44 protein-coding genes (2 of these 44 only partly in view) are annotated in these 57,671 nt (G+C 72.6%); 16 read left to right on the forward strand and 28 right to left on the reverse strand.

Annotated features, from left to right (window positions below; genetic code table 11):
* Nucleotides 1–150 carry the start of a Cys-tRNA(Pro) deacylase gene (gene ybaK, locus VR894_RS03445; RefSeq protein WP_324649910.1) on the reverse strand. 342 nt of this gene lie to the left of the window's left edge, so the window shows 150 of its 492 coding nt (coding positions 1–150); the start codon lies at nucleotides 148–150; its stop codon lies off the left edge, out of view.
* Nucleotides 147–2,879: a DEAD/DEAH box helicase gene (locus VR894_RS03450; RefSeq protein ID WP_416380794.1), complete on the reverse strand. Its 2,733-nt coding sequence runs from the start codon at nucleotides 2,877–2,879 to the stop codon at nucleotides 147–149. Before VR894_RS03450 ends, ybaK begins: the two co-directional genes overlap by 4 nt.
* Before the next feature lie 115 nt (nucleotides 2,880–2,994).
* On the opposite strand from VR894_RS03450, the gene VR894_RS03455 reads away from it, so the two are divergent.
* Entirely contained in the window at nucleotides 2,995–4,479 is a 1,485-nt protein-coding gene (locus VR894_RS03455; protein ID WP_324649911.1) for an alanine/glycine:cation symporter family protein, read from the forward strand.
* Between the two features lie 27 nt (nucleotides 4,480–4,506).
* Here the strand turns inward: VR894_RS03455 and VR894_RS03460 are convergent, their stop codons facing one another.
* Complete coding sequence (locus tag VR894_RS03460) at nucleotides 4,507–5,088, reverse strand: TetR/AcrR family transcriptional regulator (protein ID WP_324649912.1); 582 nt, start codon at nucleotides 5,086–5,088, stop codon at nucleotides 4,507–4,509.
* A 107-nt stretch (nucleotides 5,089–5,195) separates the two neighbouring features.
* Here VR894_RS03460 and VR894_RS03465 point away from each other — a divergent pair, with 107 nt between their 5' ends.
* The 3 genes from VR894_RS03465 to mgtE all read left to right on the forward strand — a co-directional run bounded on the left by VR894_RS03465 (nucleotide 5,196) and on the right by mgtE (nucleotide 9,888).
* Nucleotides 5,196–6,326 (forward strand): MFS transporter, encoded by a 1,131-nt coding sequence (locus VR894_RS03465; protein ID WP_324649913.1) that lies wholly within the window; start codon nucleotides 5,196–5,198, stop codon nucleotides 6,324–6,326.
* Nucleotides 6,327–6,393: 67 nt separating this feature from the next.
* Entirely contained in the window at nucleotides 6,394–8,238 is a 1,845-nt protein-coding gene (locus VR894_RS03470) for a S8 family serine peptidase (RefSeq protein ID WP_324649914.1), read from the forward strand.
* Nucleotides 8,239–8,523: 285 nt separating this feature from the next.
* Nucleotides 8,524–9,888 (forward strand): magnesium transporter, encoded by a 1,365-nt coding sequence (gene mgtE / locus VR894_RS03475; protein WP_324649915.1) that lies wholly within the window; start codon nucleotides 8,524–8,526, stop codon nucleotides 9,886–9,888.
* 126 nt (nucleotides 9,889–10,014) lie between these two features.
* Here the strand turns inward: mgtE and VR894_RS03480 are convergent, their stop codons facing one another.
* Both VR894_RS03480 and VR894_RS03485 read right to left on the reverse strand, forming a co-directional pair.
* A complete protein-coding gene (locus VR894_RS03480; RefSeq protein WP_324649916.1) occupies nucleotides 10,015–11,541 on the reverse strand; it encodes an ATP-dependent DNA ligase in 1,527 nt (508 codons plus the stop codon).
* Between the two features lie 317 nt (nucleotides 11,542–11,858).
* The gene (locus VR894_RS03485) at nucleotides 11,859–13,517 is read right to left on the reverse strand and encodes a bifunctional 3'-5' exonuclease/DNA polymerase (protein ID WP_324649917.1); all 1,659 of its coding nucleotides are present in this window, start codon (nucleotides 13,515–13,517) and stop codon (nucleotides 11,859–11,861) included.
* Nucleotides 13,518–13,773: 256 nt separating this feature from the next.
* Here VR894_RS03485 and VR894_RS03490 point away from each other — a divergent pair, with 256 nt between their 5' ends.
* Both VR894_RS03490 and VR894_RS03495 read left to right on the forward strand, forming a co-directional pair.
* The gene (locus VR894_RS03490; protein ID WP_324649918.1) at nucleotides 13,774–13,899 is read left to right on the forward strand and encodes a hypothetical protein; all 126 of its coding nucleotides are present in this window, start codon (nucleotides 13,774–13,776) and stop codon (nucleotides 13,897–13,899) included.
* A 97-nt stretch (nucleotides 13,900–13,996) separates the two neighbouring features.
* Nucleotides 13,997–14,824, forward strand: a complete 828-nt coding sequence (locus VR894_RS03495) for a PhzF family phenazine biosynthesis protein (RefSeq protein ID WP_324649919.1) — start codon at nucleotides 13,997–13,999, stop codon at nucleotides 14,822–14,824.
* Between the two features lie 161 nt (nucleotides 14,825–14,985).
* Here VR894_RS03495 and VR894_RS03500 read toward each other — a convergent pair whose 3' ends face one another.
* Nucleotides 14,986–15,912 (reverse strand): alpha/beta hydrolase family protein, encoded by a 927-nt coding sequence (locus VR894_RS03500; protein WP_324649920.1) that lies wholly within the window; start codon nucleotides 15,910–15,912, stop codon nucleotides 14,986–14,988.
* 151 nt (nucleotides 15,913–16,063) lie between these two features.
* Between VR894_RS03500 and VR894_RS03505 the strand changes: the two genes are divergently transcribed.
* The 3 genes from VR894_RS03505 (at nucleotide 16,064) to VR894_RS03515 (ending at nucleotide 19,861) form a co-directional block, all read left to right on the forward strand.
* Nucleotides 16,064–16,675, forward strand: coding sequence for a helix-turn-helix domain-containing protein (locus tag VR894_RS03505; RefSeq protein WP_324649921.1), 612 nt, complete (start codon nucleotides 16,064–16,066; stop codon nucleotides 16,673–16,675).
* A gap of 38 nt (nucleotides 16,676–16,713) precedes the next feature.
* Nucleotides 16,714–19,278 (forward strand): MMPL family transporter, encoded by a 2,565-nt coding sequence (locus VR894_RS03510; RefSeq protein ID WP_324649922.1) that lies wholly within the window; start codon nucleotides 16,714–16,716, stop codon nucleotides 19,276–19,278.
* 181 nt (nucleotides 19,279–19,459) lie between these two features.
* Nucleotides 19,460–19,861, forward strand: coding sequence for a VOC family protein (locus VR894_RS03515; RefSeq protein WP_324649923.1), 402 nt, complete (start codon nucleotides 19,460–19,462; stop codon nucleotides 19,859–19,861).
* A 22-nt stretch (nucleotides 19,862–19,883) separates the two neighbouring features.
* Here the strand turns inward: VR894_RS03515 and VR894_RS03520 are convergent, their stop codons facing one another.
* The 9 genes from VR894_RS03520 to VR894_RS03560 form a co-directional block, all read right to left on the reverse strand.
* The gene (locus VR894_RS03520; RefSeq protein ID WP_324649924.1) at nucleotides 19,884–22,112 is read right to left on the reverse strand and encodes an FAD/NAD(P)-binding protein; all 2,229 of its coding nucleotides are present in this window, start codon (nucleotides 22,110–22,112) and stop codon (nucleotides 19,884–19,886) included.
* Nucleotides 22,109–22,945, reverse strand: a complete 837-nt coding sequence (locus VR894_RS03525) for an ABC transporter ATP-binding protein (protein WP_324649925.1) — start codon at nucleotides 22,943–22,945, stop codon at nucleotides 22,109–22,111. Before VR894_RS03525 ends, VR894_RS03520 begins: the two co-directional genes overlap by 4 nt.
* Nucleotides 22,942–24,129 carry an iron ABC transporter permease gene (locus tag VR894_RS03530; RefSeq protein ID WP_324649926.1) on the reverse strand — a complete coding sequence of 396 codons (1,188 nt, stop codon included), beginning with the start codon at nucleotides 24,127–24,129 and terminating at the stop codon, nucleotides 22,942–22,944. Before VR894_RS03530 ends, VR894_RS03525 begins: the two co-directional genes overlap by 4 nt.
* On the reverse strand, nucleotides 24,126–25,229 hold the full coding sequence (locus VR894_RS03535; protein ID WP_324649927.1) for an ABC transporter substrate-binding protein: 1,104 nt from the start codon (nucleotides 25,227–25,229) through the stop codon (nucleotides 24,126–24,128). The genes VR894_RS03530 and VR894_RS03535 overlap by 4 nt, the downstream gene beginning before the upstream one ends.
* Complete coding sequence (locus VR894_RS03540) at nucleotides 25,226–26,608, reverse strand: peroxidase-related enzyme (RefSeq protein WP_324649928.1); 1,383 nt, start codon at nucleotides 26,606–26,608, stop codon at nucleotides 25,226–25,228. The genes VR894_RS03535 and VR894_RS03540 overlap by 4 nt, the downstream gene beginning before the upstream one ends.
* Nucleotides 26,609–27,379: 771 nt before the next feature.
* Nucleotides 27,380–28,894 (reverse strand): glycerol kinase GlpK, encoded by a 1,515-nt coding sequence (gene glpK, locus VR894_RS03545; protein WP_324649929.1) that lies wholly within the window; start codon nucleotides 28,892–28,894, stop codon nucleotides 27,380–27,382.
* Between the two features lie 50 nt (nucleotides 28,895–28,944).
* The gene (locus VR894_RS03550; RefSeq protein WP_416380805.1) at nucleotides 28,945–29,661 is read right to left on the reverse strand and encodes an MIP/aquaporin family protein; all 717 of its coding nucleotides are present in this window, start codon (nucleotides 29,659–29,661) and stop codon (nucleotides 28,945–28,947) included.
* A 104-nt stretch (nucleotides 29,662–29,765) separates the two neighbouring features.
* Nucleotides 29,766–31,502 (reverse strand): glycerol-3-phosphate dehydrogenase/oxidase, encoded by a 1,737-nt coding sequence (locus VR894_RS03555; RefSeq protein WP_324649931.1) that lies wholly within the window; start codon nucleotides 31,500–31,502, stop codon nucleotides 29,766–29,768.
* A gap of 120 nt (nucleotides 31,503–31,622) precedes the next feature.
* Nucleotides 31,623–32,720, reverse strand: a complete 1,098-nt coding sequence (locus tag VR894_RS03560; protein ID WP_324649932.1) for a DUF418 domain-containing protein — start codon at nucleotides 32,718–32,720, stop codon at nucleotides 31,623–31,625.
* A 166-nt stretch (nucleotides 32,721–32,886) separates the two neighbouring features.
* On the opposite strand from VR894_RS03560, the gene VR894_RS03565 reads away from it, so the two are divergent.
* Together VR894_RS03565 and VR894_RS03570 are read left to right on the forward strand one after the other, a co-directional pair.
* Nucleotides 32,887–33,657, forward strand: coding sequence for a fumarylacetoacetate hydrolase family protein (locus VR894_RS03565; RefSeq protein ID WP_324649933.1), 771 nt, complete (start codon nucleotides 32,887–32,889; stop codon nucleotides 33,655–33,657).
* A gap of 123 nt (nucleotides 33,658–33,780) precedes the next feature.
* Entirely contained in the window at nucleotides 33,781–34,203 is a 423-nt protein-coding gene (locus VR894_RS03570; protein ID WP_324649934.1) for an HIT family protein, read from the forward strand.
* Between the two features lie 139 nt (nucleotides 34,204–34,342).
* Here the strand turns inward: VR894_RS03570 and VR894_RS03575 are convergent, their stop codons facing one another.
* Together VR894_RS03575 and VR894_RS03580 are read right to left on the reverse strand one after the other, a co-directional pair.
* Nucleotides 34,343–35,929: a ribonuclease J gene (locus VR894_RS03575; protein ID WP_416380806.1), complete on the reverse strand. Its 1,587-nt coding sequence runs from the start codon at nucleotides 35,927–35,929 to the stop codon at nucleotides 34,343–34,345.
* 210 nt (nucleotides 35,930–36,139) lie between these two features.
* Nucleotides 36,140–37,639, reverse strand: a complete 1,500-nt coding sequence (locus VR894_RS03580; protein ID WP_416380807.1) for a SulP family inorganic anion transporter — start codon at nucleotides 37,637–37,639, stop codon at nucleotides 36,140–36,142.
* Between the two features lie 328 nt (nucleotides 37,640–37,967).
* On the opposite strand from VR894_RS03580, the gene VR894_RS03585 reads away from it, so the two are divergent.
* Nucleotides 37,968–38,363 carry a MerR family transcriptional regulator gene (locus tag VR894_RS03585; RefSeq protein WP_324649936.1) on the forward strand — a complete coding sequence of 132 codons (396 nt, stop codon included), beginning with the start codon at nucleotides 37,968–37,970 and terminating at the stop codon, nucleotides 38,361–38,363.
* 55 nt (nucleotides 38,364–38,418) lie between these two features.
* Here the strand turns inward: VR894_RS03585 and VR894_RS03590 are convergent, their stop codons facing one another.
* The 8 genes from VR894_RS03590 to VR894_RS03625 all read right to left on the reverse strand — a co-directional run bounded on the left by VR894_RS03590 (nucleotide 38,419) and on the right by VR894_RS03625 (nucleotide 45,975).
* Complete coding sequence (locus tag VR894_RS03590; protein WP_324649937.1) at nucleotides 38,419–39,078, reverse strand: ThuA domain-containing protein; 660 nt, start codon at nucleotides 39,076–39,078, stop codon at nucleotides 38,419–38,421.
* Nucleotides 39,078–39,659, reverse strand: coding sequence for a DUF1349 domain-containing protein (locus VR894_RS03595; protein ID WP_324649938.1), 582 nt, complete (start codon nucleotides 39,657–39,659; stop codon nucleotides 39,078–39,080). Before VR894_RS03595 ends, VR894_RS03590 begins: the two co-directional genes overlap by 1 nt.
* Nucleotides 39,660–39,736: 77 nt before the next feature.
* Nucleotides 39,737–40,204 carry a GNAT family N-acetyltransferase gene (locus VR894_RS03600; RefSeq protein WP_324649939.1) on the reverse strand — a complete coding sequence of 156 codons (468 nt, stop codon included), beginning with the start codon at nucleotides 40,202–40,204 and terminating at the stop codon, nucleotides 39,737–39,739.
* Between the two features lie 106 nt (nucleotides 40,205–40,310).
* Nucleotides 40,311–41,366: a hemolysin family protein gene (locus VR894_RS03605; protein WP_324649940.1), complete on the reverse strand. Its 1,056-nt coding sequence runs from the start codon at nucleotides 41,364–41,366 to the stop codon at nucleotides 40,311–40,313.
* Nucleotides 41,363–42,742, reverse strand: a complete 1,380-nt coding sequence (locus tag VR894_RS03610; protein WP_324649941.1) for a hemolysin family protein — start codon at nucleotides 42,740–42,742, stop codon at nucleotides 41,363–41,365. Before VR894_RS03610 ends, VR894_RS03605 begins: the two co-directional genes overlap by 4 nt.
* A 188-nt stretch (nucleotides 42,743–42,930) precedes the next feature.
* Nucleotides 42,931–43,776, reverse strand: coding sequence for an ABC transporter permease (locus VR894_RS03615; RefSeq protein ID WP_324649942.1), 846 nt, complete (start codon nucleotides 43,774–43,776; stop codon nucleotides 42,931–42,933).
* A complete protein-coding gene (locus VR894_RS03620) occupies nucleotides 43,763–44,830 on the reverse strand; it encodes an ABC transporter ATP-binding protein (protein ID WP_324649943.1) in 1,068 nt (355 codons plus the stop codon). Before VR894_RS03620 ends, VR894_RS03615 begins: the two co-directional genes overlap by 14 nt.
* Nucleotides 44,827–45,975, reverse strand: a complete 1,149-nt coding sequence (locus VR894_RS03625) for a DUF2092 domain-containing protein (protein ID WP_324649944.1) — start codon at nucleotides 45,973–45,975, stop codon at nucleotides 44,827–44,829. The genes VR894_RS03620 and VR894_RS03625 overlap by 4 nt, the downstream gene beginning before the upstream one ends.
* A gap of 123 nt (nucleotides 45,976–46,098) precedes the next feature.
* Here VR894_RS03625 and VR894_RS03630 point away from each other — a divergent pair, with 123 nt between their 5' ends.
* The 4 genes from VR894_RS03630 (at nucleotide 46,099) to VR894_RS03645 (ending at nucleotide 50,054) form a co-directional block, all read left to right on the forward strand.
* The gene (locus VR894_RS03630; RefSeq protein ID WP_324649945.1) at nucleotides 46,099–46,776 is read left to right on the forward strand and encodes a hypothetical protein; all 678 of its coding nucleotides are present in this window, start codon (nucleotides 46,099–46,101) and stop codon (nucleotides 46,774–46,776) included.
* Between the two features lie 234 nt (nucleotides 46,777–47,010).
* Entirely contained in the window at nucleotides 47,011–48,504 is a 1,494-nt protein-coding gene (locus VR894_RS03635; RefSeq protein WP_324649946.1) for an alpha-N-arabinofuranosidase, read from the forward strand.
* Between the two features lie 44 nt (nucleotides 48,505–48,548).
* Entirely contained in the window at nucleotides 48,549–49,553 is a 1,005-nt protein-coding gene (locus VR894_RS03640) for a LacI family DNA-binding transcriptional regulator (RefSeq protein WP_324649948.1), read from the forward strand.
* Between the two features lie 60 nt (nucleotides 49,554–49,613).
* Entirely contained in the window at nucleotides 49,614–50,054 is a 441-nt protein-coding gene (locus VR894_RS03645) for a hypothetical protein (RefSeq protein WP_324649949.1), read from the forward strand.
* A gap of 446 nt (nucleotides 50,055–50,500) precedes the next feature.
* Here VR894_RS03645 and VR894_RS03650 read toward each other — a convergent pair whose 3' ends face one another.
* The 3 genes from VR894_RS03650 to VR894_RS03660 all read right to left on the reverse strand — a co-directional run.
* On the reverse strand, nucleotides 50,501–52,678 hold the full coding sequence (locus VR894_RS03650; protein WP_324649950.1) for an OmpL47-type beta-barrel domain-containing protein: 2,178 nt from the start codon (nucleotides 52,676–52,678) through the stop codon (nucleotides 50,501–50,503).
* Between the two features lie 82 nt (nucleotides 52,679–52,760).
* Entirely contained in the window at nucleotides 52,761–56,675 is a 3,915-nt protein-coding gene (locus VR894_RS03655) for a ThuA domain-containing protein (RefSeq protein WP_324649951.1), read from the reverse strand.
* Nucleotides 56,676–56,825: 150 nt separating this feature from the next.
* Nucleotides 56,826–57,671, reverse strand: partial view of a multicopper oxidase domain-containing protein gene (locus tag VR894_RS03660; protein ID WP_324649952.1) — the 3' portion only. 180 nt of this gene lie beyond the right edge of the window; the window shows 846 of its 1,026 coding nt (coding positions 181–1,026); its start codon lies beyond the right edge, outside the window; it ends in the stop codon at nucleotides 56,826–56,828.

Genomic DNA, 57,671 nt, shown 5'->3' on the forward strand with positions numbered 1-57,671 from the left:
CGCCGGCTCGACGCCCAGCGCATGTGCCGCCTCCATGCCGAAGGAGAGCTGAGAGCGCGGGTCGTGCTCGTACTCGCGCACGGTGTGCGCGACCCCGGCGGACTGGAGCGCACGTAGTGCGGGCGTGCCCGCGGGCGCCTTCCGGCTCACCGCGGGCCCACGTCCAGGACCCGCACGACGGCGCCCTGCGCCTCGTCGCTCGCGTCGAGGTCGACGGCGGCCCAGACGCCCCAGTCGTGGTCGCCCTCGGGGTCGTCGAGGGTCTGGCGCACGAGCCAGAGGCGACCGTCCGCCGCCCGGGCGAGGGCGCCGTCGTCGTCCTCGGGCAGCCCGGCACGCAGGAGGTCCTCGCGCGCGGGACGGTCGTCGATGGTGCTGAGCGCGGCCGAGCGGGCCTGGACGTCGGTGCCGAGCCAGTCGTAGTCCTGCCAGTAGGGCTCCATCGCGCGTGCCCAGCGCTCGGTGTCCCAGCCGTCGGCGGCGTGCATGGCGCCGAGCGCCTCGTAGTGCTCGCGGGCGAGCAGCTCGACCCGGTTGAACAGCGCCTTGCGGACCGCCACCCGGAAAGCGTGGCGGTTGCGGGTGAAGGCGACGGGTTCGCCGTCGGGACCCTCCCCGAAGCGGCGCTCGACGCCGGCAACAACTCCGCTGTCGGCGGGGAGGGGGGTGCCGGCGGGGAGGGGGGTGCCGGCAACAACTCCGCTGTCGGCTGCGACGGGGGGCGCACCGGGGGCGACGGGCGAGCTGAGGGCCTCCCACTCGTCGAGGAGGCTGGAGTCGACGGCGCGGATGTGGGTGCCGAGCCAGTCGATGATCTCCTCGACCTCCTCGGTGCGGGCGCGGTCGGGCACCACCTGGCGCAGCGCGCGGTAGGCGTCGGTGAGGTAGCGCAGCACCACGCCCTCGCTGCGTCCGGCGTCGTAGCGGGAGACGAGCTCGGAGAACGTCATCGCGTTCTCCACCATCTCGCGCACCACCGACTTGGGCTTGAGCTCGTAGTCCGCGACCCACGGGTTGGTCTGGCGGTAGGTGGCCAGCGCGGCCTCGAGCAGCTCGGCGAGCGGGCGCGGCCAGGTGATCTCCTCCAGCGCCTCCATCCGCTCCTCGTACTCCATGCCCTCGGCCTTCATCGCGCCGATCGCCTCGCCGCGGGCGTGCCGCTGCTGCGCGTAGAGCAGGGGGCGCGGGTCCTCGAGGGTGGCCTCGATGACGGAGACGACGTCGAGCGCGAAGTCGGGCGACTCGGCGTCGAGCAGGTCGATGGCCGCGAGCGCGAACGGGGACAGCGGCGCGTTGAGCGCGAACTCCCGCGGCAGGTCCACGGTGAGCCGGACGTAGGGCTTGCCGGGGTTGGCGCGGCGCCACGCGGCGTCGGCATGCTCGACGACCCCCGCGGTGCGCAGCGACCGGTAGATCTCGACGGCGCGGCGCAGGTGCGCGTTCCACGGCGTGGGCGGCTCGTGGTTGTCCGTGAGCAGCTGGTACATGGCACGGACCGGGTCCCCGGGCCGGGCGAGGACCGAGAGCACCATCGTGTGGGTGACGTGGAACTGGCTGGTCAGCGGCTCGGGGTCGGCGTCGCGCAGGCGCTCGAAGGTCTTGTCGGTCCAGTTGACGACGCCGGAGGGCGCCTTCTTCCGGACGATCTTGCGGCGCTTCTTCTCGTCGTCGCCGGCCTTGGCCAGCGACTTGGCGTTCTCGATGACGTGCTCGGGCGCCTGGACGACGACCTCGCCCGTGGTGTCGTACCCGGCGCGGCCCGCGCGACCGGCGATCTGGTGGAACTCCCGGGCGGAGAGGTGGCGCGAGCGCTCGCCGTCGAACTTGGTGAGCGAGGTGAGCACGACGGTGCGGATCGGCACGTTGATCCCGACCCCCAGGGTGTCGGTGCCGCAGACGACGGCGAGCAGCCCGGCCTGCGTCAGCCGCTCGACCAGCCGCCGGTAGCGGGGGAGCATGCCGGCGTGGTGGACACCGATGCCCAGGCGCAGCAGGCGCGAGAGCGTGGCGCCGAAGCCCTTGCCGAAACGGAAGTCGCCGAGCGCCGCGGCGATCGCGTCGCGGCGCTCGCGGGGCGCGATGTTCACCGAGGTGAGCGACTGCGCACGCTCGACTGCGTCGCGCTGGGCGAAGTGGACGACGTACACGGGGGAGCGGGCCTGCTGGACCAGGCGCACGAGGAGGTCCTGGATGGGCTCGAGGGAGTAGTCGAACGTGAGCGGGACGGGTCGTTCCGCATCGGCGACGACGGCGACGTCCCGTCCTGTCCGTCGCTCCAGGTCCCGCTCGAAGAAGGAGACGTCACCCAGGGTGCCGCTCATGAGGACGAACTGGGCCCCGGTGAGCTCCAGCAGCGGGACCTGCCACGCCCATCCGCGCTGCGGGTCGGCGTAGAAGTGGAACTCGTCCATGACGACGACGCCGACGTCGAGGTCCGCGCCTTCCCGCAACGCCTGGTTGGCGAGAATCTCCGCGGTGCAGCAGATGATCGGTGCCTCGGGGTTGATCGCGGAGTCCCCGGTGACCATCCCGACGTTCTTGGAGCCGAACAGCGAGACGAGGTCGAAGAACTTCTCGCTCACCAGCGCCTTGAGCGGCGCCGTGTAGTACGTGCGCTCCCCGCGGGCCAGGGCCACGGTGTGGGCGGCGAGCGCGATCATCGTCTTCCCCGAGCCGGTGGGCGTGGAGACGATGACGTGGGAGCCGGTGGTGATCTCGAGCAGCGCCTCGTCCTGGTGGGGGTAGAGCGCGCGGCCGGTGCCCTCGGCCCAGGTGGTGAAACCCTCGTAGAGGGCGTCGGGGTCGAGCTCGCCGCCCGGGCCGGACTCGTCGTCGAGGCGGTCCAGCAGGGCGTTGAGCTCGTGCACCGTGATCGTCACACCCCCAGTCTCGCAGAGGGGTGCGACGCCGGTCCGCGCGTCGTCCGGCGCGACGCCCACCGCGCCGGACGTCGACGGCGGCGCTACCCTGCGGCAGTCACCGTCGCCCGCCCGGGTGACCACCGCCGTCGAGGGGAAGACCGTGGAGACGTTCGACGCCGTCCTGGGGGACGTCAGCAACGGGCTGTACAGCTACCTGCTCATCTACCTGCTCGTCGGGACCGGCGTGTACTTCACCGTGCGCACCCGGGCCGTGCAGGCGCGCCTCTTCACCCGGATGGTCTCGGTCATCGCGCGCTCGCGCAGCGACAGCCACGGCGGGATCAGCTCCTTCCAGGCCTTCGCGATCGGGATCAGCTCGCGGGTGGGCACGGGGAACATCGCGGGGGTCGCTCTCGCGCTGACCCTCGGGGGACCGGGCGCGATCTTCTGGATGTGGGTTGTCGCCGTCGTCGGGATGGCCACGGCCTTCATCGAGGCGACCCTCGCGCAGATGTACAAGGTGCGGTGGCGAGACGGGACGTTCCGCGGCGGTCCGGCGTTCTACATCCAGCGCGGGCTCGGCTCCCGCGCCTGGGGCGCCGTCTTCGCGGTCCTGCTCATCTTCGTCTTCGGCTTCGCCTTCGAGATGGTCCAGGCCAACACGATCGCCGCCACCCTGGGCGCCGCCCACGACGTCCCGGTGTGGGTCTCCGCGGCGCTGCTCCTCCTGCTCACCGCACCGATCGTCTTCGGCGGCATCCGGAGGGTCGCCCGGGTCGCCGAGCTCCTCGCCCCGCTCATGGCAGCGATCTACGTGCTCCTCGCGCTCCTCGTCATCGTCCTCAACATCGGCGCCCTGCCGGACGTCGTCGGGATGATCGTCCGGGGCGCGTTCGGGCTCGACGAGGCGCTCGCCGGCACCGGTGGCGGTCTGCTCGCCGCCGTCCTCAACGGTGCCCGGCGCGGCCTGTTCTCCAACGAGGCCGGGATGGGCTCGGCGCCCAACGCGGCGGCGACGGCGACCGTCAAGCACCCGGTGCAGCAGGGGCTCATCCAGTCCCTCGGCGTCTTCGTCGACACCATCCTCGTGTGCTCGGCGACGGCGTTCATCATCCTCATGGCGGGCCCGGCGATCTACACCCCGGGTGAGACCACCGAGGAGCAGGGCGCGGCGCTCACCCAGCTGGCCGTCGCCGACAGCCTCGGGACGTGGACGACCCTGCCGATGACCGTCCTCATCTTCGTCTTCGCCTACTCCTCGATCCTGGGGAACTTCACCTACGCCGAGGTCAACGTCGACTTCCTCACCCGCCGCCGCTGGGCGCCGTTCGCCCTGCGCACGCTGGTGGTCCTCGCCGTGCTCGTCGGCGCGCTGGCCGAGCTCACGACGGTGTGGACGATCGCGGACATCGCGATGGGGCTCATGGCGCTGGTCAACCTCGTCGCGATCATCCTGCTCGGGAGGTGGGCGCTGGCCGCGCTGCGCGACTACGAGCAGTTCCGCGGGAAGGAGCTCCAGGGCTTCCTCGGCCGCGGCAACCCGCTGCTGCCCGCCGACCTGCCGGGAGACATCTGGGTCTCGCGGGAGAGGACGCCGACGGCGGAGCGGCTCCCGTAGCCCTCAACCCCGACGGTGCTCCCGCGCTCACCCGCGCAGGTGCACCCGCGCCGCGGACTCGGCCACCCGCCGTCCGACGTCGACGGGCGAGTCGGGGTGGCCGCGCAGGAAGGCGGCCAGCGTCCCGTTGTAGGCGAGCAGCACGTCGTCGGCGAGCTCCTGCGCCCGCTCGCCGGCGAGGGGGCGTGAGAGGTGGAGGAGCCGGTCGGTGAGCAGCGCCGTGTCCGAGGTGAGGACCTCACTGATCTCGTCCCCGCCGTCGGGGTGCTCGGTCGCGGTGGCGAGGAAGGCGCACCAGCGCGCCGGTGGGGTGCGGTCGCGCCGGTAGGAGGCGAGGGCGTCGAAGACCGCGAGCAGTCGGGACAGGTCGTCGCTCGCGGCGACGACGTGCTCGTCCCACACCCGCCGCCAGTCCGCCAGCCGCTGCCGCAGCGCCTCGGCGACGAGCGCGTCCTTGCTGCCGAAGTGCGCGTACATGGTGGCGGCTGAGACCTCGGCGTGGCGCAGCAGCTCGTCGACCGGCGTGGCACGGATGCCGCGGTCGAAGAGCACGGTGTCGGCGGCGCCGAGGAGCCGGTCACGTGCTGAGAGCCGGGGGACGGGTGGCATGCCTCCCACTGTAACGACCGTTTCGCCGTCACGATCGTTCTGCCGTACTGTAACGAGCGTTCTGTTCGGTGGGAGGGGGAGCTGTGGGCGCTCTGGTGGCGAGTGGCATGGCCCTCATCGCGGCGACGTACGGGCTCGCGCGGTTCGGCTACGGCCTGTTCCTGCCGCAGCTCTCCGAGGCGTTCGGCCTCGCGCCGGCGGTGTCCGGAGCCGTGCAGGCGGGCAGCTTCCTGTCCTACTGCCTCGCGGCGCTGCTCGCCTCGCGCCTCGGTTCCCGCCCGCGCCTCGTCGTGCTGTTGGCCGGCGCGACCGCCGCGGTGGGGAGCGTGGGGGTGGCGGCCGCACCCGGTGCGGCAGTCCTCGCGGTGAGCGTGGTCGTCGCCGGAGCGGGCGCGGGGTTCGCGACGCCGGGCCTCGTCTCGCTCGTCGCCCGCAACGTGGCGCCCGCGCGCCAGGAGACGGCGCAGACGGTCGTCAACGCCGGCACCGGTGCCGGGATCGTCGTCGCGGGCCTCATCCTCTTCCTCACCCTCGGGCAGTGGAGGCTGGGCTGGCTGGCGATCGCGGCGATCACCGCGCTCGCGACCGCCGCCAGCCTCCGGGCGGACCGGGCGCCGCGGACCAGCAGGGCCGCCGCGGAGCGGCCCCGGGTGGGCAGGGACGACCTCGGCCGGCTGGCGCGGCCCCTCGCGGCCGCGGTGCTGGCCGGCGCCTCGAGTGCCGCGGTCTGGACGTTCGGCCGCTCCGTCATGGCGGCGTCGGGGGGCGGCGACGACGGCTCGATCGTCGCGTGGATGGTGCTCGGCGGCTGCGGGGTGCTGGGCGCCGTCGCCGGCCCGCTCGTCCAGGCGTGGAGCCTGCGGGTGGCGTGGGTGGTGACGACGGGCGCGATGACCGTCCCCACCGTGGTGCTCGGGCTCGTGCCGAGCGGACCGCCCGCCTTCGTCGCCGTCGCCGTGTTCGGTGCGAGCTACACGGCGATGTCCGGCATCCTCATCGTCTGGGCCGTGCGCGTGCTTCCCGACCGCGCGGCCGGGGGCACCGTCGTGCTGTTCATCGCCCTCGCCCTCGGCCAGGCAGCCGGCTCGGCGGCGCTCGGCGCCCTGCTCGGGGCAGCCAGCGCCGGCCCCACCTTCGCGGTTGCAGGACTCCTCGGCACGGTCGCCGTGCTCACCGTGCTCGGCAGGCGGCGGGTGGCAGTGCCGACCCGACCGGCGGGGAGCGCGGCCGGCCGCTGACCCCCCGGGGCGCATGTCGGTGGGCGCACCTACGCTCGTCGGAGGGAGCCCGAGCGAGGAGGCAGCCATGGGCAGGGCGCACACCGGCCGCAACTTCCCCGACCGCGTCTTCGCGGTCGCCGCGCCGGCCGCCTCGGCCGCGCTGTTCCAGCCGGGCCAGCTGGTCACCGCGGCGACCGTGCGCCGGTTCCGCTGCGACGACGACGACGTCGCCCGGGCGGCCACCGCGCTCGCCGACGCCGGGTTCGAGGTGCTCCAGACGACGCGGCTCATGGTCAACATCGCCGGGCCTCCCGAGCTGTTCGAGCGCGTGTTCGCCACCCGCCTGTACACGGAGGAGCGTCAGGTCATCAAGCCCGGAGCGGTCCGCGCCACCGCCACGTTCATCGACTGCGAGGACACCCAAGTACCCGGCCTGGTCGACGTGGCGGGGTCCGCGCTCGCGGACGTGCTCGGGGGCGTCGCGATCGAGGAGCCGTACTACCCGGCGTCGGCACAGCCTCCCGCGCCCGTGTCGGCGGAGCCACCGGCAGTCGACTACTGGCACCTCACCCTGCCGCGGCAGCTGGCCGCGGCGCTGCGGGCGGACGGGCCCCACGGCGACGGCGTGACCGGGGACGGCGTCCGCGTCGCCATGGTGGACACCGGGTTCGAGCTGCACCCGTTCTTCACCGAGCACGGCTACCTCGTGGAACCGACGGTGCTCGGGCCGGGAACCACCGACCCGGAGGTGGACGAGAACGGGCACGGCACCGGGGAGGCCGCGAACGTCTTCGCCGCCGCCCCAGGCGCCACGCTGCTGCCCGTGAAGACCGCCACGGCGTCGGGCGCGCTCGTCAACGTGACGGCGGCCTTCAACGCCGCGGTCGCCCTCGATCCGCAGATCATCACCAACAGCTGGGGCTCCAGCCAGCCCGACCCACCGCTGAGCGCGGCCAACCAGGCCCTCGCCGCGGCCGTGGCCGCGGCGGTGGCCGACGGTGTCACCGTGGTGTTCTCCGCGGGCAACGGCTCGTGGGGGTTCCCCGGTCAGCACCCCGACGTCATCTCCGCCGGAGGCGTCTACGCGGGCCCGGACGGGTCGCTGCGTGCCTCGGACTACGCCAGCGGCTTCCTCTCGCGGGTCTACCCGGGCCGCGAGGTCCCCGACCTCAGCGGCCTCGTCGGGCTCCTGCCGGGCGCCATGTACCTCATGCTGCCGGTCCCGCCGGGGTGCCTCATCGACAGGGGCAACGCCGGGAGGGCACACCCGGACGGTGACGAGACCGCTCCCGACGACGGGTGGGCCGCCTTCAGCGGGACCTCCGCCGCCGCGCCCCAGCTCGCCGGCGTCTGTGCGCTCCTCGCACAGGTCGCGCCCGGGTCGGCACCGGGGCGGGTGCGCGCCGTGCTCATGGCCACGGCCCGCGACGTGACGACGGGGACGAGCCACCCGGAGCTCGGCCAGGTCGCCGGCGAGGGCCCGGACCTCGCCACCGGGCACGGGCTGGTCGACGCCGCGGCGGCGGTGGCGGCCGCACGGGACGTCTCGGGCGAGGGGGGCGGGGCGGCGGCGGAGACCGTCGTGGCGCTCGTCGTGCTGCGCTCGGCGTCCGGCGGCGTGGCGCCGGCACCCACGGTCGACAACGAGCAGGAGTGGCGGCCGGCCGAGGACACGGTGACCGACGTGACGGTGCGGTTCGCGGACGCGGGCTTCGCGGTCGGGCCGGCCACCGGTCCCACGATCGCGGTGGAGGCCGGCCCGGAGGTCTTCGCCCGGATCTTCGGGACCCAGCCGGTGCGGGCCGGCGACGGCGGCTGGACCACCGAGCGCGGCGATGCACTGCCGCTCGACGCACTGCCGGCCGAGCTGCGGAGGCTCCTCCGCGCCGTCGTGCTCGAGCGTCCCGCGGAGCTGCACATCGGGGGGTAGAGCGGAGCAAAGCGCGCGCAGCGTCCCCGGGAGACACTGTGGTCCTGTGACATTTGCTCACCGGGCCGGCCTCGCCCGACGAGGCCGAGCGAGGCAGGTGCGGCTCAGCCGGGGCGCATCGGCCGGGCGCCATCGGACGGAGAGGAGGTCCCGGGTATGGACGAACCGAGTAGTCGCCCGCGCGACCCCTGTTCCGTCAGTGCACACCCCGGGCGCTGAGGACGGCACCAGGGATCGCGCGGCCGCGCACTGACCGAGCCCGGGCTGCCCACGATGGGAACACCGATGAGCCAGCACGACAACAAGACGGTCACGACCGACACCCGCCACACCCAGCTCGAACGAGCCCTGGCCGAGCAGAACCTGCCACGTCTGGTGGACGTCCTGGATGGCATGCCCACGAGCGAGGTCACCGCTGCGCTCGAGCGCCTCAACCTCAAGCAGCGTGCGTTGGTCTACCGACTCCTGCCGAAGACCAGGGCCCTCGAGGTCTTCGAGGGCCTGGACGCCACGCTGCAGGGTGACCTCGTGCAGGGGCTCCAGGACGAGGAGGTGGCGGTGGTCTTCGCCGAGCTCGACCCCGACGACCGGGTCAGTCTGCTCGACGAGCTCCCAGCCTCGGTGGCAACGCGTCTGCTTCACGCCCTGCCGGCCGCCGAGCGCGAGCTCACCGCCGCGGTCCTGGGATACCCGCACCGCTCGATCGGGCGGCGGATGAGCCCCGAGTACGTCACCACCCACCCGCACCTCACCGCTGGGCAGAGCCTGGAGCGCGTGCGGCAGCGGCTTGCCTCCGCCGAGACCGTCTACACCTTGCCCGTGCTCGACGACCAGCGCCGGCTGGTCGGTGTGGTGAGCCTGCGGGACCTCATGAAGGCCGACCCGAGCACGCCGGTCGCCCGGCTCGTCCAGGACGCACACTCGGCGCGCGCCACCGAGGACGCCGAGGCGGTGTCCCGGCGCTGTGCGGAGCTCAAGCTGCTCGCTCTCCCGATCGTCGATGCCGAGGCACGACTGGCCGGCATCCTCACGGTCGACGATGCCCTGCGGATCCTGGAGGAGGCGGAGTCCGAGGACCACGCACGCATCGGTGGCTCCGAACCTCTGCGACGCCCCTACCTGTCCACCCCGGTCCGCTCGATCGTCCGCTCCCGCCTGGTGTGGCTGCTGGTCCTCGCGGTCGGCGCCACGCTCACCGTGCAGGTCCTGGAGATCTTCGAGGACACCCTCGAGCAGATGGTGGCGCTGTCGCTGTTCATCCCGCTGCTCATCGGGACGGGAGGCAACGCGGGCAACCAGGCCGCCACGACTCTCACCCGCGCGCTGGCCCTGGAGGACGTCCATCCGCGAGACATCCTCAAGGTCCTGGCCCGGGAGGTGCGCGTGGGCCTGAGCCTGGGCCTGCTCCTGGGCGCCACGGGCTTCCTGTTCGCCTCGTGGGTCTACGGCACACCCATCGGTGCCGTGGTCGGGCTGACGCTGCTGAGCATCTGCACGCTGGCCGCGACCGTCGGAGGGGGGATGCCCCTCCTCGCGCGAGTCGTGCGTGCGGACCCCGCCGTCTTCTCCAACCCCTTCATCACCACGTTCGTCGACGCCACCGGACTGGTCATCTACTTCTTCATCGCCAAGGCCGTGCTCCAGCTGTGAGCGCAGGTCCGACGCGAGCGCCGCTCCCGACCCAGCGGGCGCGCCGTCGAGCCGGGACAGCGGCCGCATCGCAGGCGGGTAGGGGGCGGCACGCCCGCGATGCCTGCGGCCCGCTCGCGCGTGCCGCTACCGCTGCGCGATCTCCTTCACCGTCGCCAGGGTGTCGGCCTCCGCGGCGGTCTTGTCGTCGCGGTAGCGCAGCACGCGCGCGAAGCGCAGCGCCACCCCACCGGGGTAGCGGGTGGAGCGCTGCACGCCGTCGAAGGCGATCTCTACGACCTGCTCCGGCCGGACGTCGACGACGTGACCGCGGCGGCCGGTCTCCAGCTCGAGGAACCGCGCGGTCTGCCACTGGAGCATCTCGTCGGTCATGCCCTTGAAGGTCTTGCCTAGCATGACGAAGCCGTCGCCGTCGCGGGCGCCGAGATGGATGTTGGACAGCCAGCCCTCGCGGCGGCCGCTGCCCCACTCGACGCCGAGGACGACGAGGTCGAGGGTGTGCCGTGGCTTGACCTTGACCCACGCCGCGCCGCGGCGGCCGGCGTCGTAGGGGGCGGTGAGGTCCTTGAGCACGAGGCCCTCGTGTCCCCGGGTGAGGATCTCGCGGAAGAAGTCGGACAGCTCCTCGACGTCGGAGGCGACCCGGCGGGGGACCAGCGCGGCGGTGGGCACGACCGCCTCGAGCGCGGCGAGGCGCTCCCTGGCCGGGGCGGTGACCAGCGTGGTGCCGTCGCGGTGGAGCAGGTCGAAGAAGTAGACGGTCAACGGCGTCCGGCTGCCGTCGTCGTCGTGGCTGCCGGTGCGCGAGGCCGTCTCCTGGAACGGCCGGGGCCGGCCGGCGTCGTCGAGCGCGATCGCCTCGCCGTCGAGGATGAGCTCCTCCGCGGGGAGCGAGCGGACGAGCTCGGCGATCTCCGGGACGCGCTCGGTGATGTCGTCGAGGGAACGGGTGAACACGGCGACCTCGTCGCCGGACCGGTGGACCTGCACCCGGATGCCGTCGATCTTGCCGTCGGCGGCCACCGGCGTGGCGTCGTCGTCGCCGCGGAGCCTGACCAGCGCGGCAGCGACGTCCGGGGCCGCGGAGGCGAGCATCGGGCGCACGGGCCGCAGGACGGCCGGGCGGAACTCCTCGAGGGCCTCGGCACCGCCGGTGAGCGCGGCACGCGCGACCGGTCCGGTGACGGCACTGAACATCGCCGCCCGCCGGACGGCGGTCACGGGGACCTCGGTGGCGTCGGCGATGGCCTCGATGAGGAGGGAGTCGAGCGCCCCCTGGCGTACCTCGCCGAGGATGAGTCCGCGCAGGAAGCGTTGCTCCGCGTCGGTCAGTGCGCCGAACAGGGTCGCGACGGCGGTGGCCCGGCCCGCCTGGGAGCCAGCGCCCGCCAGCACGGAGATCTCCTCGAGACGGGCGTCGATGTCGACGGGGCCGAGGGACGGTGCCGCAACGGGCTCGGGAAGGTCGGCGAGGCTGCGCCACCCGACGCCGGTGCGGCGCTGGCGCACCCGACCGGACAGGTAGGTCGCCACCACCTCGATCTCCTCCGGCCCCGCCTCGCGCAGGGCCGCGGCGAGGAGCGCGCGCTTCTCCAGCCGTGAGCGCGTGGCGGCGACGGCGGTGGAGACCTCGGCGAGCCGGGCGAAGAGCACGTGCCGATTCTGGCAGCGGCCCGGCACGGGCGCTCGGCGTTTTCGGCGTTCGGCGCGCGGGTGAGCGCCGCGGGGTGGCGCAGAGCCCAGCTCTCGGTGAGAGGGAGCGGGGCTCGGCGTTTGCGCCGAACCGGTGCGTCGTCCCTTTCGCTCAGCTCGGGGTGTTGGAAGGGGCGGACGATGACCGAAAGGGGCGTAGCACCCGCTCGGCGGCTGGTCCCGTGCTGGATACAACTCCGCTCTCGGTGGGAGGGGGGGGAGCGCTCGGCGGGAGGGAGGGGGGAGCGCTCGGCGGCGGGAGGGGGGAGGTTCTGCGGTCAGTCGGCGTCGGCGTAGGTGTCGACGATGTGGACGTCGAGGGGGAAGTCGACGGGGAAGTCGCCGAAGAGGAGGCGGCCGGCGCCGGAGGCGGACTCGCGGACGGCGGCGGCGACGTCGTCGGCGAGCTCGGCGGGTGTGTGGACGATGACCTCGTCGTGGAGGAAGAACACGAGGTGCGGGCCGCGGGCGGCGCCGTCGTCGGGGCTCAGCGCGCGCAGGCGGTGGCGGAGGTCGGCGAGCCAGCACAGCGACCACTCCGCCGCGGTTCCCTGGACGACGAAGTTGCGGGTGAAGCGGCCCCAGTCGCGGGCGAGGCGGCGGGCGACGCGCCGGTCCTCGCCAGTGGCCTCGGGCTCGTGCTGTCGGTCCTGCGCGGCCTTCCACGCCGCCGGCGGCTGCGGCGACGTCCGCCCCAGCCACGTCCGCACGACGTTGCCGACCTCCCCGCGCATCGCCGCCCCCTCGACGACGGACGTCGCCCGGGGGAAGGCCCGCAGCAGCCGCGGCACCAGCTCACCGGAGCGGCCGGTGGTGGCGCCGTACAGCGCCCCGAGCATCGCGACCTTGGCGTGGGCGCGGGTGTCGATGACGCCCTGGTCGACGAGGCCCTGGTAGAGGTCCTGGCCGCGGGCGGCGCGCGCCATCGCCTCGTCTCGGGCCATCGCGGCGAGGACGCGCGGCTCCAGCTGGGCGACGTCGGCGACGACGAGCGTCCACCCGGGGTCGGCGACGACGGCGCCGCGCACCTGCTTGGGCAGCTGCAACGCCCCGCCCCCGCGGGTGGCCCACCGCCCGGTGACCACCCCGCCCGGCACGTAGTCCGGGTGGAAGCGCTCGCGGCTGCCGGGCGGGCCGGGCCGGACCCACTCGTCCGCCCAGGCCCAGCCGTTCGCGCTGTGCAGGCGCGCGAGCTTCTTGTACTCGAGCAGCGGCGCGATGCTCGGGTGGTCGATCTGCTCGAGCTCCCACTTGCGGGTGGTCTGCGCCGTGATCCCGGCGCTGTGCAACGCCCGGAGCAGAGCGGGGCCGGAGTCCGGGTTGAGCTTGGGGGCGCCGAGGGCGCGGCGGACGTCCTCCGCCAGCGCCTCAAGGACAGCCGGCCGTCCGCCGTGCCGCGGGCGGGGGCCGAGCACCTCGGCGAGGAGGCGGTCGTGCGCCTCCCGGCTCCAGGGCAGGCCGTCGTGACGCATCTCCGCCGCGAGCAGCGCACCGGCCGACTCCGCCGCCAGCAGGGTCGCCAGCCGGCCCGGGTTCCGGCTCGCCGCGACCGCGTCCCGCTGACGCAGCCGCTCGGCGAGGACCTCCTCGGCGGGCAGCGGCACCGACTCGAAAAGGGTCGGCGGCGCGTCGGGGCGCTCCTCCGGCTCCTCGGTGCCGTCCCACAGGTCCGACGGCGGTGGTGCGTCGACCGCGCGGCGCAGGATCGTGCGGCACAGCCGCAGGTCGTAGCAGCGCTCGACCCGGACACCGGCCCGGAGCGGCCGCGTGTAGGTCGCGGCAGTGTCCGCCCACACCCAGCGCGGCCGGTGCGTGCCCTCGAGGGCACGCACCCGCGCGGGCAGCTCGGCGACCGGCACGAGCGACGTCGCGTCCGCACCGTCGCCGAGCACGGTGAGGTGGACGCCCTCGACGCCCTCCGCGACCACGATCTCCACCGCCCGAGCCTACGGCCCGCAACCGCAGGCGGAAGGCGCGGAGAGACCGCGCGCGCGTCGCCGTGCCCGCGTCACCAGGCGCGGCGGTCACCGCGGGGCCGGTCGCGTCTCACGTCATCTCGGCGGACGTCCGCGGGTCCAGGCGGTGGTCCCCACCGACGCTGAGCGGACTGCCGTCGCGATCGGACGTCGCCGTCGCGACGCGCGACGACGGCCGGACCGTCGTCACGCTCACGGAGGACGAGGGCGTGCAGCTGTGGCCCGTCTCCCGGACGCACTCCTCGAGCAGGCGTGTGCCGTCGCCGGCCGTGACCTCACCGGGGCGGAGTGGCGTGACGTCCTGCCCAACGTCCCCTACGCGCCGACGTGCCCCGGGCGGTGACGCTGGAATCTCCCGGGCAGGTGCCGACGCCGGACGTCACGGGCGCGAGGCGCGATCACGTCGTCGAGCGGGCCCCGAGCGGGTCTAGGGTGTGCGCATGCGGCAGCGGCGGTTCCTCCAGGTCGACGTCTTCGGTGCCGAGCCCTACGACGGCAACCCGGTCGCCGTCGTCGTCGACGGTGAGGGACTGAGCACCGAGGAGATGCAGCGCTTCGCCGCCTGGACCAACCTGTCCGAGACGACCTTCCTCCTCCCACCGACCGTCACCGACGCCGACTACCGGGTGCGGATCTTCACCCCGGGCGAGGAGCTCCCCTTCGCAGGGCACCCCACGCTCGGCTCGGCCCACGCCTGGCTCGCCACCGGCGGCACCCCGGCGGACCGCGCCCGGCTGGTTCAGGAGTGCGGGATCGGGCGGGTCGAGCTGCGGCAGCGCGAGGGTCGGTGGTCCTTCGCCGCACCGCCCCTGCGCCGCTACGAGACGCCCGACGCCGCCACCCTCGCCCGCGCCGTCGAGGCGCTCGGGCTGACGACCGAGGACGTCCTCGCCGCCTCGTGGGTGGACAACGGCCCGCCGTGGCTGGCCCTGCGGCTCGCCTCGGCGGAGGCGGTGCTTGCGGTCTCTCCCCGGTACGCGCTCTTCGGTGACCTGTTCCTCGGTGTCGTGGCGGCACCGGGCAACGGGGGCGCCGACGCCGAGGTCCGTGCGTTCGTCGCCGACATCGGCGAGGACCCGGTCACCGGCAGTCTCAACGCCGGCCTCGCGACGTGGCTCACCGACACCGGCGTGCTGTCCGCTCCCTACGTGGCGGCGCAGGGCACGGCCCTCGGTCGGGCGGGTCGGGTGCACGTCGCCGCTGCCGACGGCCACCTGTGGGTGGGCGGACGGACGACGACGGCGATCGCCGGCACCGTCGCGCTCTGAGCCGTCCCGCCACCCGGTCCCTCCCTCCCTCTCGCCGCCCGGTCCCTCCCTCCCTCTCGCCGCCCGGTCCCTCCCTCCCTCTCGCCGAGAGCGGAGTTGTTGTGAAACAACTCCGCTCTCGGCGATAGCCCCCGCGGGGGGACGGGGGAGGGGGCTGGGGGTCAGGGGGCTACCGGGGCGAGTAGCCGTACGGTCCAGTCGCTCATGAAGGCGAGGACGCGGGTGTCGAGGGGCTGGCCGATCTCCTTCTTGTACGCGGCGATCGACGCCGGACCGGCCTGGTGCCGCAGCAGGTGGCTGACGTCCGGGACCTCGTGGGTCTCCACCGGGCCCGGGACCGTCTCCGCGATGACGGCGAGGTCCTCCGGCTTGGTCTGCAGGTCCTTGCCACCGGTGACGGCGAGGACCGGAACGGTGAGGCGGGCGAGGTCGGGGCGCGGGTCGTAGGCCATGAACTCCCGCGTCCACCGCGCGTTGACGCGGGGGCCGCCGATCCGGGCGACGTCAGTGGTCGTCGCCTTGATCCGCCGATGGTTCTTGGCGACCCTGGACTCCAGATCGCCCGGGAGCACCCGCACGAGCAGGCGTACGAGGGCGGGGAGGGTCGGGGCGATCTGGCGCGCCTGCCACCGCAGAAGCTCCTCGCCGGGGGTCGCCGATCCGCTGAGCAGGACGACACCGGCCGGCACCGCGCTGCGGGCAGCGACGATGGTCGCCAGCAGGGCGCCCTCGCTGTGCCCGACGACGACGACCCTGCCGGGGTCCACGGCCGGGGAGGAGGCCAGCGCTGCCAGGGCCGCCTCGACGTCGTCGGCGTTGTCGAGGAACCCGGTGGCGAGGAAGTCGCCGGTGCTCTGCCCGACGCCGCGCTTGTCGTAGCGGAGCGTGGCCAGGCCGGCGCGTGAGAGCGTCTCGGCGAGCTGGCGGGTGACGTCGAGCCGCTGCTGCTTGTGGTTGCTGTCCCGGTCCACCGGGCCGGAGCCGGGCACGACGAGCGCCGCGGGGAACGGGCCGTCGCCGTCGGGCAGGGTGAGCGTGCCCTGGAGGGTGTGGCCGGACGAGGTGAAGGTGAGGGTCGACTCGCGCATCGAGAGCTCCTGGGGTGAGGTGGTGCGGCCAGTCTATTGTTCTAGGGAAAGTAGAACAAGAGGAACGGCGCGAGGAGTGCCGCCAGCCGTGTGCCGCACCGCACACCCGGCGAAGTTGCACTGAGTGCATGAGCGCCGGAGACTCGGTGCCATGTCCGAACCGACCAGCCGCCGCGAGGTGAACAAGGCGCGCACCCGCCAGGCGCTGGTCGACGCCGCACGCGAGCTGGCCCGCGAACGCGGGCTCGAGGACGTCACCGCCGAGGACATCGCCGACCGCGCCGGAGTCTCCCGGCGCACGTTCTTCAACTACTTCGCCGGGATCGAGGCCGTCGTCGCGGCAGGCCTGGCCGGGCCGCTGGAGCGGATGGCCGACGCGCTGCGCCGGCGGCCCGCCGCGGAGGAGCCGCTCGTCGCGATCGTCCACGCCCTGCGGGAGGAACCGCTCGGCGCGGAGATCCTCCTCGGCTGGCTGCCGACGACGCCGGGCAGCACCCTGCGCGGCCGCGAGCTGCAGCTGCGGGTCTGGCAGCACCACGAGGAGTGGCTGGTCGGTGTGCTGCGGGAACGCCTCGCCGACGACGACGAGCTCCGCGCCCGCTCCCTCGCCGCAGCGGTCATGGCGCTGTTCGAGATGGTCCAGCGAGCCTGGCTGCCGACCGTCCCCGAGCTCGCCCCGGACGAGGCCGTCGCCGCCTTCAACGACACGCTCCTGCAGGTCCTTGCCCACGCGGACGCCGGCTGGCGCCGGCCCGCCCACTGACGCACCCGCCGAACCACGACACCCCGGAAGGACCCCCTGTGGCTTCTGTTCTCCACCGCCTCGGTCGATGGAGCGCCCAGCACCGCTGGGCCACCGTCATCACCTGGCTCGTGGTCATCGCCCTCGCGACGACCGGCGCGGCCACGCTCAGCGAGCCGCTGAGCGACGAGTTCTCCATCCCCGGCAGCCGCTTCCAGGTGGTCCTCGACGACCTGCAGGAGGAGATCCCGGAGGCCGCCGCCGGCATCGGCACCGTCACCTTCTCCACCGAGGACGGGTTCAGCGACGAGCAGCGCGCCGCCGTCGCCGACGTCACCGAGCAGTGGACCCGGCTCGACGGCGTCGTGGGGTCGACCGACCCCTTCGCGACCCAGGAGCAGCTCGACTCCAGCCTGGACGAGATCGCCGCGGGTCGCGCCGAGCTCGAGGCGGGGCGGGCCGAGATCGAGGCCGGTCGCGCCGAGCTGGAGGCCGGTCGCACCCAGCTCGAGGCGGCTGAGCAGGAGCTCGCCGCCGGCCGGGAGCAGCTGGAGGCCCAGCGGGCCGAGCTCGAGGCTTCGGCCGACATGATGCCGCCGGCCATGGCCGCCGCGGCGGAGGGGCAGCTGGCCGCCGCCGAGGCCGAGCTCGCCGCCGGCGAGGAGCAGCTGGCCGCCAGCCGCGCCGAGCTCGCGGCCGGTGAGGAGGAGCTCGCCGCCGCGGAGGCGGAGATCGCCGCGGGGGAGACCCAGCTCGACCAGGGTGAGCGGCTCGCGCAGCTCACCGACGGCCTGCGCCAGGTCTCGGAGGACGGCAGCGTCGCCATGACGCAGGTGCGTTTCGAGTCCTCCGGTGGCCAGCTCGACCCCGACGTCACCGCCGAGGTCCAGCGCATCGGCGACACGCTCGCCGACGAGGGCATCGAGGTCAACTACAGCGCCGAGATCGTCTCGGACATCTCCTCCATCCTCGGCCCGGCCGAGGTCGTGGGAGTCGTCGTCGCCGTCGTCGTGCTCCTCGTCCTGCTCGGCTCGCTGCTCGCCGCCGGGCTGCCGCTGCTCACCGCGCTCGTCGGCGTCGGGATCGGCGTGGGCGGCTCGCTCGCGCTCAGCGGGGTCGTCGAGATGACGAGCGTGACTCCTGCCCTGGCGCTCATGCTCGGCATGGCCGTGGGCATCGACTACTCGCTGTTCATCCTCAACCGCCACCGGATGCAGCTCGCCGAAGGCATGGGCGTGCGGGACTCGATCGCGCTGGCCACCGGGACGGCCGGGAACGCCGTCACCTTCGCCGGTGCGACCGTCGTCATCGCCCTCGCCGCGCTCGGCCTCACCGGCATCCCGTTCCTCGGGGTCATGGGCTACGTGGCCGCCGGGACCGTCGTCGTCGCCGTGCTCGCCGCCGTCACCCTCACGCCGGCGCTGCTCGCCCTCCTGGGGACGCGGGTGCTGCCCGCCCGGCAGCGTGCCCGCCTCGAGCGCAAGAACGACGCCGACTCCCGCGGTTGGGCCGCCAGGGTTCAGCGGCACCCGTGGCTGGCGATCCTCGGCGTCGTCGCCATCACCGGCATCCTCGCGATCCCCGCCACGCAGCTGCGTCTCGGCCTGCCCGACGGCGGCCAGGAGGCGGCGGACTCCACGGCCTACCGCACCTACGACCTCATCCGCGACAACTTCGGCGCCGGCGCGAACGGCCCGATCATCGGCGTCGCCACGCTCGACGAGCCGACCCAGGACGAGGCGGCCCTCACCGATATCCAGCTCGACGTCGCCGAGGACCTGCTCTCGGTCGAGGGCGTCCAGTACGTCGTGCCCTTCGGCACCAGCGAGGACGGCGACACCCTCGCCTTCCAGATCATGCCCGCCGACGGCCCCTCGGAGGAGTCGACCGTCGCCCTCGTCGACGAGCTGCTCGCCGGCCAGGACGAGCTCGGTGCCACGCACGGCGTCGAGATGGGCTACACCGGCCAGACGGTGGCCAACATCGACATCTCCGACCAGCTGGCCGACGCGCTGCCGGTCTACCTGCTCGTCGTCGTGGGGCTCTCGCTCGTGCTCCTGCTCCTCGTGTTCCGCTCGATCTGGGTGCCGCTGCTCGCCTCCCTCGGCTTCCTGCTCACCGTCGTCGCGTCCTTCGGCGCCGTCGTCGCGGTGTACCAGCTCGGTCACCTGTCGGGGATCTTCGGCGTCAACGAGCCCGGGCCGATCCTCAGCTTCCTCCCGGTGCTCCTCATCGGCGTGCTCTTCGGCCTCGCGATGGACTACCAGGTGTTCCTCGTCTCGGGCATGCGCGAGGTGCACGTCCACGGCGAGGACGCGCGCACCGCCGTCGTGCGCGGCTTCAACCAGAGCGCCCGGGTGGTCACGGCCGCGGCGATCATCATGATCTCCGTGTTCGGCGGGTTCATCTTCGCCCACCTCTCGATGATCCGGCCGATCGGCTTCGGTCTCGCGTTCGGCGTGCTCGTCGACGCCTTCCTCGTCCGGATGACCCTCACCCCGGCGGTGCTCAGCCTGCTCGGGGAGAAGGCCTGGTGGCTGCCCCGCTGGCTGGACCGGATCCTGCCGAACGTCGACGTCGAGGGCGCCCAGCTCGAGCGGAGGCTGGAGCACCAGGACGCCTGACGACGTCCGCAGTGCTGCGTGCCGAGCGGCCGGCTGGCGACCGCGCGACGACGTGCGCCGGGACGCCGATCGGCTTGCTGTCCCCGTCGGCGTGCGGGAGTGCTCGTCGTGAGTTTTCCCGTGACGGGCCGGACGCTCCGGTGCCACACTGCCCGCTCGGACGACGTCGAGGAGGAGAGCCATGACCCTTCGCTGGTACAGCGTGGTCGTCGACAGCCGTGATCCCCGGGCGCTGGCGGCGTGGTGGGAGACGGTGCTCGGTTGGCGGACCGTCTACGAGGCCGACGACGAGGTGGTCATCGTCCCGCAGCACTTCGGCGACGAGAACTACTTCACGTCGGTCCCGCCGCAGCAGCGCGGGCAGGGCCTCGTGTTCGTCCCGGTGCCGGAGGGCAAGACGGTGAAGAACCGGCTGCACCTCGACCTCGCACCCGAGCCGGACGACGACCATGACGCCGAGGTGCAGCGCCTCGTCGATCTCGGCGCGCAGCGGATCGACGTCGGCCAGGGCGACGTGCCGTGGGTGGTGCTCGCCGACCCGGAGGGCAACGAGTTCTGCGTGCTCACGCCGCGCGACGTCTGAGCTGCCGCGCCACCCGCACCGGTCACCCGACCGGCACGGACTCCCGCACCAGGTGCAGCACCTGCTCCGCCGCTGCGTCCGCCCCGGCGATGAGCGGCGACGGCACCCCCGGCGTCGCACCGATCGCCGAGCCCGGCTGCACGTCACCGGCCGGGATCCCGAGGACGATGACCTGCGGGTCCGGCCGCCCCTGGGCGTCGAGCAGGTGGAACCCCTCCGGTGTGACGTCCAGGCTCCGCGCCCGTGCCACGGCCCCGTCCGGAGCGGTGCGGCTGTGCAGCCGCGCGCGACCGGAGTCCAGCAGTGAGCGCAGCAGGGGGTCGTCGGTGACGTCGGCGTGCCCCTTGGACATCCGCGTCTCGACGAACACGCGCACGCGGTGCTCGCGGCCCACCACCTGCGAGCGGGCGACGAACACGCCGTCCTCCACGCCGACGGCCAGTCCCTCGCCCAGCAGGTCGACGACGCCCGCCCGCACGAGGGCGAGCAGCTGGGCGGTGCGCTCCGGCGGCGGACCGGAGGCCAGTGCCAGGCCGAGCGAGCCGAACCAGCCGTTGACGTCGCGGGTGGCCGACGCGGCGTGGATTGCTCCGGCCCGCACGAGCCCGGCGACCTGCCCGCGCAGTGCCGCCATCGCCCGGTTGACCTCCGAGCGGGGGCTGGCGAGCGGCCGGGTGATGGACTCGTGCTCGGCCGCCACCCACCGACGGGTCCACGCACGCCACTCCTCCGGGGAGGGGAGGCGCACGTCGGGCCGGTCCAGCCGCTCGACGTCCAGCCACCGCTCCCGGTCGACGACGACGTCGCGCACCAGGCCGTCGAGGTCCGCCAGGTCCGTGGCGGCGATGCGAGCGAGCAGGTCCGAGGGGAGCTCGCCGTCGTCGTCGTGGACCGACGGGACGGTGGTGGGGTGGTGGCGCACCAGCGTGGTGAGGTGCGCGACGACGAGCTCGCGGGCGAGCTGGGGCCAGACGTCGCGGGTGAAGTCCTGGTCGGGGACGGTCGCGGCGGTGGCGATCCACTCGCGGGTGGCGAGGCGCGGCGTGTACCGCGGCGGGAGACCGCCGTACCAGGACTTCGAGCGGTACGGCAGGCCGCGGCGCGACCCGACGAGCAGGCGCGGCTCGCGCCCGGACGGGAGGTAGGTGAGGTCGAAGGGGGAGTCGCCGGGCACGAAGCGACCACCGCGGCCGGCGGTGAGGAGCGCGACGACGTCGAAGAAGTTCGCCCCCAGGCCCGCGACGACGACGTCCTCACCTTCCGGTACGACGTCCCAGTCCCGCTCGGCCGGCATCCCCGGCTCGACGTAGACCAGCCCGTGACGCTCAGCCGCGGCGACCCGCTCCTCGGTCTCCGGTGAGCGACGCCCCTGGATCATCCCCTGCGCGAGCACGACGGCCCGCGCCCGGACCACCCGCCCGTCCGCCAGCCGCAGCGCCCGCACCCTGTCCCCGGCCACCCCTCCTCCCGCCGACAGCGGAGTTGTTTCCGCCCCTTCCCCTGCCGACAGCGGAGTTGTTGCCGAGCGATCAGCTTCTGTCGCGAGCCCACCGTCCGCCGTATCGATCGCCACAACGGTCCCGACGACCGCGGTGAGCTCAACGCCTCCCCGGGTGAGGACCGCCTCGAGCTGCTCGCGGAAGTAGACCCCCTGGAGTCGCCGGGTGGGGAAGGACCACGGCTCGACGGCAGCCGCCTCCTCGACGGCCCAGTCCGGACGCGGGCCGGCGCTCCAGCCGGCGGACGGGTCCGCAATGGTCCGTGGACGGCCCGCGACGACGTCATGCGCCCACTCGACGAGGTCCGGGCCAGGCGTGACCGGACCGGTCATAGGCGTGGACGCGTCCGGGTAGATGGTCGTGTGCGCGCTGTAGGTGTTGTTGAGCAGCTCGGGGCTCTGGTCGGTCCGCCAGGTGGCCCCGGCACCGACCTCGAAGCGGTCGACGACGACGACGCGCACGGGCTCGTCCGGGTTGGCGCGGGCGGTCAGCCGCTCGATCACCGAGACAGCGCGCGGCCCACCACCGACGATGACGAGGTCAGCCTCGGAGAGCTCGCTGCTGTCGGCGAGAACTCCGCTGTCGGCAACAACTCCGCTGTCGGCGGGGAGGGGGCTGTCGGCAACAACTCCGCTGTCGGCAACAACTCCGCTGTCGGCGAGAACTCCGCTGTCGGCAACAACTCCGCTGTCGGCGGGGAGGGGGCTCGCCACAACAACTCTGCTGTCGGCGCTGGGTGGGGGAGTGCTCATGCCAGGGATCCGGGCGTGAGGACGGGGCGGACCTGGGTCTGGCCGTCGTCGTGCTGCACCTCGACGGGCAGGCCGTAGACCTGGCCGAGCAGCTCGGCGTCGTAGGCCTCGGCGGCCGGGCCGTCGGCGACCAGCCGGCCGCCGCTGAGCAGCACGACCTGCTGGCAGAAGGTCGCGGCGTGGTTGAGGTCGTGGATCGCGATGAGCGCGGCCACCCCCTCCTCGCGGGCGACCTGCCGCACGATCTGCAGCGTCTCCACCTGGTAGCGCAGATCCAGCGCGGACGTCGGCTCGTCAAGCAGCAGCACACGCGGGCGCTGCGCGAGTGCGCGGGCGATGAGCACCCGCTGCGCCTGCCCGCCCGAGAGGTCCGACAGCCGGCGCTCGGCCAGCTCCACGAGCCCGAGGCGCTCGATGGCGTTCTCGACGACGGCGAGGTCCTCGGCGCGCGGCCGCATCCCCATGTGCGGGGTCCGGCCGAGGGTCACGGCCTCGCGCACGGTGAGCTCGAAGGGCACCTCGCTCGACTGCGGCACGTAGGCGACGACCTTCGCGCGCTCGCGTGGCTTCATCCGCAGCAGGTCGGTCCCGCCGAGGCGCACCGAGCCCTGCTTGGTCCGCAGCACGCCCGCGAGGATCTTCGTCAGCGTGGACTTGCCCGAGCCGTTCGGCCCGAGGAGCGCGCACAGCGTGCCGGCGGCGACGTCGAGGTCGATCCCGCGCAGCACCTGGTGCTTGCCGTAGGCGAACTCGACGTCGCGGATGCTCAGCCCCGCGGGCGGGTGGACGTCGTGGTCGGCGCGCTCCGCCGTCGTCGTCTGGACAAGGCTCACTTGGAGGCCCTCCTCGTCATGATGAGGTAGATGAACACGGGCGCCCCGAGCATCGCGACGACGATCCCGACGGGGACCACCGACGGCGCGACGACGGTGCGGCCGATCGTGTCGGCGGCGACGAGCAGCACGCCGCCCGACAGCGCCGACATCGGCAGCAGGTACTGGTGGTTCGCGCCGATGATGAGCCGCGCGATGTGCGGCCCGACGAGTCCGACGAAGCCGATGACCCCGCACAGGGAGACCGCGACCGAGGCGAGCAGCACCGAGGCGAGGATGAGCCCGACGCGGACCACGGTGACGTTGACGCCCAGCGAGCGGGCGGCGTCGTCGCCGGCGAAGGCGATGGCGTTCATGTCCTTGGCGAACCACAGCAGCAGCGGTAGGACCACGACGACGACGCCACTCATCACCTGCACCTCGGTCCAGGACGCGTCGTTGACCGAGCCGAGGGTCCAGCGGACGATCGCCTGGAGGGTGTTCTCGTTGGCGACGTACTGCAGGCCCGCGGTCAGCGCCTCGAAGAGCTGGGTGACGGCGATGCCGAGGAGCAGCAGCGTGGCGACGGCCATCTTCCGCGCCGACGCCAGGCCGAGCACGAGCATGGTGACGAGGCCCGCGGCGACCAGCGCGGAGAAGATGACGACCGGGTTGGACGACGACACCCCGCCCCCGCCGAGCAGGATCGCCAGCGAGGCCCCGAAGGCCGCCGCGGGCGAGACCCCGAGCGTGAAGGGGCTGACGAGGGGGTTGCGCAGCAGACCCTGCATGACCGCGCCGGCCACCGAGAGCCCCGCGCCGGCGGCGAGGGCGAGCAGCGCCCGCGGCAGTCGGAGGTCACCGACGATGCTGTAGGCCTGGACGAACTCCGGCTCGATCGTGCCGCCGGCGACGCGCAGCCACAGGATGCGCAGCGCGTCGGCCAGGCCGACGCCGCTGGTTCCGACCGCCGTCGACCCGGCGACGACGGCCACGGTGAGCACCGCCGAGACCGCGAGCACGAGTAGCCGGTGGTTGCCCAGCGCCCGGCGCAGCCCGGCCGGCGCGGCGCCACGCGTCGGGCCGGTCCGGGTGGCGTCGTCCCCCGTGCGGACGGCGCCACCCCCGCGTGCCTGCCCCTGCTCGGGGCCGGGGCCGTCGACCAGGACGTTGCTGCCCGCCGGGCGGTCGGTGCGGGTGGTCACTGGCCACCACCGGGCGCGACGTAGGGCTCCTCGCCGGGGAAGTCGGTGACGCCCTGGAACTCGGTGGCCCACCGCTCGAGGTAGTCCGCCGGGTCGACGTCGGCGAACTCCTCCGGGTGCAGCCACTTGGCGAGGTAGGCGGTGCCGATCGCCTTGGACAGGCCGGACGTCGCCCAGCCGTTGGTCACGTAGATCTCACCCTCCTGGACGGCGGTGATGCCGGACCAGCCGGGGCGGGCGGGGATCCCGGCGACGATCTCGGCGACCTCGGCCTCGCTGTAGGGCTCCGCCGACGGCGGCTGCTCGTGCACGATGACGGCCGGGTCGCGCTCGACGACGGACGCCGGGTCGATCGTGATCTCGTGCTGCGCGTCGCCGCCCTCGATGTCCCCGAAGACGTTCGTGCCGCCGGCGCCGGTGATGACCTGGTCGAAGCCGGAGCCGGGCAGGGCGGTGATGTAGGGCTGGTCGGTCTCCCAGTAGACCGGGACCGGCTCGGTGCCCTCGACCCGCTCGGCGACCGTCGTGACGATCTCCTCGTGGAAGTCCTTGACCGCCTGGGCGCCCTCGGGCTCGGCGAAGACCTCGCCGAGGATGTCGATCGTCTCGTCGAAGACGTCGACGTCCCACGAGCTGACGACGACGACCGGGATGTCGAACTCCGCGAGCCGCTCGGACGCCTCCTGCCAGGCACCGTTGCGGGGGATGATCGCGACGTCCGGGTCGAGCGCGACGATCGCCTCGTAGTTGAGCTCCCCGATGCTCTCCCCGACGATGTCGTCCTCCCCGAGCCCGAGGTAGGGCGCGCGCTGGACGGTGCCGCGGTCGACGCCGACGACTCGGTCGCCCGCGCCGATCGCCTCGACGAACTCGTTGTTGTAGGACAGCGCGACGACGGCGCGCTCGACAGGTCCGTCGATCGTCACCTCGCGGTCCTGGTCGTCCACGACGGTGATCTCCCCGGACTCCGCGGCGCCGGTGGTGGCGTCGGCGGTGGGGGCGGAGCCGTCGTCGTCGGCGCCCGCGACCTCGACCTGGCCGCAGGCGGCGAGCGTCAGGCCGGAGGCGAGCAGGGCGGCGGTGAGGATCGTGCGCTTCATCGGGATTCTCCGGTGGTGGTGGCGGCAGCGGGTGCGCTGACGGTGGTGGCGGGGACTGTGGAGCTCGAGGTGGTGCCGGGTGCGGCGTCGGGTGTGGTGGTGACGGGTACGGACGTGCCGAGCGTGGTCGTGGGCGGGATCGTGTCCCTGCTGTCGCCGAGCGCGGGATTGTTGGCAGCGGGCTCGGGGACGAAGGGCTCGCCGAGGGTGAGCATCAGGCGGTTGGCCCACGAGAAGAACGCGACCGACGCGACGAGGTCGACGAGCTCGAGCGGCTCGAGTCCCAGCACTCGCAGCCGCGTGACCTGCGCCGCGGTGGCACGCGAGGGCGAGGCGGCGAGGGCGGCGGCGAAGTCGACGACCGCTGCCCACCGCTCCTCCTGACCGGCGCTCAGCGCGGCGAGGTCCGTCGGTGCCCAGCCGGGGGCGCGGGGGACCTCCGCGGCGAGGAGCCGGTCGACGTCGTCGGGACGCTTGCTCAGCTGGGCGGCCTTCCGGGCGTGGACGGAGGCGCAGAAGATGCAGTCGTTGACCTTACTCGTCACCGCGGCGGCGAGCTCCCGCTCGGCACGCGGCAGACCGACCCTGGTGAGGAAGATGGCGTGGTCGATCTGCGTCCGCGCCGCGAGCACGCCGGTCTCCCGGGCGAGCAGACGGAAGTAGGCACCGTCGCTCTTGCCGGCGAACGCCGCGCGGTGCTCGTCGGTCAGCTCCACGCTCGGGATCGGGTCCACCCAGGGGAGCCAGCCGAGCTGGTCCCGGGTGAAGCGGCGCGGCGCGGCGAGCCCGTTGGGGGCGTGCTCCGGCGCGTACTTGCCGCGACCGGTGAGGTCGGTGGGTGAGCTGGGGCTGCCGGCCGGGGTGCCGTCGTCGTGCCCGGCGGCGATGGCCGGGGTGCCGTCGTCGTGCCCGGCGAGCAGCCGCAGACCGGTGACGAGCCGCGCCTCGTAGGCGGTGACGGCGACGACCTGCGAGAGGAGGACGATGCCGTCCGGGTCGAGGCCCGCCTGCTCGAGCGCCGCGACGTCCTGGGGCGTGACGAGGGCGGGTGCCAGGCTGAGGAGGTCGGTGTGCCGCACGAGGGCGGCGACGGTCGGGTCGGCGGTGGCGACGGCGAGGTCGACGGCGTCATGCCCGCGGTGGTGCTCGGCGAGCAGCGGCGCACCGTGCTGCTCGGCGACACGGGCGGCCAGCGCGCGCCGCAGCGCGGGGGAGAGACGGCCGGCGTCGGCGAACAGGTGGTCGTGGGCGCGCTGGGTGTGGTGCACGACCTCGGGCTTGGCGAGCCGGGCGTCCGCGGTGGCGGCGTCGAGCTCGGCCAGCGCACCGACGACGTCGGTGCGCGCCGTCGGCGGCCGGTGGTGGACGGTGGTGGACATGGGTACTCCTGGGCATGGGTGTGCGGCAGTGCCGCCGGGTAGGGGGAGCGGCCGACCCGCAGCTGTCAGCGACGCCGGTGCGTCCGCGGGCACGGGTCGTGCGGGCGGGACGCGAGGAGGCGTCGATACGCGACGGCGAGAACGGTGCCGTCAGCAGCGCGGGTCCGGCAGACGATGCCGGGGCGGGTCAGAGCCCGCCGGGATCGCGGCTCAGGCGGGACAACAACACATGCACGCGACGGCGCGCCCGGGCATGCACATCGAGGTGCGCGGCGCGAGGTGCGGCCTGGCACTGATGTGCATGCTCATGTGATGTCCCTTCAGTTCGCGGCGGGCGCCGCGATCGACTTGGGCACCTGGAGGGGCCCCCGACGAGATCGACCGTACGGCACGTCGTTTGAACGTCCAACCCCCTCCGTGCCGACGTCCCACCACGTGGGACGGGCGGCGGGACGCTGCCCATGATCCGGCCGTCGACGGATGCGGGCGGACCCAGGGGTGGGTGGCGGGCGCGGGGTGCAACAACCCCGCTGTCGGCGAAGTGGGGGGCTCGAGGGGGACACGGGGGACGGCGCCCGGAGGTGGCCGCCTGGCCGGCGCGGGCCGCAACAACTCCGCTGTCGGCGAAAGGGGGCGGGGCCCGAGGGGGACACGGGGGACACGGGGCGGGGCGGGAGAAACGGGTGGGTCGCCCCTTCCGGTCCTTGTCGGGCGCCGGGAGGGGCGACCGTGGAGCGGAAGGGGCGACCCAGGGAGTCGCGGGTGTCGTGCCTAGTCGACGTCCTCGTCCACCCAGTCGAAGGTCTTCGTCACGGCCTTCTTCCAGTTGCGGTAGAGGCGCTCGCGCTCGGCCTCGTCCATCTGCGGGGTCCAGCGCTTGTCCTCGGCCCAGTTGTCGATGACGTCCTGCTCGCCGTCCCAGAAGCCGACGGCGATGCCCGCCGCGTAGGCCGCACCCAGCGCCGTCGTCTCGGCCACCTTCGGACGGACGACGTCCACGCCGAGGATGTCGGCCTGGAACTGCATGAGGGCCTCGTTGGCCACCATGCCACCGTCGACCTTGAGCTCCTTGAGGTCGACGCCGGAGTCGGCGTTCATCGCGTCGACCACCTCACGGGACTGGTAGGCCGTCGCCTCGAGCACCGCCCGCGCGATGTGGCCCTTGTTGACGTACCGGGTCAGGCCCACGAGCGCGCCGCGGGCGTCGGCCCGCCAGTACGGGGCGAACAGGCCGGAGAACGCCGGCACGAAGTAGGCGCCACCGTTGTCGTCCACCGTCTCGGCGAGCTTCTCGATCTCCGGGGCGTCCTTGATGAGACCGAGGTTGTCCCGCAGCCACTGCACGAGCGAGCCGGTGACGGCGATCGCCCCTTCGAGGCAGTACACCTGCGGCTGGTCACCGATCTTGTAGCCCACCGTGGTGAGCAGTCCGTTCTCGCTGTGGACGAGCTCGGTGCCGGTGTTGAGCAGCAGGAAGTTGCCTGTGCCGTACGTGTTCTTCGCGCTGCCCACCTCGAACGCCGCCTGGCCGAAGGTCGCGGCCTGCTGGTCGCCGAGGATGCCGGCGATCGGGACGCCGGGCACCATCCCGCCCTCGCGGCCCTTGCCGTAGACCTCGGAGGACGAGCGGATCTCCGGGAGCATCGACATCGGCACGCTCATGTCGCCCGCGATCTCCTCGTTCCAGGTGAGCGAGTCGATGTTCATGAGCATCGTGCGTGAGGCGTTGGTGACGTCGGTGACGTGCACCCCGCCGTCGGTGCCGCCGGTCATGTTCCACACCACCCAGGAGTCGGTGGTGCCGAACAGCAGGTCCCCGGCCTCGGCCTTGTCCCGGGCGCCGTCGACGTTGTCGAGGATCCACTTGATCTTGGGTCCGGAGAAGTAGGTGGCCAGCGGTAGACCGACCTTCTTCTTGTACTTCTCCGCGCCCTCGTCACCGCCGAGCTCCTCGACGATCTTCTGGGTGCGGGTGTCCTGCCAGACGATCGCGTTGTAGACGGGCTTGCCGGTGGTCTTGTCCCACACGACGGTGGTCTCGCGCTGGTTGGTGATGCCGACGGCGGCGATGTCGCGGTGGGTGAGGTTGCCGCGGGTCAGTGCCAGGCCCACGACCTCCCGGACGTTGGTCCAGATCTCGGCGGCGTCGTGCTCGACCCAGCCCGCGCGAGGCAGGATCTGCTCGTGCTCCTTCTGGCCGGTGGAGACGATCGTGCCGGAGTGGTCGAAGACGATCGCGCGGGAGCTGGTCGTGCCCTGGTCGATGGCGAGGACGTAGTCAGCCATGTCGGTCCTTTCACGTCACTGTGGATGGTTTGGGCGGGGGAGGAGGAGGGTCAGAGGAGCTGGACGCCGGCGAAGCCGCCGAGTGCGCCACCGATGAGGGGGCCGACGATCGGCACCCAGGAGTAGCCCCAGTCGCTGGAGCCCTTGCCGCGGATCGGGAGCACGGCGTGGGCGATGCGGGGGCCGAGGTCACGTGCCGGGTTGATCGCGTACCCGGTGGGACCACCGAGGCTGGCACCGATACCGACGACGAGGAGGGCGACGGCGAGCGGGCCCAGGCCGGATGGCGTGAAGCCGAAGGCGACGATGACGAACACGAGGACGAACGTGCCGATGATCTCGGTGACGACGTTCGCGCCGTAGCTGCGGATCTCGGGGCCGGTGGAGAAGACCCCGAGCTTGGCGGCGGCGGGCGCCTCCTCGTTGAAGTGCTGCCGGTAGGCGAGCCACATGATGACGGCGCCGAGGAAGGCGCCGGTGAACTGGGCGAGGAAGTAGACGAGCGCGTTGCCGAACGTGTTGTCGATCTGAGCGAGCCCGAGCTCCTCGTTACCCGCGAAGAAGGGCAGGTCGCCGGCGAGCAGGCCGACCGTGACAGCGGGGTTGATGTGCGCGCCCGTGGAGTAGGCGACGTACACGCCGGCGAAGACGGCAAGGCCCCACCCGAAGTTGATGAGCAGCCAGCCACCGCCCTGTCCCTTGGACTTCGGCAACAGGTGGTTGGCGACGACGCCGCAACCGAGCAGCGTCAGCATCGCGGTGCCCATGACTTCGGGCAGGAAGATCGCGGAGAAGTCCACGTTGTCCTCTCTTTCGCATAGAAAACCTGTCGGCGCGGCAATGCACCGTCAGGGGATAGTGTGGCGCGCTCTCAGCCGCTGGGGAGTGGCTTCATGGGAACAATGTCCGGCGCCTGCTGGCGGGCCTGTTCTCCCGCGTCGTCGTCGGGTGCCTCCGCCGCGGCCTGCTCCGCCTCACAGCGCTGGGTGTAGGAGTCCAGCTCCTCGCGCCGTCGGTCCTCGCCCCAGCCGAGGATCGGGGCGATGACGTCGACGATCTCGGGGGCCGCTGCCAGGCCCTGGTCGGCGACCTCGTAGACGAGCCGGGTGCGGCGGACCAGGACGTCCTCGAGGTGGAGGACGGACTCGTGGGTGGCCGCGTAGGCGACCTCGACGCGCAGGTACGCGGGGGCGTGCTCGAGTGGCCGGGCGAGGTCGGGCTGCTCCTCGACCATCGCGACCAGCTCCTCCAGCATCGAGCCGTAGCGGTGGAGGAGGTGGTCGGTCATCGCCTTGGTCCACCCGAATCGGGTGGCGTGGCGCTGTGCCCGACGGCGCACCGCCTGCAGCCCGACGGCGCCGAGCAGGGGGATGCGGTCGGTGATCGACGGGAGCTTGGCGGCCTCGTCACCCAGGGCGAAGTCGACGGCGTCCTTGGCCATGACGCGGTAGGTGGTGAGCTTGCCGCCGGCGATGACGGTGAGGCCGGGCGTCGGGGACGCGACCGTGTGCTCACGGGAGACCTTCGCCGACGACGTGCCCTCCTTGGTCCCCGGCTGCAGCAGCGGCCGCAGGCCCGCGTACGTGCCGATGACGTCGTCGCGGGTGAGGGGCGTCTTGAGGACGGTGTTGGCGTGGTCGATGACGTAGTCGATGTCCGCACGGGTGGCGACGGGGTGACGCGGGTCGTGCTCGTAGGGGGTGTCGGTGGTGCCGATGATCCAGTAGCGCGACCACGGGATGATGAACAGGACGCTCTTCTCGGTCTGCAGGATCAGCCCGACGTCGCCCCGGATGCGCTCGCGGGGCACGACGATGTGGATGCCCTTGGAGGCGAGCACCCGCAGGCCGCCCTCGCTGCCGGACAGCGCCTCGGTCTCCTCGGTCCACACGCCGGTCGCGTTGATGACGTGCCGGGCCTTGACGTCCACCCGCTCGCCGGTCTCGAGGTCGAGGAGCTGCCCACCGTCCACCCGGCCGGAGGCGTCCTTGCTGAGGTCGACGAGCTGCGTGCGGCTGGCCGCCAGCGCGCCGTAGGCGGCGGCGGTGCGCACGAGCGTGGTGACCAGGCGCGAGTCGTCGACGCTGGCGTCCCAGTACTGGACGGCGCCGATGGCGGCGTCGTGGCGGAAGTCCGGGAAGAGCTGCTCCATCTTGGTGCGCGTGCGGTGCCGGTGGAGGGGCATCGCGCGCCGGCCGGGGGCGATGCCGGCGAGGGCGTCGTACAGCGCGACACCGGCGCCGACGTAGGCGCGCTCCCACACACGGTGCTCCAGCGGGTAGAGGAAGGGCACCCGCTTGACGAGGTGGGGGGCGAGCTCCTTGAGGAGGAGGTCGCGCTCGGTGAGGGCCTCGTGGACGAGGTGGAAGTCGAGCATCTGGAGGTACCGCAGCCCGCCGTGGACGAGCTTGCTCGACCAGCTCGACGTGCCGGAGGACCAGTCCTGCGCCTCGACGATCCCGACCCGCAGCCCGCGGGTGGCGGCGTCCAGGGCGATGCCCGCGCCCGTCACCCCACCGCCGACGACGAGCACGTCCAGCCCGTCAGGGTCGCTCATCCCCTCCAGGGCCGAGCGTCGAGTGTCCGCGGTGAGGGTGCTGGATGCCACGGGAGGTCCTTCCGGTTGTCCGACGGCGTTCTAGTCATGCTGTCGCTCCGCGATGGGGTGCGCAAGAGAACGGGGTCCCGAATGCGGGCCGGGCCACGACCGGCCGGTCTGCTCGCGTCGTCAGGGCCGGAGCGCGCCGGCACGCTCCTCCTCGGCGGGCCGGTAGCTGCCGAGGGTGAGGGACCGCATGAGCCACTCCAGCGGTCCGCGGCCGAGGAACCGCACCCACAGGGTGCACCCGGCGAGCGTCACCAGCACGAACCAGCCGAGGACGGCGTTGGACTCGGGGTACCAGACGACGTCCCGTCCCAGCACGGCGATGGCGACGATGTGCACCGAGTAGGCGGTCAGCGCCATCGCCCCGGTCGCGGCGAGCGGGTAGAGCAGGACGCGGCTGACCCGGGCGACGGCGGGCAGCGTGGTGAGGGCCAGCAGGACGGCGAGCGTGAGAAGCGTGACACCGGCGTTGCCGAGCAGCTCGAAGGTGGAGTCCGAGTGCGGGTCGGTGCGCAGGAGCTGGGCGGTGAACGGCGAGTCGGCCGGGACGGCGGTCTGCAGGTAGTCGCCGCCGCCGTAGCCCACGAGGAGGAGTCCCAGGCCGGTGAGCCCGAGCAGGGTCTGGACGTGTGGTGAGCGCAGGTCCAGGCGGCCGACACACAGCCCGAGGAGCATGTACGCGATCCACACGAGCGCCGGGTAGTACCCGGTGAGAAGGAGATCGAGGACGAAGTTGCCCTCGCTCCCGAAGGTGCGCTCCGCCCAGCCGAGGCCGTCGTCCATCGGCATGACGAGCGCGGCGAGGACCGTCGGACCGACGATCGCGGCGAGCGCCGCTGCGAGCCCGACCAGCACCGGCCGAAGTGTCAGGAAGGGCGTGAGGAGCAGGAAGGTGACCGCGTAGGACGGCAGGATGACCGCCACCGGTGTCCCCAGTGCCATGAGCAGGACGCCGATGACGAAGATGACGACGGCCCGCGTCGCCACCCGCAGCCAGCCGTGGACGAGCGCCGGCCCGCGCGGCACGGTCCGGGCACCGGTGAACAGGGCGATGGAGAGCCCGGCGAGGATGGCGAACATCGCCGACGGACGCCCGTCGGCCACGACCAGCCACGCGGGGGAGTGCAGGCCGCCCTCCGTGTCGTCGCCGAGGTGGGCGGCGAACATGCCGAGCACCGCCAGCCCCCGAGCGATGTCGACCCCGACGATCCGTTCGTTCACCGCATCAGCGTAGAGCGCGTCAGACACGGGAGCGGCGCGCTCGGCACGTGGAGATGGCGGGCGGCGTGGAGATGGCGGGCGGCGGCCGCCGGGACCAGGACGGCCCGGGCGCTTGGCGCACGCAGCGCGGCGAGGGACCGCCGCGGGGCCGAGTACGGTTGGCACCATGCGCATCGCACGCTTCACCACGGGCGACAGCCCCCGCTACGGCATCCTCGAGGACGGCTCCACCGACATCGTCGTGCTCAAGGGGGACCCGCTGTTCATGCCGGTCAATGCGACGGGTGAGCGCGTCGACCTCGACTCGGTCCGCCTCCTATCGCCCGTGATCCCGCGCTCGAAGGTCGTGGGTGTGGGCCGCAACTACGCCGCGCACGCCGCCGAGATGGGCAACGAGGTGCCCGAGCTGCCGCTGCTCTTCCTCAAGCCGAACACCGCCGTCACCGGCCCGGACGACCCGATCGTCGTCCCCGACTACGCGGACGAGGTCGAGCACGAGGCCGAGCTCGCCGTCGTCGTCTCCCGGATGGCGAAGAACGTGCCCGCGGACAAGGCGGCGGACTACGTCCTCGGCTACACCGTCGCCAACGACGTCACGGCACGCGCCGCCCAGCGCGCGGACGTCACATGGACCCGTGGCAAGGCCTTCGACACCTCGTGCCCCACCGGTCCGTTCCTCTCGGTCGGGCTGGACGTCTCGGACCTCGCGGTGCGCGCGTGGGTCGACGGCGAGCTGCGCCAGGACGGCCGGACCTCCCAGATGGTGCACACGGTGCCCGAGCTGCTCGCCTACGCCTCCACGATCTTCACGCTGCTGCCCGGCGACATCATCCTCACGGGCACGCCGGCCGGGGTCGGGCCGGTCCGACCGGGCCAGCGGGTCGAGGTCGAGGTCGAGGGCATCGGCAGGTTCGGCAACAACGTCGTCAAGCGGTAGGACGACGACGGCGGTCGGTCGCCCTCCGGAGCCGCGGACGGGGTCGTGCCGGTGGACAGGTCGCGATGGACGCCCACCTCGGTCCCGGGCTGCGCGGACAGCCGCCGGTGCCATCATCGGGGGATGGCTCGGGGACAGGGGTGCGTGTTCTGCCGGATCGTGACCGGGACGGAGCCGGCCGAGGTCGTGCTGGCGACCGACGACGTCCTCGCCTTCCTCGACGTGCGCCCGGTGTTCAAGGGGCACGTGCTCGTCGTCCCCCGGTCCCACGTGGTGACGCTGCCCGAGCTGCCCGATGAGCTCGTCGGGCCGTTCTTCACCGAGGTCCGCCGGGTGTCGACGGCGATCCCCGAGGCACTCGGGGCGCAGGGGACGTTCGTCGCGATGAACAACGTCGTCAGCCAGAGCGTCGCGCACCTGCACGCGCACGTGGTCCCGCGGACGAAGGGCGACGGGCTGCGCGGGTTCTTCTGGCCGCGCGCCCGGTACGCCGAGGGTGAGCCGGAGCAGTACGCCGAGCGGCTGCGCGCGGCGCTCGCGGGCTGAGCGACCCGCCGGCGACGTGGGCGGCCGCCTGCCCGCCGCCCACCCGCCCCGGCTGCCCCCGGCCACCGTGTGTGGTTCGGGTCCCCACCGGACCCGAACCACACACGGTCGCCGAGGCAGGACGCGCCTGCCGGGGCTGCTAGTCGTCGACGACGACGGCGATGACGGCGGGCGGGCGCCGGTAGCGGCGTCGGAGGTACCGGGCGACGGCCTCGGAGATCACGGTCTCCAGCGCGGTGAGGTCGGAGATGGCCCGCGTCTTGGGTGCCTCCAGGGCCTTGTTCACCGCGTCGGTCACGCCGGTGAGGGTGTCGGGGTCGTGGACGAACCCGCGGGTGAGGAACTCCAGCGGCTCGGTGAGGGTGTTGGTCGTGGGGTCGACGATGGCCAGCACGGTGATGACTCCGCCGTCGCGCAGGGTCCGGCGCTCGTCGAGGATCGGCTCGGTCGCCCTCCCGACGGACGTGCCCTCGACGTAGACGAGGCTGGCGGGGACCTGCCCGGCGACGGTGATCTTCCCGTCGAGGAGGTCGACCGCCACACCGTCGCGGGCGACGACGATGTGGTCGTCGGGCACGCCGGTGCGGCGGGCGAGGTCGGCGTTGGCGTGCAGGTGCTTGGACTCCCCGTGCACCGGCATGACGTTGCGCGGCCTCACGATGTTGTAGCAGTAGACGAGCTCACCGGCGCTGGCGTGCCCGGAGACGTGGACCTTGGCGTTGCCCTTGTGGACGACCCGGGCGCCGAGGTCGATGAGCTTGTTGATGATGCTGTAGATCGCGTTCTCGTTGCCGGGGATGAGGGAGCTGGCCAGCAGCACGGTGTCCCCGTCGGCGAGCTTGATCTCGTGGTCGTCGTTGGCCATCCGGGCGAGTGCGGCCATCGGCTCCCCCTGCGAGCCGGTGCAGATGAGGGTGACCTTGTCGTCCGGCACGGACTCGAGCTTCTTGAAGTCGACGAGCAGCCCGCGGGGGATGGTGAGGTAGCCGAGGTCGCGCGCGATCTTCATGTTCCGCACCATCGACCGGCCGACGAAGGCGACCTTGCGGCCGCCCGCGTGGGCGGCGTCGAGGACCTGCTGGATGCGGTGGACGTGGCTGGCGAAGCTGGAGACGATGACGCGGCGCGGCGCGGTCGCGAAGACGTTCTCGATGGCCGGGGTGAGGTCCCGCTCGGACATCGTGAACCCGGGGACCTCGGCGTTCGTGGAGTCGGTGAGGAACAGGTCGACGCCCTCCTCACCGAGGCGGGCGAAGTGGCGCAGGTCGGTGATGCGGTCGTCCAGGGGGAACTGGTCCATCTTGAAGTCGCCGGTGTGCAGCACCATCCCGGCGGCGGTGCGGATGGCAACGGCCAGGCCGTCGGGGATGGAGTGGTTGACGGCGACGAATTCCAGCCCGAAGGGGCCGGCCCGATGGGTGTCCCCGGCCTCGACGTGCACGGTGCGCGGCTTGATCCGGTGCTCCTTGAGCTTGGCGGTGAGGAAGGCCAGCGTGAGCTCGGAGCCGATGACCGGGATGTCGGCGCGCTCCTTGAGGAGGTAGGGGACGCCACCGATGTGGTCCTCGTGGCCGTGGGTGAGGACGAGGGCCACGACGTCGTCGAGGCGGTCCCGGATCGCGGTGAAGTCGGGGAGGATGACGTCGATGCCGGGCTGGGTCTCCTCGGGGAACAGCACACCGCAGTCGACGATGAGGAGCTTCCCGGCGTGCTCGAAGACGGTCATGTTGCGCCCCACCTCCCCGAGGCCGCCCAGCGGGGTGACCCGCAGGGCCCCGGGGGCGAGCGGGGCAGGGGGTCGGAGGTCGTTCAGTGGCGGCACGCGTGGCTCAGCTTTCTACCGGGTCGGGCGGGATGTTCTCAGGATGGTGTCTGGCGCGCACACTCACAAGGCGCGGCCGGGAGGACCGGCCCGTGCGGTGAGGGCGCCGTCGGTCTAGTGGCCGCCGGCGAGGTGACCGGCGAGCCGGGCGTGGCGCTCGGCGCTGGCCTCGTTGAGGCCGGTGATGGTCACGTTCTTCCCCTTGGCCTCGTACTTCGTGGTGATCGCGTCGAGGGTGGCGACCGTCGAGGCGTCCCAGATGTGGGACTGGGACAGGTCGATGACGACGTTCTGCGGGTCGCCGGTGTAGTCGAACTGGTAGACGAGGTCGTTGGACGAGGCCCACAGCAGCTCGCCGACGACGGCGTAGACGCGGGTGTCCTCGTCGGGGTGGGCGATCTCGACGACCTCGGTGACGTGGGCGACCCGGTTGACGAACATGAGGGCGGCCACCAGCACGCCGGCGATGACGCCGTAGGCGAGGTTGTGGCTGACGACGGTGACGACGACGGTGGAGAGCATGACGGCGGTCTCGCTCTTGGGCATCCGGCGCAGCGTGGAGAGCTGGACCGAGTGCCAGTCGAAGGTCGACACCGCGACGATGATCATCACCGCGACGAGCGCGGCCATCGGGATCTTGCCGATCGCCTCGCCGAAGCCGACCACGAGGATGAGGAGGAACAGCCCGGCGAGGAAGGTGGAGATGCGGGTGCGGGCGCGGGAGGCCTTGACGTTGATCATCGTCTGGCCGATCATCGCGCAGCCGCCCATGCCGCCGAAGAAGCCGGTGATGACGTTGGCGGCGCCCTGGCCCCAGGCCTCGCGGGTCTTGTCGGAGTGGGTGTCGGTGACGTCGTCGACGAGCTTGGCCGTCATGAGCGACTCCAGCAGCCCCACCAGTGCCATCGCGACGGCGAAGGGACCGATGATCTGCAGCGTCTCCAGCGTCAGCGGCACGTTGGGCAGGAGCAGCGAGGGCAGCGAGTCGGGCAGCTCGCCCTGGTCCCCGACGTCCGGGACGTTGATCGCGAAGGCCACGGTCACGGTGGTCAGCACCACGATCGCCACCAGCGGCGCCGGCACCGCGGTCGTGAGCCTGGGCAGGTAGACCATGATCGCCAGGCCCACCGCCACCATGACGTAGACCGCGACGGGGACGTCGCGCAGGTAGGGCAGCTGCGCGGTGAAGATGAGGATCGCCAGCGCGTTGACGAAGCCGACCATGACGCTGCGCGGGATGAAGCGCATGAGCCGGGCCACGCCCAGCACCGCGAAGAGCACCTGGATGATGCCGGCGAGGATGACGGTGGCGATGAGGTAGTCCATCCCGTGCTCGCGCATCACCGGTGCGATGACCAGGGCGATGGCGCCCGTCGCGGCGGAGATCATGGCCGGGCGGCCACCGAGGAAGGCGATCGAGACGGCCATCGTGAAGGAGGCGAACAGGCCCACCCGCGGGTCGACCCCGGCGATGATGGAGAAGGAGATGGCCTCGGGGATGAGTGCGAGGGCGACGACGAGGCCGGCGAGCACCTCGGTGCGCAGCCGGCGGGGGTCGCGCAGCGCACCCATGACGGAGGTGACGTCCTCGGTGCGGGCCCTGCGGCGGTCCATCGGACTGCGGCCGTTGCGGCGCAGGCCGGCGAAGGGTGAGGTCACAAACTCTCCCGAACTCGAAGGCGTCACACGCCCGGCGGTCAAAAAAAGGGCGGCGCACCATCGAGCCAGACGAAGCACCCAGGGGCGGCGAGCGGGACGATCGTCCCGTGCGTGTCCTCAGCGCTTCCCGAGAAACCCTACCGCAACGGAAGAGTAGCGCGGGTGTGACGTTCCTCGCGGCGCGTCACATGGCCGACCGCCGCGTGCACCGGGCGAGCGGAGGCGGGACAAGCAAGTCGCTAGAGTCGAGGGGGCATCACGCCCGAGACCCGAGGGGACGCCCATGGCGGAGCACATGCAGATCGGTGAGGTCGCCGAGCGGACCGGCCTGTCCCAGCGCACCATCCGCTACTACGGCGAGGTCGACCTCGTCACCCCCTCCAGCAGGACGGAGGGCGGCTTCCGCCTCTACACCGACAGGGACGTCGCACGGCTCGAGCTCGTCAAGAAGATGAAGCCGCTCGAGTACACCCTCGAGGAGATGCGAGACGTCCTCGACGTCATCTCCCAGCTGGAGGCCGACCCGCCTGCCGAGCGGCGCGGCCAGCTGGCCACGCAGCTGGCCGCCATCCGGGAGGCGGCCACGACGCGTCGCGAGAAGCTCGCCCGCAAGCTGGCGGCCGCCGAGTCCTTCATCGGTCAGCTCGACCGGTACGCCACCGATCGGTCGCGGGCGTAGCGGTTACCGTCGACCGGCCACGCACCGGAGGCGGGCGGCGCAGGACAGGCGCGCCCTACCCCAGGAGCCAGCCCACCTCGCGACGCAGCAGCTCCTCGCGGGACGGCGAGGCGTAGGAGCCGACGTCGTGGCCGAGACCGTCGTACACGACCCGTCCGGCGGCGCTGACCCACGCGACCGGGTGGTCGCGGCCCGCGTGGTGCGTCGTGACCAGGACGCGGGACGTGGGCGCGACGACGAGCTCGCAGTACTGCTCGTCGTCGGCCACCACCGGAGCCAGCCCTGCGGTGATGGGGTGGTCGCCGACCGGCGTGAAGGTCGCCAGCTCCTGGGGCGGATGCATGGAGACACCGTCGATCCAGCGGCCGCCGAGCAGGCCGGCCCAGTGGGGGCTGTCGCCGAAGGTGTTGGCCGCCTGGTGCAGCCCCAGAAGGGCGCCGCCGTCGGCCACGTACGTGCGCACCGCGTCGTGCGCGGCCGCCCAGGATGCGTCGTCGCCGTCGAAGTCCGGGTCGATGCGGCCGCGGCCGGCGTTGACGACGACGAGGTCGAAGTCGGCGAGGTCACGAAAGGACTGACGGAACGTGGACCGCACCGAGACGAGGAGGCCCAGCGTCCCGAGAAGGCCGGCGACGACGTGCGACGTCGCGGCGTGGTCGTGCCACGGGTCCTCGTAGCGGCCGCGGCCCATGAGGACGAGCGCCCGGCGCGCCATCAGTGGAGCCCCGCGTCCGGCTCGGTGCGCCGGTAGTCGGTGAAGCGCACGGTCAGCCCGTCACGCGTGGGGGCGCAGCAGAACAGGCCGGCGGTCACGGTGGCACCCGGATCGAGGTGGGCGACCCGGACGAGGCGGAAGGGCTCGTCGTCGACGCGAGCGCGCACGGTCACCGCGTCCCCGGAGCGGCTGGCGCGCACCGTCACCTGCCGGCCCACCCACTCCGGCACCGGGGCGACCGACCAGTCCGACGTGCCGTGGGTGACCACGGCGCCCACCTGGGCCACGCCGTCGGACACCTCGACGCCCGCCTTGACCCACTCGGTCGGCGAGACGCGCAGGAACAGCCCGGCCTGGTCGAACTGCTCCGTGTAGTCGAGCCGGAAGCTCACCTCGACGGCGCCGGCCGCCGGCAGCGGCTCGAGCAGGGCGTGCTCGGTGTCGTGGACGAAGCCGTAGGACGTGTGCCGCCAAGCGTCGCTGCCCTCGGCGGCCGTCACGTGCAGCTCGTCGTCGACGACGACGGCGGACGGCGGTGGCGTCGTCCACGTCCCGTCCCGGAGGAGGTCGGTGAGGCTCATGTGTGTCCTTGCGCTCGTGATCGGTGCCGCCTCACCGTAGCGGCGGGACCGGCGCGGACGGCACGGACACCCCGGCCTCAGCCGAGCGGTGGGCGCAGCTCGCGCGAGTAGTAGAAGGCGCGCTCGTCCGGGGCCACGTCGCCGCTGGCGAAGCCGTGCCGCTCGTAGAAGCGCCGGGCGTCGACGTCGCCCTCGTCGACGTTGACCTCGACGAGCGCCACCCCGGCGGCGCGTGCGTCGTGCACGAGGCGCTCGACGAGGGCCGTGCCGATGCCGCGCCCACGGTGCTCGGGGACGACGTAGAGCTCGTCGAGCAGCAGCACCGGGCCGTCGTACCAGACGTTGGGGCGGGAGGTGAGGAGCGCGACGGCGACGGCCGGGTCGCCCGCGAGCAGCGCCGTCGTCCTCCCGTCCGGAAGGAGCTCCTCGAGGCGGGCGGTGAGGACGGCGGGGCCGGGGGAGGGAGTGTCGAACTCGGTGTTGAAGTCGTGCAGGAGCCGCGCCACCACCGGGGCGTCCGAGACCTGGGCCCACCGCACGCTCATGAGCACGACGATACGGACAGTGCCGGGTGCGTGGCGCGGGGTTTGTCGTCGCCCCGGGTCACGAGCCCGCGACGACGTCCCGGTGCCGGCCCCGGCCCGCGCCCCGCTACCGCCCCCCGGGGACCGGCCGGCCGGCGCCGCCCTGGGCGCTCGCCGTCGTCCGCGGGAAGAGGTAGGCGAGCACGTCGGCCAGGCTGGCCACGGCGCCGCCGCCTCCGGCGGTGCGGACGATCGCGAGGTGGCTGGAGGTCTCCCGCATCCGGGTGAGTGCGGTGTGCAGCGGTGTGGACGCGTCCAGCTCGAAGACGGGCTTGACGAGCTCGGCGACCGGGGCGGCGTCGTCGAGCAGGAGCGTGTCGCGCACGTGGACCACGCCGGTGGGAGCGGGCGAACCCGGCTCGGCGACGAGGACCCGCAGGTGCCCGCTCTCGTGGGCGAGGCGTCGGACGTCGCCCGCCGTCGCGTCGTCGGGCACGGTCACCGGTGCGGAGTGCCCGGAGACGAGGTCGGCCATGGTGAGGCGGCGCAGGTCCAGGGCCCCGGAGAGCTGCGCCGAGTAGGCGACCTCGAGCGCACCGACGCTCGCGGAGTGCTCGACGAGGTGGCGCAGGTCGTCCGGGTTCTGTCCGGTGCCGACGCTCTCCACCGGCTCGACGCCGACCCTGCGCAGGCACCAGTTCGCGGCGCTGTTGAGCGCGATGAGGATCGGCCGGGTGGGGACCATGAACGCCCGCATCGGCAGCGCGAGCAGCGTCGCCGACCTCTCCGGGTGGGCGATCGCCCAAGACTTCGGCGCCATCTCCCCGACGACGAGGTGGAGGAAGGTGACGATGACGAGCGCGAGGACGAAGCCGACGACGTCGGCCACCCAGTACGGCGCACCGAGGTCGTTGACCACCGGGGTGATCCAGTGGTGGACGGCCGGCTTGGTGATGGCGCCGAGCGCCAGGGTGCACACGGTGATGCCCAGCTGGGAGCCGGCGAGCAGGACGGTGAGCTCGGTGGAGCTGCGCAGCGCGGCGCGGGCGGCGCGGCTCTCGGTGGCTGCGTCCTCGAGGCGGTGGCGCTTGGCGGCGAGGAGCGCGAACTCCACGGCGACGAAGAACGCGCTGAGGCCGATGATGGCGACGGTGGCGACGGCGACGACCCAGGGGTTGCTCATCGGCCCGCCTCCTCGTCCTCGTCCGCGGGCCGGTCGGCCAGCATCACCCGGACAAGCGAGGGCACGTGCCGCTCGACGTCCAGGACCTCCACGTGGAGGAGCTTGTCCGGCGGTGGGTCGGGCAGGGCGAGGTTCGCGGGGTCGGACGGGAGGTCGACGGTGATGGTGTCACCCACCTCCGGAAGGGATCCGTGGACCTCGATGACGAGCCCGGCGATGGTCTCGTAGTCGCCGCGCGGCAGGTCGTGGTCGATGGCGCGCTCCACCTCGTCGATGTGGACGTCACCGGCCATGTCCCACGTGCCGTCGTCCTGCGGGGTGAGGGGCGGCGGCTCGGGGTCGTCGTGCTCGTCGGTGATCTCCCCGACGACCTCCTCGGCGAGGTCCTCCAGGGTCAGCACACCGCTGAACCCGCCGTACTCGTCGACGACGCACGCCATCTCGTTGCGGCTGACGGACAGCTCACGCAGGGCGTCGGGCAGCGCCATCGTCGTCGGGAGGACGAGGGCCGGGCGCTGGAGGGACGCGGCGGTCGCGTCGTCCGGGACGGTCCCGCCCAGCAGGTCGACGAGGTGGACGACCCCGACGACGTCGTCCTCCGCGTCGAGCACCGGGTAGCGGGAGTGGCCGGTCGCCATGAGCTCGCGGATCTCGGCGACGGGCTGGTCGATGCGGACGACCCCGACGCGGGCGCGGGGGATCATCGCGTGCTCGACGTCCTGGCGGGGGAAGTCGAGGATGCGGTCGAGCAGGACGGACAGGTCCGCCGGCAGGTCACCGCTGGCGCGGGAGTCGGCGACGATGTGCTCGAGGTCGCGGGCGGTCGCGGAGTGCTCGACGTCGTGGACGGGCTCGATGCGCAGCAGCCGCAGCAGCGCGTTGGAGGCGGCGTCGAAGACCGTGATGAGCCAGCCGAACGCGGCGAGGTAGATGTTCGTGGAGCGCGCCAGCCACAGAGCGACGGGCTCGGGCCGGGCGATCGCGAGGTTCTTCGGGAAGAGCTCACCGAAGAGCATCTGGACGAAGGTCGACAGCAGCAGCGCGAGGACCGTGCCGACGGCGACGCCCACCCCCGTGGGGACGCCGACGCCACCGAGCGCGTCGCCGAGCGCCTGGCCGACGAGCGGCTCGGCGACGTAGCCGACGAGCAGCCCGGTCACGGTGATGCCGAGCTGGGCGCCCGAGAGCATGAACGAGGTGCGGCGGGTGACCTTGAGGGCCCGCTGGGCGGTGGTGTCGCCGCCCTCGGCGCGGGCGGCCAGCCGGGAGCGGTCGACCGCCATGTAGGCGAACTCCTGCGCCACGAAGTACCCCGTGACCGCCGTGATGGCGAGGATGACGACGAGCCCGAGAAGGAGGGAGAGCACCCAGATCATCGCGTCCACCTCCTGCTGGTGGGGCTGACGGTCTGGGTGCTGGTACTACAGGATTCGTCCATGGTCCTTCGTGGGTCTACGGGCAGGTGAACGCACATGCTATGTCGTGGGGACCGCTGGCCACAGTCCGGGCGCCGGACCTGGGCAGGGCGTTGGACACACGGAAGCGGCCGGCACCTCGCAGGCCGTCAGGACAGCACGTCCCGGGTGGTGAAGCGGCCGTAGGCGAGGGCGCCGAACACCGCCACGTAACCGGCCTGGAGCAGCGCGTTGTCGACGAAGGAGTCCCACACGATCGGCTGACGGAGGATGTCGGCGAAGCCGAGCCAGTACTCGCTGAGCAGCCACGGGTGCAGCCACGCGAGCTGGTCGAGGGAGCCGAGCACCTGGACGACGATGGCGAGGACCGCGGTTGCGGCCATCGCCCCCACCGGCACCACGGTGAGGGTGGAGATGAACAGCCCGACGGCGGTGAGCCCGAGCAGCGACACGGTGACGTACAGCGCGACGAGCAGGGCGCGCCCGAGCGACTCCCAGGCGCCGATGGTGTCGCCGGACAGGAGCGTGACCGGGCCGACAGGGAACAGCAGCGCGCCGATGAGTGACCCGGCGACGACGACGCTCAGCGTCGCCGCGAGGCAGAAGACGGCAGCTCCGGCGAACTTCACGAGGAGCAGCCGCCCGCGCTCGACCGGCGCGAGCAGGAGGTAGCGCAGCGTCCCGAGGCTCGCCTCGCCGGCGACGGTGTCCCCGGCGACGACGCCGACAGTGAGCGGGAGGAACAGCGGGATCGTCACGACGAGCCCGGTGATCGAGACGAACAGCCCGTTCTGGGTGACGCGGTCGAGGAACGGAGGGCCCTCACCGGGCGCGGGCGGGTCGGAGGCGATCCGCACGACGACGGCGATGAGCACCGGGATCGCGGCGAGGGCGATGAGCATCGCCCAGGTCCGCCGGCGCCGGAGCACCAGGGCGAGCTCCGAGCCGAGCATCGCCAGACCGCTGCCGCGGGTGGTCGTCTCACTGGGCGACATCGAAGCCCTCCCCGGTGAGCGCGACGAAGCGGTCCTCGAGCGTGTCCTGCTCGACGCCGAAGCCGCGCAGCCGGATCCCGGCCGCGACGAGGGCAGCGGCGACGGTCTCCGGGAGGGGCGCGTCGTCGGGCAGGTCGGCGCGGACGACGGCGACGCCGTCGCGGGACGGGCCCGTCACGCCGTCGGCGGTGGACCCGTGGTGCCGGCCGGACGAGCCGGGAGCGGCGCCGTCGTCGGTCAGCAGCCCGAGCCCGGTGGCGCCGCGACGCGGTCCGGCCGCGCCGTCGTCGTCCTGGACGACGAGCCCCAGTCTGGCGAGCTCCGCCCGTGCCTGCGCCGGGTCCGGGGTGAGGACGCGCAGGCGCGACCGGCCGAGGCTGCGGAGCTCGTCGAGGCTGCCCTGCGCGACGAGCCGGCCGTTGCGCAGGACCGCGGCGTGCGTGCAGATCTGCTCGATCTCGGCGAGGAGGTGGCTGGAGACGACGACGGTCGTGCCGCCGTCGGCCAGGGAGCGGACGAGGTTGCGCACCTCGCGGGTGCCCTGCGGGTCCAGGCCGTTGGTGGGCTCGTCCAGGACGAGGAGGTCGCGCGGCATGAGCAGTGCGCTGGCGATGCCGAGCCGCTGCTTCATGCCCAGGGAGTAGGCGCGCACCCGTTTGCTCCCGGCGTGGCTGAGGCCGACCCGCTCGAGAGCGGCGGCCACGCGCTCGGCCCGGCTCGCGCCCGGCGCGTACCGGTCGGCGGCGTCGAAGCGGCGCAGGTTCGCCTCACCGGAGAGGAACGGGTAGGCGGCGGGTCCCTCGACGAGCGCCCCGACACGGGGCAGCACCCGGCCGAGCGCCTTGGGCATGTCGTGGCCGAGCACCTGGACGGTGCCCGCGCTCGCGGCCGCGAGCCCGAGGACGATGCGGATGGTCGTCGTCTTGCCGGAGCCGTTGGGCCCGAGGAAACCGAACACGCTGCCGCGCGGGACGGCGAGGTCGAGGTCGTCGACGGCGACCTGGCGTCCGAAGCGCTTGGTCAGGCCGTGGGTCTCGACGGCAAGGTCGGTCACTGGCCCGCGAGGTCCAGCAGGTGCTCGGGGGTGACGGCGCCGGCGAGGACCCGCCCGTCGTCGGTGAGCAGGACGCTGAGCAGCGCCGTGGAGAGCATGCGCCCACCGTCGACCGGCTCGAGCAGCATGTCCAGCATCGGCTGCTGGGCCAGTGCGGCGTCCCCGGCCGGCAGGACGACGACGGCGCCCCAGCCCTCGCCGAGCACCTCCCCGCCCGTGACGGGCCCCATCCCCTTGGTGTGGTCCGGCGCCATGCCGCGGCCGTGGCCGTGGTCGGGGGCCGCGGGCAGGTCCGTGGGCACCTCGAGGACCTCCTCCTCGACGGTGGCGCCGGCGGGCGGCGCGAAGTCGAACAGGCCGGGGTCCGGGGCGGTGAAGTCGATGTCGGTGTACGCCGCGTGGACGGCGGGCTCGGCCTGGCCACGCGCGGTGACGGTGATGCCGAGGGGGAAGCCGGTCTCGCCGTCGACGGCGATCGACACGGTGTCGACGAGCGTCTCCTCGGCACGCGGGACGAGGGTGAGGGTGTAGGCGTCGCGGCCCGCGACGCTCTCGTCCTGACCGACGGTGATCTCGGTGCTGGGCTCGAGTGCGGCGACGGCGGCGGCCGCGAGCTGCTCCGGGGTGGGCAGCGGGCCGTCGTACTCGGGCACGTCGTGCTCGGGGAGGGTGGCGGGGTCAGGCAGGACGAGGTGCGTGCCCTCGTTCGTCGCGGAGTCGTAGAACCACACGTCGGTCTCGGTGACGACGACGTTGCGCTCGTCGAGCCCGTCGATGTGCTGGAACCGGGCACCGTCGTCGCCGACGAACACGCGGCCGGTGTTGTCGCCGGTGAGGAGCTCCAGCGCGGCCATCGCGTCGGCGGCTCCGTCCGGGCCGGACGGGGCCGGAAGCTCCGCGTCGTCGAGGTCGGGGCCACCGGGACCGAGGTCGAGGTCGGCCGGCATGGGCAGGCCCAGCTCGGAGGTGGTCTCGAAGGTGCCGGAGAAGGCCTCGACCTCGTGCTCGGCGAGCATGGTGAGGACGTCCTGCGGCGACTTGTCGGGCAGGTCGACCGCACCGGCCTGCGACGTCAGCGTCACGGTGCCGGCGATGAGCGCGACGACGGCGCCGGCAGGGAGCCAGCGGTGCCAGGTGCGGGCCATGGGGGTCTCCTCGGTTGATGCCTGCTTCGACGGTACGCCTGGGTCCTGACATGGGCTAGTGGCGGTGGGGCGGCGCGACGATTCCCTCCCCGCAGCCCGTTGCGAGCCGCTACCGTCGGCCGCGTGCGACTCCTCCGGGCCTGGGCGCCCGCGCTCCTCGCCGCCGTGCTGTGGCTGCTCAGCGCCGGGCTCGAGCTGTGGAGCCGTCGGTCGGCGGGCCTGGTGAGCCGCGTCGTCGACCACCTCCTCGCCCCGGAGACCGTCCCCGTCTCGCAGCTGACGGCCCCGGCGCCGTGGGGCGCCGTGATGGCCGGGCTGTCGGCGCTCGCGGTTGCGGGTGCCTGTGCCGCGCTCCTCGCGCTGGTGCGCGTCCGCCGCCGAGAGGCCCCGGCGCTCACCGCCGTCGCCGCGTACTGGATGTGCTGCGTGCTCGCCGGCGCCGCGGTGGCCGCGGTGCCGGTGGTGGTGGCGGTCGTCCAGGCGCTGGTCGAGCGGACGATGCCGTCGTCGCTCGCCGACACGCTGCTGCTCAGCGCCGCTCACTGGGGTGTCGTCTGGGGGTGGGCTCCGGCGCTGCTCGCCCGCCTCCTGGACCGGGACGCCCAACCGCGGTCACGGCTCGGGCCGGCCGTCTCGGCCGCACTCGTCTACGTCGCCGCCGCGGTTGCCCTGGTGGTCACAGTCACGGCCGCTGATGCAGCGTGGGTCGCGGCAGTCCCGAGCGCGCCGGAGCCGGCGCCGGCACCGACGGGCGTCCTGGAGAGCCACCCCGACGGCACCGTCCGCGACCCGCTCACCTGAGCCCCGACGTCGCCGTCGAGCACGGCGGGGGAATGGGAGCGAGGACGCCCGTGGGCACCGCATCGTCGTGCCACCCGGTGCGCCTTTGTCGCCGCGCAGGAGCGTGTGACATGGCCGACCGGACGCGTTGACACGGTGTTCTACATCGATGTAGACATCAGTGCAGAGGCGAGGGCGCGGCGTGAGGGTGGCACCCGCGCCCCTCCGACCACCGGCTCCTCCGAGAGGGACAGCATGCTCGAGTCCACCGTCGTCGTCCGCCCCGACCTCCGCGTCGCGCGCGTCAACCCGCGGACCTTCGGCTCGTTCGTCGAGCACATGGGCCGCTGCGTCTATACCGGGATCTACGAGCCGGGCCACCCCAGCGCTGACGAGAACGGCTTCCGGCAGGACGTCCTCGAGCTCGTCCGGGAGCTGGGCGTGACGGTGGTGCGCTATCCCGGTGGCAACTTCGTCTCGGGCTACCGCTGGGAGGACGGCGTGGGCCCGGTCGACGAGCGGCCCAGGCGGCTCGACCTCGCGTGGCGCCAGCTCGAGACGAACGAGTTCGGCCTCAACGAGTTCATGGCCTGGACGAGGGCAGCGGGGGTGGAGCCGATGATGGCGGTCAACCTCGGCACGCGGGGCATCGCCGAGGCCGTCGACCTGCTCGAGTACGCCAACCACCCCTCGGGCACCCACCTGTCCGACCTCCGCGTCTCGCACGGAGCCCGCGAGCCGCACGGCATCCGGATGTGGTGCCTCGGCAACGAGATGGACGGGCCGTGGCAGCTCGGCCACAAGACCCCGGAGGAGTACGCGCGCCTGGCCGCGGAGACGGCCCGCGCCATGCGCCAGTTCGACGCCGGTCTCGAGCTCGTGGCCTGCGGGAGCTCCGGCCGTGAGATGCCGACGTTCGGCACGTGGGAGACCACCGTCCTGGAGGAGGCGTACGACGTGGTCGACTACGTCTCGGCGCACGCCTACTACCAGCTCGTCGACGGTGACCACGCGAGCTTCCTCGCGTCCTCGACCAACATGGACACCTTCATCCGCGACGTCGTCGCCACCGCTGACCACGTCGGCGCGCGCCTCAACTCCTCGAAGAAGATCACCATCTCCTTCGACGAGTGGAACGTCTGGTACCAGCGTGAGCTCGCCGTCCCCGAGGACTGGACGGTGGCCCCCCGCCTGAGCGAGGAGGCCTACACCGTGCTCGACGCCGTCGTCGTCGGCTCCCTGCTCATCACCTTGCTGCAGCACAGCGACCGGGTGACGGCCGCCTGCCAGGCCCAGCTCGTCAACACGATCAGCCCGATCCGGACCGAGCCCGGCGGCCCGGCGTGGCGGCAGTCGATCTTCTACCCGTTCGCGGAGATGGCCCGCCACGCCCGGGGGGAGGTCATCCGTCCGACCGTCACGGCCCCGACCATGACGACGGCCAAGCACGGCGAGGTTCCGACCCTCGACTGCGTGGCCACCCACGACGCCGACACCGGGACGCTCGCCGTCTTCGTCGTCAACCGCCACCCCGAGGAGGCCACCGAGCTGCGTGTCCCGCTCCGGGACTTCGCGCCCGCGGGGACCGTGCGGGCCGTCTCGATGCACGACGCCGACCGCACCGCAGCGAACACCCAGGAGGACCCGGACCGCGTCCGCCCGCTCCCGCACGAGGCCACGGTCGAGGACGGCGAGCTGCGCTCGGTCCTGCCGGCCGCCTCCTGGAGCATGTTCCTCATCGACGTGTGACCGACGGGCGAAGGCAGGGGGCCGTGGGGAGGCGCGCGGCCACCATGCGCGACGTCGCCGAGCTCGCCGGGGTGTCGGTCAAGACGGTCTCCAACGTGCTCAACGACTACCCCTACATCCGGCCGGCGACCCGGGAGCGGGTGCTCCACGCGGTCGACGAGCTCGAGTACCGGCTCAACACGTCGGCGCGGAACCTGCGCCGAGGCCGCACCGGCCTCATCAGCGTGGCGCTCCCGGAGCTCGCGCTGCCGTACTTCGCCGAGCTCGCCGACGAGATCATCGACGCCGCCGAGGACCAGCGGCTGCGGGTGCTCATCGAGCGCACGGGTGCCGATCCCCAGCGCGAGCGCGAGGTCCTGCGCGACGGTCTGCGGGTGGGTGACGGCCTCATCTTCAGCCCGCTCGGGCTGACCCAGGAGCACGAGCCGGAGCTTCCCGGGGACCTGCCGCTCGTGCTGCTGGGCGAGCGCATCTTCACCGAGCGCTTCGACCACGTGACGATGCAGAACGTCCAGGCCGCCCGCGCCGCCACGACGTTCCTGCTCGAGAAGGGACGACGGCGGGTCGCGGTGCTCGGTGTGCACCCGGGGGAGGTCGGGGGCTCCGCCGGGCTGCGGCTCCGGGGCTACCTCGCGGCGCTGGCGGACGCGGGCCTCGAGCCGGATGCCGACCTCCAGGGCGAGGCGACGTTCTGGCACCGCGACACCGGTGCGCGCGCCATGGCCCAGGTGCTGGACACCGGCGCGCGTCCCGACGCCGTCCTCGCCCTCAACGACGCGCTCGCGCTCGGGGCGCTGCACGAGCTGCAGGTGCGCGGGATCAGGGTGCCCGACGACGTCGCCGTCATCGGCTGGGACGACATCGAGGAGGCGCGGTACTCCACGCCGTCGCTCACGACCGTCGACGCCGGGCGGCGCCTCATCGCGCAGGCTGCGGTGGAGCGGCTCGTCGGGCGGATCGCCGACCCGGACCGCCCGCCGGAGCGCCTCGAGATGCCCTACCGGATCGTCGAGCGCGGGTCGACGGGCGCCGGGGGAGGGGCCGCGTGACGCAGGACGCGTGACGGCACGCCGCGTGACGGCGGCAGCGGGCTCGGCGACAATGGCGCGGTGAGCATCTTCCGACGGCGGCGCACGCCGGAGCTCGCGGCCGACCTCGGCAGCGGGTTCTGGGTCACCGAGGCGCCGGCCATGCAGCACGCGATCCTCGGCGCGCTGACCCGCGCCGAGTCGGCCCGGGCCGTGGTGCCCGTCGAGCTCACCTTCGACGCCGGCGCCGAGGGCCGCGTCGTCGCGCTGTGGCGCAACCTCATCGTCGGGTTCGTCCCCGACGACGTCGCCCCCACCGTGCGGCAGCAGCTCGCCGACGCGGGGGAGGCCAGGCTCGTCACGAGTGGTCTGGCCCTGCCGGAGGGCCGCGAGTGGCGGATCTGGGCGGGGCCACCATGGCTCGAGGGCACGCGGCCGCCCAGCTACCCCGCGTCCACCATCCGCCCCACGCCCCCGGCGATCTTCGGCATCCAGCTCCGCACCCCCGACGCCCCCGCCTGACCCCGACCGCCCCCCGCCCCCCTCATGTGTCGAGAGCGGGGTTGTTGCAATCCTGCTGTCGGTGGGTGGTGGGGCGTGCGTCGCGTTGCCCGGTCGCCCCGCGTCCCTCATGTGTCGAGAGCGGGGTTGTTGCAATCCTGCTGTCGGTGGGTGGTGGGGCGTGCGTTGCGTTGCCCGGTCGCCCCGCGTCCCTCATGTGTCGAGAGCGGGGTTGTTGCAATCCTGCTGTCGGTGGGTGGTGGGGCGTGCGTCGCGTTGCCCGGTCGCCCCGCGTCCCTCATGTGTCGAGAGCGGGGTTGTTGCAATCCTGCTGTCGGTGGGTGGTGGGGCGTGCGTTGCGTTGCCCGGTCGCCCCGCGCCCCACATGCGTCGAGAGCGGGATTGTGTCCTGGACACAATCCCGCTCTCGACGAGGCCCGGGTGGGGGTCGGAGTACCGTCAGGTAGTTACTTTCCGACGTCCGAGCGGGCGGCGACCTGGATGATCATCCCGGCCTCCCGGTGGGTGATGACGCCGTCGTCGGCGAGGGGGCGGACGACCTCGACGACGTGCCGGACGAAGTGCCCGTGGGTCGCGTGGTCGCCGTCCTCGTCGATGACGTCGTTGATCGTGCAGCCGTCACCGATGTCGGCGTTGCCAACGCCCGTGTCGATGTCACCGACGACGACGGTCGCCCGGGTGTCGGAGCAGTCGCCCGGTTCGCCGCCGGCCTCCTCGACGATCGTGAGCGTCACCGAGCCCTCGCCGGTGTTGCCGGCGACGTCCGTGGCGCGGAAGTCGACGGTGTGCTCACCGAGCGTGTCCACGGTGATGGGCGCGTCGTAGGTGGTGTACTCGCCGCCGTCGAGGCTGTACTCGACGGTGTCGACGCCGGAGTCGGCGTCGGTGGCGGTGAGGGTGACCGAGGCGGTGGCGATGTAGTTGCCGTCGGCGTCCTGCTCACCGGTGACCTCGGCGGAGACCTCGGGTGCGGTGGTGTCGGGGTCCGGCTCGCCGCCGCCCTCCTCCACGACGGTGAAGGCGATGGAGCCCTCGCCGGTGTTGCCGGCGACGTCGGTGGCCCGGTAGTCGAGGGTGTGCTCACCGAGCTCGTCGACGACGACGGGTGCGGAGTAGGCGGTGAACTCGCCGCCGTCGAGGGAGTACTCGACGGTGTCGACGCCGGAGTCGGCGTCGGTGGCGGTGAGGGTGACCGAGGCGGTGGCGATGTAGTTGCCGTCGGCGTCCTGCTCACCGGTGACCTCCGCGGAGACCTCGGGTGCGGTGATGTCGGGGCCGGGCTCGCCGCCGCCCTCCTCGACGATCGTCAGCGTCACCGAGCCCTCGGCGATGTTGCCGGCGACGTCCGTGGCGCGGAAGTCGACGGTGTGCTCGCCGACCTCGGAGAGCGTGATCGCCGCGTGGTAGTGCGTGTACTCGCCACCGTCCACGGCGTACTCGATCATCTCGACGCCGGAGTCTGCGTCGGTGGCGGTGATGCTCACAGAGGCGGAGCCGATGTAGTTGCCGTCGGCGTCCTGCTCACCGGTGACCTGCGCGGAGACGTCCGGTGCGGTGGTGTCGGGGTCCGGCTCGCCGCCCCCCTCCTCGACGATCGTCAGCGTCACCGAGCCCTCGCCGGTGTTGCCGGCGACGTCCGTGGCGCGGTAGTCGAGGGTGTGCTCACCGAGCTCGTCGACGACGACGGGTGCGGAGTAGGCGGTGAACTCCCCGCCGTCGAGGCTGTACTCGACAGTGTCGACGCCGGAGTCGGCGTCCGTGGCGCTGATGGTCACCGAGGCCGAGCCCAGGTAGTTGCCGTCGGCGTCCTGCTCACCGGTGACCTCCGCGGAGACGACCGGTGCGGTGGTGTCGGGGTCCGGCTCGCCGCCCCCTTCCTCGACGACGGTGAAGGAGACGGAGCCCTCGCCGGTGTTGCCGGCGACGTCGGTGGCCCGGTAGCCGACGGTGTGCTCACCGAGCGTGTCCACGGTGATGGGTGCGTCGTAGGTGGTGTACTCGCCGCCGTCGAGGCTGTACTCGACGGTGTCGACGCCGGAGTCGGCGTCGGTGGCGGTGAGGGTGACCGAGGCGGTGGCGATGTAGTTGCCGTCGGCGTCCTGCTCACCGGTGACCTCGGCGGAGACCTCGGGTGCGGTGGTGTCGGGGTCCGGCTCGCCGCCGCCGCCGTCGGTGACGACGAGCTCACCGACCATCATCCCGTGCCCGGGGATGGCGCAGAAGTAGCGGTAGGTACCGGGCGTCAGGGTGATCTCGGCCTCGTAGTACCCGCCGTTCGCGTCGTACGGGTTGGCGACGATGTTGAGGTCGACGTCGTGGTTGTAGCCGGGCGTGGACGTGTCGAAGGTGAGGGTGTGGGGCATGCCGGTGGTGTTCCCGGCATCGACGCTGTTGTCGAAGATGACCGTCGCGGTCCCGGCCACCGCGCCGTCGGGGACGGTGAGGTAGTCGGTGACGCTGTTGCCCGCGGTCCAGGTGAGGACCTGGTCCGCGGCGGTGGCGGTCGACGGGACGAGCGTGAGGCCGGTCAGCGCGGCGAGGAGGGCGACGACGATCCGGCGGAGGGTTCCCCGACGCTGTGCTCGGGGCTGGTCGGTACTGGGGGACATGACGTGCTGGGACATGAGAGCAGTGCACCTTTCAGTGCTCAGGAACAGGGGGGACCGGTGCGGCGGGCGAGGTCCGCCCGCCGCACCGGTCGGCGACCTAGGACAGGTCCATCACGCGGACGTTGCGGAACTCCATGAGGTCGTTGTTGCCGTGGTTCTGCAGGCCGATGAACCCGCTGGCGAACTGCCGCAGATCCGTCGGGGGGTCGCCGGCGCGCGACGACTCCTGGCCGGGCGAGTTCTCGAACTCGTTGATGACCTCGCCGTTGCGCAGGATCGTGTACTGCTGCCCGACGACGCGGATCTCGTAGTCGTTCCACTCACCCTTCGGGGTCACACCGGCGTCGTCGAGCCCGACCGGGTCGAAGTTGTACACCGACCCCGTCTTCTGCGGCTCACCGGTGGGACCGTCGTAGAGCTGGATCTCGTGGCCGCAGCTGATGGCCACCCACGCCTCCGACTGGCCCTCCCCGCACTCCGGCTGCTCCTCGGCAGTCGGGTCCGGGAAGCGCACGAACACGCCACTGTTGGCGTAGGCGTCACCCTCGGAGACGTCGCGGAACTGCAGCTTGAGGGAGAAGTCCTCGAACTCCTCGGCCTCGTACCACAGCATCCCGAGACCACCCCGGCTGAGGATCGAACCGCCGTCGAGCAGCTCGAAGTGCCCGCCCGGGGCCTGCCGCCAGTCCTCGAGGGACTCGGCCGTGCCGTCGAACAGCCACCGGTAGCCGGTGTCGCCGGGCTTGCCGACGTCGGAGCGGGCCGCCGCGTTGCTCAGCCGGCCGCCGTCACGCGCGGCGAGCTCGCCGTCGTTGCGGAGCTGGCGGACCAGCTCGTTGACGTGCCGGACGAACGCGCCGTGGTTGTCCCACTCGCCCTCGTCGTTGATGAGGTCGGCGATGGTGCAGCCACCGAGGTCGGTGTTCGGGACGCCGGTGTCGACGTCACCGATCCACACGGTGTCCCGGGCGTCGGGCACCGCGCACTCGATGGCGGCGACGGTCTGCACCGTCTCCACCGTGCCGTCGGCGTAGGTCACCGTCAGCGTCACGTCGTAGCTGTCGACGCGCTCGTAGGTGTGCCGCGGGTCGGCCTCGGTGGACGTGGTGCCGTCCCCGAAGTCCCACTCCCAGGCCACGCCACCGGACCGGGATCCGCTGAACTGCACCGTCAGCGGGTCGCTCTGCACGCTCGCCGCGGTCGCGGTCGGCACCGGGGTCGCCGGGCCACCGGTGTAGACGACGCGGATGAGCTTCTGGTTGTCGTGCAGGGTGAAGAACGCGCTGCCGTAGTCGAGCATGTACAGCGCACCGTCGGGCCCGAACTCCGCGTCCATCCAGCTCTGCAGCTGGTTGCTGCCGTTGCCGCCGCGGATGATGTGGCGCAGGTCCTCCGCGAACGCGGGCGGCGCCTGCTCCTCGATGCCGTCCGGGTTGGGCGTCACGGCGACCCGGTTGTTCGGGTTGGTCTGGTCACCGATGAGCCACTTGCCCTCCCAGTACTCCGGCCACGCGACGTCGCTGTCCTCCGTCACCTGCGAGGTGCGGTAGGTGGGGCCCGACATGATCGCCTGCCCGCCACCACGGAGGTAGGGCTGGGTGTAGGTGACCTCGTCCTCCTCGTAGCTGGGGATGCCGTTCTCGTCGCGCGGGAAGATCGGGCCGCCCCCGCCGGGGGAGTACCAGATCATGTTGTCCCGGGCGTCGGGGATGTCCACCAGGCCGGTGTTGCGCGGCGAGGTGTTCTCCAGGTTGTCGCAGTCGTACCAGTCGGTGAGGACGCTGGCGTCCTCGTTGCTCCGGTCGCGGTACGGCTGGCGGTCACCCATGCAGTACGGCCAGCCCTGGTTGCCGGCGGAGGTGATGATGGTCGCCGTCTCGTACTTGGCCGGGCCCAGCTCCGGGTCCGGGCCGAACGCGTCCGGGCCCACCCAGGCGGTGGTCACCCAGTCGGTGTCGGGGTCGACCTGCAGCCGGGACGGGTTGCGCAGCCCCATGACGTAGATCTCGGCGAGCGTCTTGCCGCCGCCCTCCTCCTGCCCCGTGAACAGGTTGCCCTCGGGGACGGTGTAGGTGCCGTCGTCCTCGGGGTGGATCCGGATGATCTTGCCGTTGAGGTCGTTGGTGTTGCCCGACGTGCGGCGCGCGTCCTGGAAGGAGATCCCGGCGAACTCCTGGGTCCAGTTGTTGCCGGAGTAGCCGTCCGAGCCCTGGGAGGAGTTGCTGTCACCGGTGGAGACGTAGAGGTTGCCCTCGCTGTCGAAGTCCATGCCACCACCCGCGTGGCAGCAGCTGTGGATCTGCGTCTCCCACTCGAGCAGGTCCACCCGGGTGTCCTGGTCGATGCCCGGGCCCTCCGGGTCGTAGGTGAACCGGGAGATCGTGCGCATGCCCACCTGGTTCTCGGTGTCGATCGAGTCGTAGGGCATCCAGTAGACGTAGAGCCAGTTGTTCTCCGCGAAGTCGGGGTCCGGCTCGATGCCGAACAGGCCCTCCTCGCTCTTGACCAGCTCGCCACCGCTGCCGCGGTTGCCGAAGACGTCGAGCACGGTCAGCAGGGTGACCTCACCGGTCTCCGGGTCCCACTGGTGGATGCTGCCGCAGCCCAGGCCCACGTTCGGGTCGTCCCACGAGGGGATCGGCCCGCTCGGGCAGGCGCCGCGGCCGACGTAGAAGATCGTGCCGTCCGGGGCGGCGCTGAGGCCGTGAGACTCACCGATCTGGTCGAGCTCGCCCTCGGCGTTGGGTTCCGTGAGCCGCTCGATCTCGTAGTTCGAGCCGATCGTGGCCTGGCAGTCCCCGCGGACCATGCCGGTGGACCACTCGATGGCGCCGAGCAGGTGGCTGCGGAAGGCGTCCTCCGCGTAGCTCTCGGCCGTGCCGCCCATCCCGGTGTAGAAGGAGCGTCCGCCGTCGTAGTCGCGGCACCACGAGATCGGGTGGAACGCGCCGTTGCCGGTGTCGCCCGCGTCGTAGTCCCACTCCTGGACCTGGGCGACGGTGTGGACCTCACCGATCGGGTTCGGGTCCCAGTTGTGCCACTTGTCCGAGCGGGTCCAGTTGAGCGGCAGGCCCTCGTTGGCGGGGTGCTGGCGGTCGACGACGTTGACCGTCGCCTCCTGCACCGGGATCTCCACCTCCGGCGGGTCGATCGACTCGTCGGTGAACAGCAGCCAGTCGGCGAGCTGGGTCAGCGGGTCGCCGGCGTTCTCGGTGATGTCCAGCCGGTAGTGGGCGTAGGCCTCCTCGTTGTCGAGCTCGTACTCCTTGCGCATGAAGCGCTGGGAGAACTCGTCGCTGCGGGTGTCCAGGTCCACCCAGGTCTCACCGTCCGCGGACGCCTGCAGCGTCCACGTCTGCGGGTCGCGGCCGGTGAAGTCGTTGGCCGACGTCAGCACGTAGTGGGAGACGACGGCGGGCTCGGCGAGCTCGAGGGTGAGCGTGGCCGTCGGCTCGAAGGCGAGCCACTTGGTGTTCTCGTCGTCGTCGATGAGGTTGACGGCCACCTCGTTGGGCGGGTTCTCGGCGGTCGCGGAGATCGCGGAGACCTCCTCCGGGACCGGCCGTGTGCCCGCGGGCCGGGTGCCGATGAGACCGGTGAACCACTGCGAGGTGTCCTGCGCGTTGGCGGCGTCACGGATCCCCAGGAAGCCTCCGCCGTCGTTGACGAAGTCCTGGAGCGCGGCCTCCTGCGCGCCGTCGAGGTCGCGTCCCTCGGCGGAGAGGAAGACGACGCCGCGGTAGTTGGCGAGGTTCTCCTCGGTGAAGTCCGCCGGGTCGCTCGAGGTGGTGACGGCGAAGCCGTTCTCCGCGCCGAGGGCCGCGATGGTGTCGGCCGCCTCGACGACGGGGTCGTCCTGCTCGGCCGGGTCACCGTGGAAGACGAGGACGTTGACGCCCTGTGCGTCGGCCTCCTGCTGGGCGCCGACGTCGCCGCGGACCTTGGCGAGGCTCGTCGCCGTGTCCGGGCTTCCTGGTCCGGCGAGGGCGGGCGCCGCCGTCATGCTGAGCATGAGGCCGGCGCTCGCGGTGAGTACTCCCGCGCGTCTGAGACGGCGGGTCCGGGCAGCTCGGCGGCTACCGGGTAGGTCTCTTCGTGTCGTGCTCAAATCTCCCCCTTTGGAGTACAACATCGTCGGCGGTGTTGCCGATGACCTGACGTGCTAGCGGTGGCCTCCCCCCTCGTGGTGGTGGAACCAGTCGATGGACTCCTGGGCGCCGGCGGGCATGCTCCCGTCCGCGTTGCGGACGAGGAAGATGCCGGCCATGCCGCCGTCGGAGTGGAACTGGACGTGGCAGTGGTACATCCACGCGCCGGGGCCGACGTCCTCGCCGGCGATCACCTGGAACCCGAAGGACTCGCCCGGGTTGAGGTCCTTGTTGTCGATGATCTGGCTGGGGTCGCGCGGGCCCTCGAGGTAGCCCGTGCGGTTGTTGGCCCAGCGGTGCGCGTGGAGGTGGAACGTGTGGAACATGTCGCCGTGGCCGATGCAGATGAACTCCACGGTCTCGCCGTGGTTCGCCTCGAACATCGGGGTGTTCGGCGCGGTCTTGTTGTTGATGAGCATCCCGTTGAAGACCACGGTGAACTGCCTGTCGGGGAGGATGTCGCCCCGACGGCGCACGACGAGCCCCCCGTACAGGCCGGCCTGCAGCCCGCCGGTGCCGTGCGGTGTGCCCATGGCGTGGTCGTGGTAGTGCCAGTACCCCGCCGTCCCGGGACGGCTGAACCGGCCGAGGGACTTCTCGCCGGTGGTGCGCCAGACGTACGTGCGCGTCTCACCCGGCCGGTTGTAGGAGTTGTTCATGGGCGAGCCGTCGGAGGTGGTCTCGTACAGCACCCCGTGGGGGTGGATGGAGACGTCACGGTCCGTCGTGTTGACGAGCGTGATCTCCATCGTGTCGCCCTCGTACATCTCCAGGACGGGGCCCGGGATGGTGGCCTTGCCGGGCTCGAGCCCGTAGCCCACCTGGCCGCCGCCGAGGTCCTCGACGTACATCGTCTTGCG

The organism is Georgenia sp. H159, assembly GCF_035607575.1.
Classification (GTDB): Bacteria; Actinomycetota; Actinomycetes; order Actinomycetales; family Actinomycetaceae; genus Oceanitalea.

Bases quoted from the DNA above. Each gene is read 5' to 3' on its own strand.
- VR894_RS03460 (WP_324649912.1), bottom strand. From the start codon at position 5,088: ATGCCACCCGTCCCCCGGCTCTCAGCACGTGACCGGCTCCTCGGCGCC.
- VR894_RS03465 (WP_324649913.1), top strand. From the start codon at position 5,196: ATGGCCCTCATCGCGGCGACGTACGGGCTCGCGCGGTTCGGCTACGGC.
- VR894_RS03470 (WP_324649914.1), top strand. From the start codon at position 6,394: ATGGGCAGGGCGCACACCGGCCGCAACTTCCCCGACCGCGTCTTCGCG.
- mgtE (WP_324649915.1), top strand. From the start codon at position 8,524: ATGAGCCAGCACGACAACAAGACGGTCACGACCGACACCCGCCACACC.
- VR894_RS03495 (WP_324649919.1), top strand. From the start codon at position 13,997: ATGCGGCAGCGGCGGTTCCTCCAGGTCGACGTCTTCGGTGCCGAGCCC.
- VR894_RS03500 (WP_324649920.1), bottom strand. From the start codon at position 15,912: ATGCGCGAGTCGACCCTCACCTTCACCTCGTCCGGCCACACCCTCCAG.
- VR894_RS03505 (WP_324649921.1), top strand. From the start codon at position 16,064: ATGTCCGAACCGACCAGCCGCCGCGAGGTGAACAAGGCGCGCACCCGC.
- VR894_RS03515 (WP_324649923.1), top strand. From the start codon at position 19,460: ATGACCCTTCGCTGGTACAGCGTGGTCGTCGACAGCCGTGATCCCCGG.
- VR894_RS03520 (WP_324649924.1), bottom strand. From the start codon at position 22,112: ATGAGCACTCCCCCACCCAGCGCCGACAGCAGAGTTGTTGTGGCGAGC.
- VR894_RS03535 (WP_324649927.1), bottom strand. From the start codon at position 25,229: ATGAAGCGCACGATCCTCACCGCCGCCCTGCTCGCCTCCGGCCTGACG.
- VR894_RS03540 (WP_324649928.1), bottom strand. From the start codon at position 26,608: ATGTCCACCACCGTCCACCACCGGCCGCCGACGGCGCGCACCGACGTC.
- glpK (WP_324649929.1), bottom strand. From the start codon at position 28,894: ATGGCTGACTACGTCCTCGCCATCGACCAGGGCACGACCAGCTCCCGC.
- VR894_RS03550 (WP_416380805.1), bottom strand. From the start codon at position 29,661: ATGGGCACCGCGATGCTGACGCTGCTCGGTTGCGGCGTCGTCGCCAAC.
- VR894_RS03565 (WP_324649933.1), top strand. From the start codon at position 32,887: ATGCGCATCGCACGCTTCACCACGGGCGACAGCCCCCGCTACGGCATC.
- VR894_RS03570 (WP_324649934.1), top strand. From the start codon at position 33,781: ATGGCTCGGGGACAGGGGTGCGTGTTCTGCCGGATCGTGACCGGGACG.
- VR894_RS03575 (WP_416380806.1), bottom strand. From the start codon at position 35,929: ATGACCGTCTTCGAGCACGCCGGGAAGCTCCTCATCGTCGACTGCGGT.
- VR894_RS03580 (WP_416380807.1), bottom strand. From the start codon at position 37,639: ATGGACCGCCGCAGGGCCCGCACCGAGGACGTCACCTCCGTCATGGGT.
- VR894_RS03585 (WP_324649936.1), top strand. From the start codon at position 37,968: ATGGCGGAGCACATGCAGATCGGTGAGGTCGCCGAGCGGACCGGCCTG.
- VR894_RS03590 (WP_324649937.1), bottom strand. From the start codon at position 39,078: ATGGCGCGCCGGGCGCTCGTCCTCATGGGCCGCGGCCGCTACGAGGAC.
- VR894_RS03595 (WP_324649938.1), bottom strand. From the start codon at position 39,659: ATGAGCCTCACCGACCTCCTCCGGGACGGGACGTGGACGACGCCACCG.
- VR894_RS03600 (WP_324649939.1), bottom strand. From the start codon at position 40,204: ATGAGCGTGCGGTGGGCCCAGGTCTCGGACGCCCCGGTGGTGGCGCGG.
- VR894_RS03605 (WP_324649940.1), bottom strand. From the start codon at position 41,366: ATGAGCAACCCCTGGGTCGTCGCCGTCGCCACCGTCGCCATCATCGGC.
- VR894_RS03610 (WP_324649941.1), bottom strand. From the start codon at position 42,742: ATGATCTGGGTGCTCTCCCTCCTTCTCGGGCTCGTCGTCATCCTCGCC.
- VR894_RS03615 (WP_324649942.1), bottom strand. From the start codon at position 43,776: ATGTCGCCCAGTGAGACGACCACCCGCGGCAGCGGTCTGGCGATGCTC.
- VR894_RS03625 (WP_324649944.1), bottom strand. From the start codon at position 45,975: ATGGCCCGCACCTGGCACCGCTGGCTCCCTGCCGGCGCCGTCGTCGCG.
- VR894_RS03635 (WP_324649946.1), top strand. From the start codon at position 47,011: ATGCTCGAGTCCACCGTCGTCGTCCGCCCCGACCTCCGCGTCGCGCGC.
- VR894_RS03640 (WP_324649948.1), top strand. From the start codon at position 48,549: ATGCGCGACGTCGCCGAGCTCGCCGGGGTGTCGGTCAAGACGGTCTCC.
- VR894_RS03650 (WP_324649950.1), bottom strand. From the start codon at position 52,678: ATGTCCCAGCACGTCATGTCCCCCAGTACCGACCAGCCCCGAGCACAG.
- VR894_RS03655 (WP_324649951.1), bottom strand. From the start codon at position 56,675: ATGCTCAGCATGACGGCGGCGCCCGCCCTCGCCGGACCAGGAAGCCCG.